The 41,437-nt window shown below is 69.2% G+C and carries 41 protein-coding genes; 35 read left to right on the top strand and 6 right to left on the bottom strand.

Translation table 11 applies throughout. The features are described from left to right. Window positions 1–67 precede the first annotated feature (67 nt). The 10 genes from ISU10_RS20570 to ISU10_RS24260 all read left to right on the top strand — a co-directional run bounded on the left by ISU10_RS20570 (window position 68) and on the right by ISU10_RS24260 (window position 9,929). Window positions 68–811, top strand: coding sequence for an HAD family hydrolase (locus ISU10_RS20570; RefSeq protein WP_267239212.1), 744 nt, complete (start codon window positions 68–70; stop codon window positions 809–811). A gap of 166 nt (window positions 812–977) precedes the next feature. Then, window positions 978–2,567 carry an ABC transporter substrate-binding protein gene (locus tag ISU10_RS20565; protein WP_194698315.1) on the top strand — a complete coding sequence of 530 codons (1,590 nt, stop codon included), beginning with the start codon at window positions 978–980 and terminating at the stop codon, window positions 2,565–2,567. A gap of 102 nt (window positions 2,568–2,669) precedes the next feature. Then, on the top strand, window positions 2,670–3,698 hold the full coding sequence (locus tag ISU10_RS20560; protein ID WP_194698314.1) for an ABC transporter permease: 1,029 nt from the start codon (window positions 2,670–2,672) through the stop codon (window positions 3,696–3,698). Window positions 3,699–3,700: 2 nt separating this feature from the next. Then, window positions 3,701–4,648, top strand: a complete 948-nt coding sequence (locus ISU10_RS20555; RefSeq protein WP_194698313.1) for an ABC transporter permease — start codon at window positions 3,701–3,703, stop codon at window positions 4,646–4,648. Then, window positions 4,645–5,724: an ABC transporter ATP-binding protein gene (locus tag ISU10_RS20550; protein ID WP_194698312.1), complete on the top strand. Its 1,080-nt coding sequence runs from the start codon at window positions 4,645–4,647 to the stop codon at window positions 5,722–5,724. Before ISU10_RS20555 ends, ISU10_RS20550 begins: the two co-directional genes overlap by 4 nt. Continuing rightward, window positions 5,708–7,036 carry an ABC transporter ATP-binding protein gene (locus ISU10_RS20545; RefSeq protein WP_228501515.1) on the top strand — a complete coding sequence of 443 codons (1,329 nt, stop codon included), beginning with the start codon at window positions 5,708–5,710 and terminating at the stop codon, window positions 7,034–7,036. The genes ISU10_RS20550 and ISU10_RS20545 overlap by 17 nt, the downstream gene beginning before the upstream one ends. Window positions 7,037–7,176: 140 nt before the next feature. Continuing rightward, the gene (locus ISU10_RS20540; RefSeq protein WP_194698311.1) at window positions 7,177–7,584 is read left to right on the top strand and encodes a hypothetical protein; all 408 of its coding nucleotides are present in this window, start codon (window positions 7,177–7,179) and stop codon (window positions 7,582–7,584) included. Then, window positions 7,581–7,973 (top strand): ricin-type beta-trefoil lectin domain protein, encoded by a 393-nt coding sequence (locus tag ISU10_RS20535; protein WP_194698310.1) that lies wholly within the window; start codon window positions 7,581–7,583, stop codon window positions 7,971–7,973. Before ISU10_RS20540 ends, ISU10_RS20535 begins: the two co-directional genes overlap by 4 nt. 28 nt (window positions 7,974–8,001) lie before the next feature. After that, the gene (locus ISU10_RS20530) at window positions 8,002–9,294 is read left to right on the top strand and encodes a sensor histidine kinase (protein ID WP_194698309.1); all 1,293 of its coding nucleotides are present in this window, start codon (window positions 8,002–8,004) and stop codon (window positions 9,292–9,294) included. After that, the gene (locus tag ISU10_RS24260) at window positions 9,291–9,929 is read left to right on the top strand and encodes a response regulator (protein ID WP_194698308.1); all 639 of its coding nucleotides are present in this window, start codon (window positions 9,291–9,293) and stop codon (window positions 9,927–9,929) included. Before ISU10_RS20530 ends, ISU10_RS24260 begins: the two co-directional genes overlap by 4 nt. On the opposite strand, the gene ISU10_RS20520 is transcribed toward ISU10_RS24260, so the two are convergent. Continuing rightward, window positions 9,853–10,812 carry a RecB family exonuclease gene (locus tag ISU10_RS20520; RefSeq protein ID WP_194698307.1) on the bottom strand — a complete coding sequence of 320 codons (960 nt, stop codon included), beginning with the start codon at window positions 10,810–10,812 and terminating at the stop codon, window positions 9,853–9,855. The genes ISU10_RS24260 and ISU10_RS20520 overlap by 77 nt on opposite strands. A gap of 86 nt (window positions 10,813–10,898) precedes the next feature. Between ISU10_RS20520 and ISU10_RS20515 the strand changes: the two genes are divergently transcribed. The 4 genes from ISU10_RS20515 (at window position 10,899) to ISU10_RS20500 (ending at window position 15,305) form a co-directional block, all read left to right on the top strand. Next, window positions 10,899–12,074 (top strand): site-2 protease family protein, encoded by a 1,176-nt coding sequence (locus ISU10_RS20515; RefSeq protein ID WP_370865757.1) that lies wholly within the window; start codon window positions 10,899–10,901, stop codon window positions 12,072–12,074. A gap of 27 nt (window positions 12,075–12,101) precedes the next feature. Next, window positions 12,102–13,061, top strand: a complete 960-nt coding sequence (locus ISU10_RS20510; protein WP_194698306.1) for a tRNA (adenine-N1)-methyltransferase — start codon at window positions 12,102–12,104, stop codon at window positions 13,059–13,061. A gap of 117 nt (window positions 13,062–13,178) precedes the next feature. Further along, window positions 13,179–14,933, top strand: coding sequence for a proteasome ATPase (arc, locus tag ISU10_RS20505; protein WP_194698305.1), 1,755 nt, complete (start codon window positions 13,179–13,181; stop codon window positions 14,931–14,933). A 21-nt stretch (window positions 14,934–14,954) separates the two neighbouring features. After that, window positions 14,955–15,305 carry a hypothetical protein gene (locus ISU10_RS20500; protein WP_194698304.1) on the top strand — a complete coding sequence of 117 codons (351 nt, stop codon included), beginning with the start codon at window positions 14,955–14,957 and terminating at the stop codon, window positions 15,303–15,305. Window positions 15,306–15,350: 45 nt separating this feature from the next. Here ISU10_RS20500 and ISU10_RS20495 read toward each other — a convergent pair whose 3' ends face one another. Continuing rightward, window positions 15,351–15,818, bottom strand: coding sequence for an aminoacyl-tRNA deacylase (locus tag ISU10_RS20495; protein ID WP_194698303.1), 468 nt, complete (start codon window positions 15,816–15,818; stop codon window positions 15,351–15,353). Continuing rightward, entirely contained in the window at window positions 15,815–16,432 is a 618-nt protein-coding gene (locus ISU10_RS20490) for a class I SAM-dependent methyltransferase (RefSeq protein WP_194698302.1), read from the bottom strand. Before ISU10_RS20490 ends, ISU10_RS20495 begins: the two co-directional genes overlap by 4 nt. Before the next feature lie 288 nt (window positions 16,433–16,720). Between ISU10_RS20490 and dop the strand changes: the two genes are divergently transcribed. The 4 genes from dop (at window position 16,721) to prcA (ending at window position 20,194) form a co-directional block, all read left to right on the top strand. Continuing rightward, complete coding sequence (dop, locus tag ISU10_RS20485; protein WP_194698301.1) at window positions 16,721–18,232, top strand: depupylase/deamidase Dop; 1,512 nt, start codon at window positions 16,721–16,723, stop codon at window positions 18,230–18,232. Between the two features lie 107 nt (window positions 18,233–18,339). Further along, on the top strand, window positions 18,340–18,537 hold the full coding sequence (locus ISU10_RS20480) for a ubiquitin-like protein Pup (RefSeq protein WP_194698300.1): 198 nt from the start codon (window positions 18,340–18,342) through the stop codon (window positions 18,535–18,537). Window positions 18,538–18,578: 41 nt separating this feature from the next. After that, window positions 18,579–19,379: a proteasome subunit beta gene (gene prcB / locus ISU10_RS20475; protein ID WP_194698322.1), complete on the top strand. Its 801-nt coding sequence runs from the start codon at window positions 18,579–18,581 to the stop codon at window positions 19,377–19,379. Then, complete coding sequence (gene prcA / locus ISU10_RS20470) at window positions 19,376–20,194, top strand: proteasome subunit alpha (protein ID WP_194698299.1); 819 nt, start codon at window positions 19,376–19,378, stop codon at window positions 20,192–20,194. The genes prcB and prcA overlap by 4 nt, the downstream gene beginning before the upstream one ends. Window positions 20,195–20,246: 52 nt before the next feature. On the opposite strand, the gene ISU10_RS20465 is transcribed toward prcA, so the two are convergent. Then, window positions 20,247–21,236 (bottom strand): PDDEXK family nuclease, encoded by a 990-nt coding sequence (locus ISU10_RS20465; protein ID WP_194698298.1) that lies wholly within the window; start codon window positions 21,234–21,236, stop codon window positions 20,247–20,249. A gap of 103 nt (window positions 21,237–21,339) precedes the next feature. Here ISU10_RS20465 and pafA point away from each other — a divergent pair, with 103 nt between their 5' ends. The 9 genes from pafA to ISU10_RS20420 all read left to right on the top strand — a co-directional run bounded on the left by pafA (window position 21,340) and on the right by ISU10_RS20420 (window position 31,178). Beyond that, the gene (pafA, locus tag ISU10_RS20460; RefSeq protein WP_194698297.1) at window positions 21,340–22,701 is read left to right on the top strand and encodes a Pup--protein ligase; all 1,362 of its coding nucleotides are present in this window, start codon (window positions 21,340–21,342) and stop codon (window positions 22,699–22,701) included. Between the two features lie 89 nt (window positions 22,702–22,790). After that, complete coding sequence (locus ISU10_RS24255; protein WP_194698296.1) at window positions 22,791–23,753, top strand: FKBP-type peptidyl-prolyl cis-trans isomerase; 963 nt, start codon at window positions 22,791–22,793, stop codon at window positions 23,751–23,753. 23 nt (window positions 23,754–23,776) lie between these two features. Continuing rightward, window positions 23,777–24,775 carry a helix-turn-helix transcriptional regulator gene (locus ISU10_RS20450; RefSeq protein ID WP_194698295.1) on the top strand — a complete coding sequence of 333 codons (999 nt, stop codon included), beginning with the start codon at window positions 23,777–23,779 and terminating at the stop codon, window positions 24,773–24,775. Then, a complete protein-coding gene (locus ISU10_RS20445) occupies window positions 24,775–25,830 on the top strand; it encodes a helix-turn-helix transcriptional regulator (RefSeq protein WP_194698294.1) in 1,056 nt (351 codons plus the stop codon). The genes ISU10_RS20450 and ISU10_RS20445 overlap by 1 nt, the downstream gene beginning before the upstream one ends. Before the next feature lie 37 nt (window positions 25,831–25,867). Continuing rightward, complete coding sequence (tatA, locus tag ISU10_RS20440; RefSeq protein WP_370865756.1) at window positions 25,868–26,203, top strand: twin-arginine translocase TatA/TatE family subunit; 336 nt, start codon at window positions 25,868–25,870, stop codon at window positions 26,201–26,203. 20 nt (window positions 26,204–26,223) lie between these two features. Further along, window positions 26,224–27,069, top strand: a complete 846-nt coding sequence (gene tatC, locus ISU10_RS20435; protein ID WP_228501513.1) for a twin-arginine translocase subunit TatC — start codon at window positions 26,224–26,226, stop codon at window positions 27,067–27,069. Then, a complete protein-coding gene (locus ISU10_RS20430; RefSeq protein ID WP_194698293.1) occupies window positions 27,069–27,452 on the top strand; it encodes a hypothetical protein in 384 nt (127 codons plus the stop codon). The genes tatC and ISU10_RS20430 overlap by 1 nt, the downstream gene beginning before the upstream one ends. Window positions 27,453–27,489: 37 nt before the next feature. Next, on the top strand, window positions 27,490–28,383 hold the full coding sequence (locus ISU10_RS20425) for a diacylglycerol kinase (protein ID WP_194698292.1): 894 nt from the start codon (window positions 27,490–27,492) through the stop codon (window positions 28,381–28,383). After that, complete coding sequence (locus tag ISU10_RS20420; RefSeq protein ID WP_194698291.1) at window positions 28,380–31,178, top strand: DEAD/DEAH box helicase; 2,799 nt, start codon at window positions 28,380–28,382, stop codon at window positions 31,176–31,178. Before ISU10_RS20425 ends, ISU10_RS20420 begins: the two co-directional genes overlap by 4 nt. Here ISU10_RS20420 and ISU10_RS20415 read toward each other — a convergent pair whose 3' ends face one another. Next, window positions 31,179–32,108, bottom strand: coding sequence for a 5'-3' exonuclease (locus ISU10_RS20415; protein WP_370865755.1), 930 nt, complete (start codon window positions 32,106–32,108; stop codon window positions 31,179–31,181). A gap of 37 nt (window positions 32,109–32,145) precedes the next feature. Between ISU10_RS20415 and ISU10_RS20410 the strand changes: the two genes are divergently transcribed. After that, complete coding sequence (locus ISU10_RS20410) at window positions 32,146–32,583, top strand: Lrp/AsnC family transcriptional regulator (protein WP_194698290.1); 438 nt, start codon at window positions 32,146–32,148, stop codon at window positions 32,581–32,583. A 55-nt stretch (window positions 32,584–32,638) separates the two neighbouring features. Here the strand turns inward: ISU10_RS20410 and ISU10_RS20405 are convergent, their stop codons facing one another. Then, window positions 32,639–34,105 carry a KamA family radical SAM protein gene (locus ISU10_RS20405; RefSeq protein WP_194698289.1) on the bottom strand — a complete coding sequence of 489 codons (1,467 nt, stop codon included), beginning with the start codon at window positions 34,103–34,105 and terminating at the stop codon, window positions 32,639–32,641. 82 nt (window positions 34,106–34,187) lie between these two features. On the opposite strand from ISU10_RS20405, the gene kdd reads away from it, so the two are divergent. The 7 genes from kdd to ISU10_RS20370 all read left to right on the top strand — a co-directional run bounded on the left by kdd (window position 34,188) and on the right by ISU10_RS20370 (window position 41,332). Next, window positions 34,188–35,231, top strand: a complete 1,044-nt coding sequence (gene kdd, locus ISU10_RS20400) for an L-erythro-3,5-diaminohexanoate dehydrogenase (RefSeq protein ID WP_194698288.1) — start codon at window positions 34,188–34,190, stop codon at window positions 35,229–35,231. Window positions 35,232–35,233: 2 nt separating this feature from the next. After that, entirely contained in the window at window positions 35,234–36,853 is a 1,620-nt protein-coding gene (gene kamD / locus ISU10_RS20395; protein WP_194698287.1) for a lysine 5,6-aminomutase subunit alpha, read from the top strand. Continuing rightward, window positions 36,853–37,623, top strand: coding sequence for a lysine 5,6-aminomutase subunit beta (gene kamE / locus ISU10_RS20390; RefSeq protein ID WP_194698286.1), 771 nt, complete (start codon window positions 36,853–36,855; stop codon window positions 37,621–37,623). The genes kamD and kamE overlap by 1 nt, the downstream gene beginning before the upstream one ends. Next, on the top strand, window positions 37,623–38,030 hold the full coding sequence (gene kal, locus ISU10_RS20385; RefSeq protein WP_194698285.1) for a 3-aminobutyryl-CoA ammonia lyase: 408 nt from the start codon (window positions 37,623–37,625) through the stop codon (window positions 38,028–38,030). The genes kamE and kal overlap by 1 nt, the downstream gene beginning before the upstream one ends. A 489-nt stretch (window positions 38,031–38,519) precedes the next feature. Next, window positions 38,520–40,055, top strand: coding sequence for an apolipoprotein N-acyltransferase (lnt, locus tag ISU10_RS20380; RefSeq protein ID WP_370865754.1), 1,536 nt, complete (start codon window positions 38,520–38,522; stop codon window positions 40,053–40,055). Between the two features lie 10 nt (window positions 40,056–40,065). After that, on the top strand, window positions 40,066–40,824 hold the full coding sequence (locus ISU10_RS20375; protein WP_228501511.1) for a polyprenol monophosphomannose synthase: 759 nt from the start codon (window positions 40,066–40,068) through the stop codon (window positions 40,822–40,824). Between the two features lie 13 nt (window positions 40,825–40,837). After that, window positions 40,838–41,332, top strand: a complete 495-nt coding sequence (locus ISU10_RS20370; RefSeq protein WP_194698284.1) for an FxsA family protein — start codon at window positions 40,838–40,840, stop codon at window positions 41,330–41,332. Window positions 41,333–41,437: the final 105 nt, after the last annotated feature.

Below are 41,437 nucleotides of genomic sequence, written 5' to 3'. Positions count from 1 at the left end.
TGGCGACCCGACTGACGGTGGTTTCGAGACGGTCGCTGCGCGACCTCCTCAACCGAGGGGGTCTGCGCTGGTTGAGGAAGGCGCGTTAGCGCCTGTCTCGAAACCTGGCGACCCGACTGACGGTGGTTTCGAGACGGTCGCTGCGCGACCTCCTCAACCGACGGGGTCTCCCTACGCCGCCGTCCTCTGGGACATGGACGGCACCCTGGTCGACACCGAGCCCTACTGGATGGTGACCGAGCGCGAGCTGGCCGAGAGCCACGGAGCGCCCTGGACCGAGGAGGACTCGCTCAACCTCGTCGGCAACAACCTGATCGACACCGGCCTCTACATGCGCAAGCGGATGGCGGTCGACCTGGAGCCCGAGGTCATCGTGGAGCAGCTCCTCGACGGCGTCATCGAGCAGATCCGGCTCGCCGTACCCTGGCGCGAGGGGGCACGCGAGCTGCTGGCCGACCTCAACGCGGCCGGGGTGCCGTGCGCGCTGGTGACGATGTCCTACTGGCGCTCGGTCGAGCCGATCCTGGAGTTCCTCCCCGAGGGCAGCTTCGCGGCGATCGTGGCGGGCGACGAAGTCGAGCGGGGCAAGCCGCACCCCGACCCCTACCTGAAGGCGGCCGCGCTCCTCGGGGTCGACCCTGCCGACTGCCTGGCCATCGAGGACTCCAACACCGGCGCGACCTCGGCTGAGACAGCAGGCTGCGCCGTGCTCTGCGTGCCCAACCACGTGCCGATCCCCGCGGGCGAGCAGCGCATGTTCGCCGAGACCCTCGTGGGGCTGCGCGCCGAAAACCTTCCGGTCCTGTCCTGACCCGGCCTTAAATCGTTGCCGGATCGCGACCATCGTGGCCCCCACCCTCCGTGGACCGCGGCATGTGGAGAAGGTAAGTTGCGCGCGGTACCGACCCCGGCGTGCGGCCGGGGCCCCGACCCAGAGGGGTGCAATGAAGCGCAAGAAGCTTTGGACACTGCTGGCGGTGAGCGCCCTGGTGGGCACGCTCGCCGCGTGTGGCAATGAGTCCGACAGCAGTGGAGGCAGCGGCGACAACGGAGACGGTGGCGCCACCGGAAATTCCTGGATCCTCGGCACGACTGACGCCGTGACCTCGGTCGACCCGGCCGGCGCCTACGACTTCGGCTCGTGGAACATCGAGTACAACATCTTCCAGCAGCTGATGACGGTCCCGGCCAACGGCTCCGACCCGGAGCCCGACCTGGCCGACTGCACCTACGACGACCCGCAGACCATCACCTGCAAGCTGACGGAGGGCGCGAAGTTCTCCAACGGCGACGACCTGACGTCCTCCGACGTGCTGTTCTCGTTCAAGCGCAACATCGAGATCGCCGACCCCAACGGCGCCTCGGTGCTCCTCGGCTCGATCAGCAACGGTGACGCCGACAACCCCGGTCTGGCCGACGGCGCCATCGAGACGCCCGACGACACCACGGTGGTCTTCCACCTCAACCAGCCCGACCAGACCTTCATGCAGGTCATCACCTCGGCCAGCAACTCGATCGTCGACGAGGAGACCTTCCCCGCCGACGACAAGCTGGCCGACGACGACACCGAGAACATGATCGGCTCCGGCCCCTACAAGCTCAGCCAGTACAAGGCCGGCGAGCAGGCCGTGTTCGAGGCCAACGAGACCTACCAGGGCACCAAGACCCCGCAGGCACCTCAGGTCTTCATCCAGTACTTCACCGACCCGGCTCCGCTCAAGACCGCCGTCGAGGGCGGCCAGGTCGACATCGCGTGGCGCACCCTGAGCCCGACCGACCTCAACGACATCGAGAGCAACGGCAAGGCCGAGGTCATCCGCGGCAAGGGCTCGGAGTTCCGCTACTGGGTCTGGCAGTTCTCCACGGAGGTCGGCAAGAACAAGGCAATCCGCCAGGCCGTGGCCCAGATGATGGACCGCCAGGCCATCTCCGACAACGCCTACGACGGCACCGTCACGCCGTCGTACTCCATCGTTCCTCCGGGCTTCACCGGCCAGAAGGACTCGTTCCAGGAGAAGTACGGCGACCCGAGCGTCGACAAGGCCAAGGAGATCCTCGACGCGGCCGGTGTGAAGACGCCCGTCAAGATCAAGCTCGGCTACCCGCCGGAGCACTACGGTCCCAACACCGTCGACGAGGCCAACGAGCTGGCCGACCAGCTCAACTCCAGTGGCCTGTTCGAGGCGACGACCGAGGACGCTGCCTGGGAGGAGTACCAGACGATCACCAAGGAAGGGGCCTACGACCTCTTCATCCTCGGCTGGTACCCCGACTTCCTGGACGCCGACAACTACCTGTCGCCGTTCATCCGCGATGGTGGGTTCTTCGCCAACAACTACTCCAACGAGGAAGTCAACAGCCTCCTCGACAAGGAGATCGGCGAGACCGACGAGGCCGCCCGTGCCGATGAGATCGGCCAGCTCCAGGACATCGTGGCCGAGGACGTGCCGCTGATCCCGTCGTGGAACGGCCAGAACGTCGCCGTGGCGAACTCCTCCATGGAAGGCGTCGAGGACACCTTGGACCCGACGTACATCTTCCGGTTCTGGTTGATCAGCAAGAAGTAGTAGCACCACTCATCGAGGGAGGGTGCCCACCTCACGGTGCGGCACCCTCCTTCGATGCTGTAGACATCTTTCGATGACGCCGAACGTCAGGAGGCTGCCCGCGTGAGCTCAGGTTCGGGTTCCCTGTCCCGCTACATCGCGATCAGGATCCTGCTGGTCGTCCCCATGATGTGGGTGCTGCTGACGCTGGTGTTCTTCCTGCTGAGAGTCGCACCGGGCGACCCTGTCAGCGCCGCGTTCGGAGGCAAGCTCAGCGAGGAAGCACTCGACGTCCGTCGGCACAACCTCGGGATCGACCGACCGCTGATCGTGCAGTACCTCGAGTACCTCGGCCAGGTCGCCAGGTTCGACTTCGGCAAGACGATCTCGGACAACCGGCCGGTGCTCGACCTGGTGCGGGACAACGGCGGGGCGACCCTCACGCTGACGATCGGGGCATTCGTGTTCGCGGTCATCGTCGGGATCCCGCTGGGCCGGCTCGCAGGCCGCTACCGCGACAGTTGGGGCGACATCTTCATCCGTCTCTTCGGCGTGCTCACCTACGCCGCCCCGATCTTCTGGGTGGGGATCATGCTGGTGCTGCTCGTGGTCAAGCTGTTCCCCGGCTGGCCGACATCGGGCATCGCCTCGCCGATCACGGTCTTCACGGTGCAACCGAAGACCCACGTCCTCCTGCTGGACGCCATCTTCTCCGGTGACGGCACCGCGATCTCCGACGTGCTCAAGCACCACGTGCTGCCGTGCTTCACCCTCGGGCTGCTGCTGTCGGGAGTGATCATCCGGTTGGTCCGGGTCAACGTCATCCAGGCGATGAAGGGCGACTACGTCGAGGCGGCCCGCGCCCGGGGGATCGCCGAGCGGCACGTCGTACGCCGGCACGCCTTCCGCAACGCCCTGGTCGCCGTGGTGACGGTGATCGGGCTCCAGGTGGCGGCCACGCTGGCCGGCGCGATCCTGACCGAGCGCACCTTCAACTGGCCGGGGCTGGGCACCCAGCTGGTGAAGTACATCCTGGCCCGCGACTACATCGCGGTTCAGGGCCTGGTGACGTTCTTCGCGCTGATCGTCGTGCTGACGAGCGTGTTCATCGACGTCATCAACGGGCTGATCGACCCTCGAGTGAGGTACTGACGATGAGGAACCTCCTCCGACAGATCTGGAACACCAAGGGCCTGGCTCGCTGGATCCTGCTGACCGGGACGATCATCACGGTCGTCTTCGTGGTGTTCGCGCTCTTCGCACCGTGGATCGCGCCGTTCGACTTCAACCAGACCCGAGACGCCTCGGGGGTGAAGTTCGAGAAGCTCGGCTCGCCGGGCGCAGGCCACCTGCTCGGCACCAACGACCAGTTCTTCGACATCTTCAGCCGCGTGATCTGGGGGGCGCGGACCGCCCTCGAGGTCGTGCTCTTGTCGGTGATCCTGTCGGTGGCGATCGGGGTGCCGCTGGGTCTGGTCTCGGGCTTCCTGGGCGGCTGGGTCGACCGCGTGCTGGTCTTCGTGATGGACGCGATCTACACGGTGCCCTACCTGCTGCTGGCGATCATCTTCGCGTTCATGCTCAACGACAAGCTCGGTAGCGGCATCGTCGCTGCGGCCCTCTCCCTCGTGGCGATCTACATCCCGCAGTACTTCCGGGTGGTTCGCAACACGACCGTCTCGGCGCGCGAGGCGACCTACGTCGAGGCCGCCCGGGCCATCGGCGCCAAGCCGACGACGATCATGCGCAAGTACCTGTTCGGCAACGTCGTGCAGTCGGTCCCGGTGATCGGCACCCTCAACGCAGCCGACGCGGTCGGCACGCTGGCCGCGCTCGGCTTCCTGGGCCTCGGCATCCAGCCCAACGAGGCCTCGGAGTGGGGATATGACCTCAGCCGCGCGCTCGACGACGCTCAGGCAGGCGTCTGGTGGCCCGCGCTGTGGCCGGGTCTGGCGATCATCTTGCTGATCACCGCACTGACCCTCGTGGGCGAGGGTCTCAACGAGACGCTCAACCCGGCGCTGCGCCGGCGCCGGCTGCGGAAGGTGCAGTTCACCGACCGCGTCCGGACGAGCGACACCGAGGAGGTGGCTCCGCGATGACCGAGATCGTCGAGGATCGCGTGACGCCCGTCGACGCCCCGGGTGCGACCGTGCTGGAGGCGCGCGACCTCCGGGTCTGGTACGCCACCGACCGCGGTCCCGTACGTGCCGTCGACGGTGTCACCTTCGAGCTCCACGAAGGCGAGATCCTCGGCCTGGTGGGGGAGTCCGGATGTGGCAAGTCGACCTTGGGCAGAGGCCTGATCGGGCTGCTCCCCGAAGGCAGCGCCCGCGACGGCGAGCTGCGCTTCCGCGGCAAGGACATGCTCAAGCTCAAGCCCCGCGAGCAGCACGCCATGCGCGGGCGCGACCTCGGGATGATCTTCCAGGAGCCGCTGACCCGGCTGAACCCGCTGATGCGGATCAGTGAGCACTTCTCCGAGACGCTCAAGACCCACGACAAGTCGATCAGCAAGGCCGAGATCGAGCGCCGTTCGCTCGAGGTGCTCCGCGTCATGGGCATCCCGCCGACCCGCTTCCACGCCTACCCCCACGAGTTCTCGGGTGGCATGCGACAGCGGCTGATGATCGCCCTGACCCTGGTCCTCCGCCCTCCGTTCGTGGTCGCCGACGAGCCCACCACGGCCCTCGACGTCCTGGTCGAGGCACAGATCATCCGGATCCTCCACGACCTGCGGGCCAACTACCGCACCGCCCTGCTGCTGATCACCCACAACCTCGGCATCATCGCGGAGGCGTGCGACCGGGTGGCGGTGATGTACGCCGGCGAGATCGTCGAGATCGGTGACGCCCGGGAGGTCTTCTCGCGACCCAAGCACCCCTACACCAGGGAGCTGTTGAGGGCGACCATCTCGTTGCGCACGACCGGTCTGAACTACATCGACGGCGCTCCGCCCGACCTCGTCGAGCCCCCGCCGGGCTGTCACTTCCACCCTCGGTGCCCCGACGCCATGAAGGTGTGCGCCACCCGCCACCCGGTGTTGCGCCAGCACGACGGCGGCAGCACCGCTCAGTGCTGGGCGGCCGACCTGGCCGACGGCCTCGCCGACGACCTGACCGAGACCGAGCGGACTCCGCTCCCACGCGAGGAGATCGCCGTTGCCGACGAAGCCTGAGACCCTGAGCAACGACGGTTCCGGCCAGGGCGGCGGTCACGGTGCCGGTCGCCACGAGAACGTCCTCGACGTCGACGACCTCGCCGTCCACTTCCAGCTGCAAGGCGGCGCACTGTCGCGGCTGCTCGGACTGCAGGCGCGCGTGGTCAAGGCCGTCGACGGCGTGAGCGTGCAACTGCGGCGCGGCGAGGTGCTCGGGCTGGTGGGGGAGTCCGGCAGTGGCAAGACCACTCTCGGCCGGGCGCTGCTGGGCCTGGTGCCGGCCTCCGGAGGGCGGATCACCTATCACTCGGCCAGCAAGGGCGACCGACGGGTGTCCGAGATGCGCGGGGCCGAGCTACGGCAGCTGCGCACCGACCTCCAGATGGTCTTCCAGGACCCGCACGCCGCGCTGAACCCCTCCATGACGATCGAGGAGGCCGTGGGTCACCCGCTGGTGATCCACAAGATCGCGTCCGGCCGTGCGCTGCGCATGCAGGTCGCGGAGGCGCTCGAGCGGGTGGGGCTGTCGCCGGTCGAGAGGTTCTTGTCGAAGTACCCCTCGGACCTGTCGGGGGGCCAGAAGCAGCGCGCGGTGATCGCGCGGGCGATCATCCTCAACCCCGAGGTGCTGGTCGCCGACGAGCCCGTGTCGATGCTCGACATGAGCGTGCGCGCCAAGATCCTGCAGCTGATGCTCGACCTCAAGCAGGAGATGGGGCTCACCTACGTCTACATCACCCACGACCTCGCCTCCGCGAAGTACTTCTGTGACCGGATCGCGATCATGTACCTCGGTCGCATCGTCGAGATCGGGCCGACCGAGGAGATCTTCGCCAACCCCCGCCACCCCTACACCAAGGCGCTGCTCAAGGCGATCCCCGAACCCGACCCCGACCGGATGGTTCCCCGCGACCTGCCTCGCGGCGAGATCCCCGACGCGGCCGAGCCGCCTCTGGGCTGCTCCTTCCACCCGCGCTGCTCCGAGGCCGTCGCCGGGTGCGGCTGGGAGTCGCGCGATCTGCGCGCCCTGCTCGAGGAGCACTGGACCCGCAAGCTCGAGGCCTACGACGACGAGAAGGCGCTGATCGGCGACCTCGACGGGCTCGACCGGCCGTCGACCACGGCGAAGGTCGGCAAGGGCGGCGCCGGCGAGGTACGCGCCCTGCTCGACCGCATCAGGGCCGAGAACCCCGACGAGCCGCTGTGGTCCGGCGTACGCGGCATCGAGCCCGCAGGCAACGGCGTCGAGGTCCAGTTCCAGCCCGCCGACTCCCCGCAGCTACGTCGGGCCGGCAGCGTCGACGTCGCCTGCGTCCTCTACCCCGAGTAGCCGAGTCGCTCGAAACGCACCCGCGAGTTGCTCGCGCCGGGGGCGGTGCTAGTACCTCTCGCCAATAGCGGCCGTCCGTCGTACGCCGTCAGGGTTGGTGGTGCCCCGTAGAAGGTCACATTCTTGACAGGAGACTCGACATGAACACCACTCGACGTGTGGCGGCCGCGCTGGCCGTCCCTGCCATCACCCTCACCAGCCTGGCCAGCCTGGCCGGCCCAGCCCAGGCGTCGGGCGGCAACGATGGCCGCGTCATCCGTACCGGCAACTGCGCCGGCAGCACCGACTGGAAGATCAAGGCCAAGTCCGACAACGGCCGGATCGAGGTCGAGGCCGAGATCGACAGCAACAGGGTGGGCCAGACCTGGAACTGGCGCTTCAAGCACAACGGCGTGGTCTTCGCCAAGGGCGCCGCGACCACCCAGGCACCGAGCGGCTCCTTCAGCATCGCGCGCAAGCCAGCCAACTTCGCCGGCACCGACCACTTCGTCTTCCGTGCGGTCAACCCGAAGTCCGGGGAGGTCTGCCGCGCGACCGTTTCGTGGTGAGCTCAGGGCGCCGGTTCAGCAGCCGTCTGGCACTCGGGACGTTGACGGCCCTGGTAGTCGTGATAGTGCCCTCGAGCGGCAGCGCCGACGACGAGGTCCGCCGCACGGGCTCGTGCTCGGGCACGGCCGACTGGCGGGTCCGCGCCGAGACCGACGACGACGGGCGCATCGAGCTGCGCAGCCGGGTGTTCAACACCAGGTCCAACCAGGCCTGGACCTGGACGATCAAGCACAACGGCAGCATCTCGGCTCACGGCCGTGCGATCACCAGCTCGGGCTACTTCGAAGTACGCCGTGCCCTGGTCGACCTGCCCGGGGTGGACCGGTGCGTGTTCCGGGCAGAGCGCGTCCGAACCGGCGAGGTCTGCCGCGGTCGGATCGACTGGTGACACCGCCGGACCGCCCTAGGCTCTGCGGGTGAGACTGCTTCGGAACCCAGTGGCGCAGTACCTCACGCTGGCCGCACTCGTCTTCGTCGTGCTCTCGGTGGCGACCTCGGTCCTCAGCGCCCGGGTGGCCGCGTCCACGGCCAGCGACGACGCACGGTCCGTCACCCGCGTCCTGGCCCGGTCGGTCGCCCAGCCGGCCATCCCTCGCGGCCTGGTCGACGGTGACGCGGGCGCCATCGACAAGCTGGACCGCCAGGTGCTCAGGCGGCTCCTGGTCGGCGACGTGCGTCGGGTCAAGATCTGGCGGTCCGACGGCACCATCCTCTACTCCGACAAGAGCCAGCTGATCGGCGCTCGCTATCCGCTCGACGAGGAGGAGGCCGACGTCTTGGCCAACGGCGGCACCGAGGCGGAGGTGTCGGACCTCTCCAAGCCGGAGAACCGCTTCGAGACGGAGCCGGGTGGGCTGGTGGAGGTCTACACGCGGATCCACTCGCCCGAGGGTGAGCAGATGCTGTTCGAGGTCTACTTCTCCGCCGACGACCTCGCCGCCCGGCGTAGCGCGGTGTTCGCGCCGATCCAGCGGATCACCGTCGGCGGGATGCTCGCCCTGCTCGTGATCGCCACCCCGATCATCTGGGTGCTGACACGCCGCCTGACCCGCACGGCCCGCGAGCGAGAGCGGTTGCTGCGCGCGTCGATGACGGCGTCGGAGGCTGAGCGCCGCCGCATCGCTCGCGACCTGCACGACGGTGTGGTGCAGGACCTGGCCGGTACGACGTTCTCGCTCGCGGCTGTCGGCCGTGACGCCCGGGTGCCAGAGGACCTGCGCGAGGACCTCGCCATCGCGGGCCGTTCGTTGCGCGGCAGCCTGAGATCGCTGCGGTCACTGCTGGTCTCGATCCACCCTCCCGACCTGCACGCCGACGGTCTGGCCGCTGCGCTCGGCGACCTGACCGCTCCGGCTGCCGGCGCCGGCATCGAGGCCGACGTGCGCGTGGGAGAGCTGCGGCAGGTCTCGGACGAGACCGTCGCCCTGGTCTGGAGGGTCGCCCAGGAGGCCGTGCGCAACGCGATCCGACATGCGCGCGCTTCCACGCTCGTCGTCGACGTCCGCATCGAGGGTCACGGCGACGAGGAGCGTGTGGTCCTGCGCGTGACGGACGACGGCACGGGGTTCGACACGAGTGGTGGCCGCGACCCTGAACGCTTCGGGCTACGCGGGCTTGCGAGCCTGGCCCAGGACGCGGGTGGCAGGCTCGAGGTGCAGTCGACACTCGGCGCCGGCACCGAGGTGAGGTTGGAGGTGGCGGTCAGGTGAGTGAGGGATCGGACGAGGTCACGATCACGGTGGTGGTCGTCGACGACCATGCCGTGGTGCGGACCGGACTGAGCCAGCTGCTGGCCGGAGTCCATGACCTCCGCGTCGTGGGGACCGCCGGCGACGGGGCCGAGGCGCTCGAGGTCGTGCGCGCTACACGACCCGATGTGGTGCTCATGGACCTGCAGATGCCTGGCGTCGATGGCGTCAGCGCCACCAGGGCGATCGTGGCCGAGGGGCTGGCCGACGTGCTGGTGCTGACGTCGTTCGCCGACGCCGAGCGCATCGTCGGTGCCCTGGACGCCGGGGCCGTGGGCTACCTGCTCAAGGATGCGGAGCCCGACGACATCCTGGGCGGGATCCGTGCGGTGGCACGAGGTGAGTCGCCGCTGCACCCGAGGGCGGCGCGCGAGCTGCTCGAGACCAGGCGACCATCGGCGGACCTGCCCGACCTGACGCCTCGCGAGCGCGAGGTGCTGCTGCTCGTGCGCGACGGGCTGGCCAACAAGCAGATCGCCCGGCGCCTCGGCATCACCGAGCGCACCGTCAAGGCACACCTCACCTCGATCTTCGCCACCATCGGCGTAGGCGACCGAACCAGCGCAGCACTCTGGGCCGAACGTCATCGGGTGTAGGCCGAGCACCCCGGGACGTGACCCGAGGCGGGACAGGCGGGGGAGTGCCGCCCCAAGCAGGACAGAGGTCCTTGAACGAGCACCAGTCACACGCGCGTGAGGGGTTGGGCTGCCACTCGCGCCGCTCGTCGGCCTCGCGGATCGCCGACCACAGCGCGTCGATCTTGCGCTCGGTGGCCAGCAGGTCGTCCTCGTCGGGCTCGTAGCGGAGGATCTCGCCGTTGCCGAGGTAGACCAGCTGCAACACCTTGGGGATCACCCCGCGGTTGCGCCAGATCACCAGCGCGTAGAACTTCAGCTGGAACAGCGGCCTGGCCTCGTTGTCCCGGCTGGGGCTCCACGCGACCTTGTAGTCGACGACCCGGACCGAGCCGTCCGGCGCGACGTCGAGACGGTCGACGTATCCGCGCAGCAGCAGCTTGGAGTCGAGCACGGTCTCGACGTAGAGCTCGCGCTCCGCGGGCTCGAGCCGACGCGGGTCCTCGAGCTCGAAGTAGCGATCGAGCGCCTCGCCGGCCGAGCCCCACCACTCGGCGAAGCCGGTAGCGGCGCCAGACTCGTCGGCCTCGAACAGTCCGGCCAGGCCTGGCTCCTCGGCGAGGACCGTCTCCCAGGCGGGTGCCAACATCGCCCGCGCCCGCTCGGGAGTGCGTTCGGCTGCCGGTAGTGAGAAGAGGTCCTCGAGCACCTTGTGGACCAGCGTGCCGCGGGCGGCGTCGACCGACTTGGCCTCGGGCAGCCGGTCGACCGTGCGGAACCTGAACAGCAGCGGGCAGGTCATGAAGTCGCCGGCCCGGCTCGGGGAGAGCGCTCCCAGGACGTCAACGCCGTCGACGCGCAGGCGGGCACGCTCGGCTGGTGCGGCCTCCTGGTCGACGGTCATGCTGGTGACCCTAGGCCCAGCCACGGACAGCGGTGCCGACCACCGCCGTACCTCGGGCCGGCGACCCGGTCGGATAGCCTCGAGGCGTGTCCGAGCACCCGTCTGAGGCGTCCCGGACACCACCGCGCCCGCCGCGCCCTCCATCGCGTCCGCCCGGGACGTTCAAAGTCGGCACGATCGCCGGCAGCGATGTGCTGGTCACCTCGTCGTGGTTCCTGATCGCAGCTCTGATCGCCTGGGTCGTCGCTCCACGAGTCGACGAGGTCTCGCCGGGGCTCGGTGGGCTGAAGTACGTCGCCGGGTTCGCCTTCGCCGTCATCCTCTACCTCTCGGTGCTGCTGCACGAGGCCTCGCACGCGTTCATGGCCCGCCACTACGGCTACCACGTCAGCTCCATCACGCTGCACTTCCTCGGGGGTGCCACGGCCATCGAGGGAGAGGCCCGCACCCCGCGTCAGGAGCTGATGATCGCCGTGGTCGGTCCGCTCACCTCGCTCGCGGTCGGGGCGGCGGCGTTCGGGCTGTGGTTCGTCACGCCCGACGGTCTGCTCCTGATGGCCGTCGAGGGCCTCGCGGGAGCAAACCTCATCGTCGGTGTCCTCAACCTGGTCCCCGGCCTGCCCCTGGACGGCGGTCGGGTCCTCAAGGCAGCGATCTGGGGAGCGACCGGCGACATGCTCAAGGGCACCACGGTGGCCGCGTGGGCAGGCCGGATGACCGCGGTGGCCGCGCTGGCCTGGCCGCTGCTGCAGGAGCGCGTCCTTGGTCGTCCGCCCGACGTCTTCGACATCCTGCTCGCCGCCATGGTCGCCATGTTCTTGTGGACCGCGGCGACGTCTGCTCTGCAGTCGGCCCGAGCCCGGACCTCCTTGCCGTCCCTGGTGGCGCGGCGGCTGGCCCGCCGCGCCCTCGCGGTGCCCGATGACCTCCCGCTGGCCGAGGCGGTCCGTCGGGCCCGCGAGGCAGAGGCGGGCAGCCTGATCACGGTCACGGGCACCGGCCGTCCGATCGGCCTGGTCAGCGAGGCCGCCTTGGTGGCGACCCCGGAGGAACGCCGCCCTTGGGTGGCCGTCTCGACGGTCGCCCGCACCCTCGAGCCGGGCATGAGCCTGCCTGCCGGCCTCGAGGGCGAGCAGCTGGTGCGCGCGATGTCCGACCACCCGGCCCACGAGTACCTCCTGCTGGAGGACGACGGCACGGTCTACGGCGTGCTGTCGGCGGCCGACGTCGAGCTCGCCTTCCGACAGGCCCGAGGTCGCTGAACGCAATCCCGGCGCTAGGGTCGCGCCATGTCTGATCCGGGGTCCCAACCCGACGTACCTCCCGAGGCTTGGGCGGGCGTCCATCGGGGTCCGCTCCGTGAGGGTGAGTGGGTGCGCCTCGTCGACAGCAAGGGTCGTCGCCACAACTTCTGCCTGGAGGCCGGCAAGCGGTTCTTCTCCAACCGGGGCCACCTCGAGCACGACGAGCTGATCGGCCGCGAGGAGGGCTTCACGGTCACCTCGTCCGGCGGCGGGGAGTACCTCGTGTTCCGCCCGTTGCTCTCGGAGTTCGTGGTCTCGATGCCGCGCGGGGCTGCTGTCGTCTACCCCAAGGACTCGGCCCAGATCATCGCCATGGCAGACGTCTTCCCGGGGGCACACGTCGTCGAGGCCGGCGTGGGCTCGGGGGCCCTGACCTGCTCGCTGCTGCGGGCCGTCGGACCGCACGGCCGCGTCTTGTCCTTCGAGCGGCGTGAGGAGTTCGCGGAGGTCGCGCGCCGCAACGTGACGCAGTTCTTCGGGACCAAGGACGACCATGGTCACCCGGCGTGGGAGCTGCGCCTGGGTGACCTGGCCGAGGAGCTGCCGGCGAGCGGCGAGCGCTGCGACCGGCTGATCCTGGACATGCTCGCGCCGTGGGAGTGCCTGGAGGCGGCCGCGAGCGCCCTGCTGCCGGGCGGCATCCTCTGCGCGTACGTCGCCACGACGACCCAGCTCTCACGCACGGTGGAGAGCATCCGCGTCCACGGCGGCTTCACCGAACCCCAGGCCTGGGAGTCGCTCGTGCGCGACTGGCACGTCGAGGGACTCGCCGTACGCCCCGGTCACGCGATGATCGGGCACACGGCGTTCTTGGTCACGGCGCGCCGGATGGCGCCGGGCCAACGGCCTCCGATGAAGCGTCGACGTCCCGCCCCGGGCGCCTACGGCCCCGACTACACCGGCCCCCGGCCACCCGGCGTTCCTGTCGAGCTGCCCGAGGAGTAGCCCGAACGGGCCATGCCCTGGTGTTACGGATGTATCAATTCCTGTCCAACACCCACCTGTAAGGCCTCGCGGGGGGTAAAGACGCAGGTAGGGTCGAATTCAGGAGGTGACGCACAGATGGCCACATCACACGACTCACCCAGCTCGGAGGGCCGAGGCCGCGAAGAGCTCGCCAACCAGGTCCGCTTCCTGGAGGCCGAGGTCCACGACCTGCGCCGTCGCCTGAGCGAGAGCCCGACCGGCAGCCGCAGCCTCGAGGTGCGCCTGGCCGACACGCAGCGTTCGCTGTCGGCGGTCACCGCGCAGAACGAACGACTGGCCCAGACGCTGCGCGAGGCGCGCGACCAGATCATGAAGCTCAAGGAGGAGGTCGACCGCCTCGCCCAGCCGCCGGCCGGCTTCGGCACCTTCTTGGCCCGCAACGACGACGACTCCATCGACGTCTTCACCGGCGGCCGCAAGCTACGGGTCAACGTCAGCCCCTCGGTGGACCTCGAGTCGCTCGTGCGCGGCCAGGAGGTCATGCTCAACGAGGCCCTCAACGTCGTTGCCGCGCTGGAGTTCGAGCAGGTAGGCGAGGTCGTGATGTTCAAGGAGCTGCTCGCCGACGGCGAGCGTGCCCTGATCATCGCCAACGCAGACGAGGAGCGCGTGGTGCGGCTGGCCGCCCCGCTGCTCGAGGACACCATTCGTGCCGGCGACTCGCTGCTGCTCGACACGCGAGCAGGCTACGTCTACGAGAAGGTGCCGAAGTCTGAGGTCGAAGAGCTCGTCCTCGAGGAGGTGCCCGACATCGACTACACGCAGATCGGCGGTCTGGTCGGCCAGATCGACGCGATCCGCGACGCCGTCGAGCTGCCCTACCTCCACCCCGAGCTGTTCAAGGAGCACAAGCTCAAGCCGCCCAAGGGCGTCCTGCTCTACGGCCCTCCCGGGTGCGGCAAGACGCTGATCGCCAAGGCGGTCGCCAACTCGCTGGCCAAGAAGGTCGCCGCCAAGACCGGCCAGGAGGGGAAGTCCTACTTCCTCAACATCAAGGGCCCCGAGCTGCTCAACAAGTACGTCGGGGAGACCGAGCGCCACATCCGGCTGGTCTTCCAGCGGGCCCGCGAGAAGGCCAGCATGGGTACACCGGTGATCGTGTTCTTCGACGAGATGGACTCGCTGTTCCGCACACGTGGATCGGGCGTCTCCTCCGATGTGGAGAACACGATCGTCCCCCAGCTGCTCAGCGAGATCGACGGTGTCGAGACACTGGAGAACGTCCTGGTCATCGGCGCCTCCAACCGCGAGGACATGATCGACCCCGCCATCCTGCGGCCCGGCCGCCTCGACGTGAAGATCAAGATCGAGAGGCCCGACGCCGAGTCGGCTCGCGACATCTTCAGCAAGTACCTCGTCGCCGATCTGCCGCTGCACGAGGACGACCTCAAGGAGTTCGGCGGCGACCGCGACGCGTGCGTGGCCGGCATGATCCAGGCCACCGTCGAACGGATGTACACCGAGTCCGAGGAGAACCGCTTCCTGGAGGTGACCTACGCCAACGGCGACAAGGAGGTCCTCTACTTCAAGGACTTCAACTCCGGGGCGATGATCCAGAACATCGTCGACCGCGCCAAGAAGATGGCGATCAAGGACCGGCTCGAGCACGACCAGTACGGCATCCGGGTCTCCCACATGCTCCAGGCGTGCGTCGATGAGTTCAAGGAGAACGAAGACCTCCCCAACACCACCAACCCCGACGACTGGGCTCGCATCTCCGGCAAGAAGGGCGAGCGGATCGTGTTCATCCGCACCCTGATCACCGGCAAGCAGGGCACCGAGCCGGGCCGTTCGATCGACACGGTCGCCAACACCGGCCAATACCTCTGACCGTCACGGGAGACTTGCTGCGTGGCCGAGGACGAACTCGAACGACGCGACTACGAGGCCCTGCTGGCCACGCGCCAGGAACTGGGGCCGGACTACGACAAGGCTCTGGTCGACTCCTTCGCCGAGCGGGTGGAGAAGGAGATCCAGCGCCGCTCGTTCCACGGCGACGACCGTTGGCAGGCGCAGCGCGAGGACGCGCGTGGCGACCGACAACGCCAGCTCGCGCTCGGCATCGTCTCGCTGGGCGGTGGCATCCCCATCACCGCCATCTCCGCGAGCATCAGCGGCCTGCCCGGTCTGATCAGCGCTTGGGCAGGCATCGGTGTGGTGAACCTCGCGCATGCGTGGGTGGTCAACCGACGCCGCGACTGACGCCGGGTCTCAGGCCGCATCTCAGGCCGGATCTCAGGCCGGATCTCAGGCCGGGTCGGTGACGTCGGCGACCTCCGCGGCCAGTACTCCGAGCAGGTCGGCCGCCTCGACGGTGAAGGCGACGCCGTGGTCCCCGCCCCCGATCGAGACCTTCCCGTCGATGGATGCGTCAGCGACGACAGGCAGTGAGCGCAGGCTGCCCAACGGCGTGATCGTGCCGCGCACGTAACCCGTGACCTCCTGCGCCTCCTCGGCGGGCGGCATCGAGAGCCGGTTGACGCCCAGCAGCGCACGTAGCTTGGGCCAGGCGATCTCCCGGTCTCCCGGCACGAGCACGAACCTGTAGTCGCCCTCGGAGACGCGCACCACCATCGTCTTCACGATCTGCCGGGGCTCCAGACCCCGAGCAGCCGCGGCCTCCGCCAGCGACGAGACGGGTCCGTGTCTGGTGAGCTCGTAGACCAGGCCCAGCCCATCCGCGGCGTCTGCCGCGCGTTGCGTGCCGGTGCTCACACCCGGACGGCCTCGCCGAAGAAGCCCGCCGTGAACGGCTTCGGGCCACCCGGAAGGTCTCCCCGCTCAACCATCTTGACCAGCAGGCCGGCGTCCTCGGCCAGCTGCACCGGGTCACGGGTCAGGTGGCAGCCCCCGGCCAGGCGTCTCTGCAGAGGCTCGAGTCGCCGCTGCCAGGCCTCGACCTTGGGGTCGCTGGAGACGCCGTGCTCGAGGAAGTGCAAGCTGGCGCCGCTCTTGAGCACGCGCGCGATCTCGCGCATGGCGGCCGCCGGGTCAGGGATCGTGCACAGGGAGAAGGTGACCAGCGCGGCGTCGTACCTGTCCCCGGCGATGTTGAGCTGCTGGGCATCGCGGCCGACGCGACCGATCGGCACGTGGGTCTCGAGGCGGCGCTTCTCGGACATCTTCCACGCCAGCTCGGAGGGCTCGACGGCGTCGACCTGCGTCACCTCGGCGGGGTAGAACGGCACGTTGAGGCCGCTGCCGAACCCGACCTCCAGCACCCGGCCGTGCAGCGCCTCGCACGCCTGGGCACGCAGCTCGCCCATCTCTCGACCGCGCAGCGTGTAGTCGGTGATGTGGGGAAGTACCTCGTCGGTCCACCAGCCCATGCGTCTACCACAGCACATCTGGTCAACCGGTCCGGTCCACTTGCACAAGATTTTCCATTCGCCAGCGCGTCGGCCCGAGTTCCTGCGTGGGTCCAGCCGAGCGCCGGTCACCCGCCTAGACCACCCGGGCGACGCCTCGACCCGACATGATCGCTCGCCCGGCGGAGTCGGCGATCGCGACGTCTGGTGCGTAGGCGGCCACGAACGCGTCGATATCACGTGCGTTGTCGGCGTCGAGCTGTGCCGTCGCTGGTCAGCGCGGTGGGCGCGGCGTCGTAGGCTCTACGGGTGAGCGTACGGCGGGTGATGGGCACCGAGGTCGAATACGGCGTGACCGTCCAGGGCCAGCCCATGGCCAACCACATGGTGGCCTCCTCCCAGGTGGTCAACGCCTATGCCAGCGCAACGGCCAGGGCCCGTCGGGCCAGGTGGGACTTCGAGGAGGAGTCGCCGCTGCGTGATGCGCGTGGCTTCGACATGTCCCGGCAGGTCGCCGACCCCACCCAGCTCACCGACGAGGACATGGGTCTGGCCAATGTCATCCTCACCAACGGCGCGCGCCTCTACGTCGACCACGCCCACCCGGAGTACTCCACGCCCGAGGTGACCAGTCCGCGCGACATCGTGCTGTGGGACAAGGCGGGGGAGCAGGTGATGCTCGACGCATCGCGGATGGCCGCCCTGGTGCCCGGCAGCCAGCCCATCCACCTCTACAAGAACAACACCGACAACAAGGGCGCGAGCTACGGCGCCCACGAGAACTACCTGATGCGTCGCTCGACCCCGTTCGGCGACATCGTCCGCCACCTGACGCCGTTCTTCGTCTCCCGCCAGGTGGTGTGCGGGGCCGGCCGGGTCGGCATCGGCCAAGACGGGCGCGAGCAGGGCTACCAGATCACCCAGCGCGCCGACTTCTTCGAGGTCGAGGTGGGTCTCGAGACCACGTTGAAGCGGCCGATCATCAACACCCGAGACGAGCCCCACGCCGACCCCGAGAAGTACCGCCGGCTCCACGTGATCATCGGCGATGCCAACCTGGCCGAGGTCTCCACCTACCTCAAGGTCGGCACGACCGCGCTGGTGCTGGCGATGATCGAGGATCGGTTCATCACCCGCGACCTCGGGGTCGACTCGCCCGTGGCCTCCTTGCGCGCCGTGTCGCACGACCCGACGCTCAGGCACCAGGTGACGATGGACGACGGCCGTCGTCTGACCGCGGTCCAGCTGCAGCTGGAGTTCCTCGACCTCGCCCGAAAGTACGTCGAGGACCGCTACGGCGACGACGCAGACCCCCAGACCAAGGACGTGCTGGCTCGCTGGGAGTCGGTGCTGGGCCGGCTCGAGCGCGACCCGATGCTGTGCGCCAGGGAGCTCGACTGGGTGGCCAAGCTGTCGCTGCTGGAGCAGTACCGCCAACGTGACGGGCTCGACTGGACCAACGCCAAGCTGCAGCTCATCGACTACCAGTACTCCGACATCCGCCCCGAGAAGGGCCTCTACCACCGCCTGGTCGGCATGGGCCGCATCGAGCGGTTGCTCGACGATGCCGAGGTCGAGCGGGCGATGCACGAGCCTCCCCACGACACCCGCGCCTACTTCCGCGGCAGGTGCCTGGAGAAGTACGCCGACGCCGTCGCGGCCGCCTCGTGGGACTCGGTCATCTTCGACCTTCCGGGCCGCGAGTCCCTCCAGCGAGTGCCGACCATCGACCCGCTGCGCGGCTCGAAGGCGCACGTGGGCGAGCTCATCGACCGCTGCGAGACCGCCGCCGAGCTGTTCGCCGAGCTCACCCACTCCTGACGCCGAGTCGACGCGGTTCGCCCTGCAGGCGCCCAACTGCGACGACTCGACGAGTACGGAGGGCGAACTGCGCCGACTCGGCGTGTGGGCGGGGATAGGGTCGCCACATGGCCCAGGAGCAGAAGCAGCCAAAGAAGAGCAGTGAGGAGGTCACCCAGGACGAGGTGGCCCCCGAGACCGACGTCGCCGAACGCAAGGAGGCGCTCGACGACGACGTCGACGCCATCCTCGACGAGATCGACGAGGTGCTGGAGTCCAACGCCGAGGACTTCGTGAAGTCGTTCATCCAGAAGGGCGGCCAGTGACCTCCGACCTCTTCGGGGGAGCGCGCATCCCGGCCTCCTTCATGGTGCCCGGCACGTCCTCCTTCACCGACTTCCTGGCCGGACAGGCCCCCGAGCTGCTGCCGTCGCGACGTTCGCTGCCTCCGGGCCAGGCGGCCGACCTCGCACCCCACGGCACCACCATCGTGGCGGCGACCTTCCCGGGCGGCGTGGTCATGGCCGGCGACCGCCGGGCCACCATGGGCAACGTGATCGCCCAGCGCGACATCGAGAAGGTCTTCCCGGCCGACGAGTTCTCGGCCGTCGGGATCGCCGGCTCGGCCGGCATCGCCGTGGAGATGGTGCGGCTGTTCCAGACCGAGCTCGAGCACTACGAGAAGATCGAGGGCATCACCTTGTCGATGGCGGGCAAGGCCAACCGCCTGGCCGCGCTGATCCGCTCCAACCTCGCGATGGCGATGCAGGGCCTCGCCGTCGTCCCGCTGTTCGCCGGCTTCGACCACGCGACCCACGTCGGACGGATCTTCTCCTACGACGTGACGGGCGGAAGGTACGAAGAGACGGCGTTCCACTCGGTCGGCTCGGGATCCCTCTTCGCGCGCGGTGCGCTGAAGAAGCTCTACCGCCCCGACCTCTCCGACGGGGAGGCCGTGCTGGCCGTCGTACAAGCGCTGTACGACGCCGCTGACGACGACTCGGCCACCGGTGGGCCCGACCTCACGCGTCGGATCTTCCCGGTCGTCCACGTGATCACGGGCGACGGAGGCCGCCGCCTGTCCGACGACGAGGTGGCCGAGGTCGCCGACCGGATGATCGCGGGCCGGATGCAGCGTCCCGACGGACCCCAGGCAGGTCTCTCATGAGCATGCCCTTCTACGTCTCGCCCGAGCAGCTGATGAAGGACCGGGCCGACTACGCCCGCAAGGGCATCGCCCGCGGTCGGTCGGTGGTGGTGGTCCAGTACGCCGATGGCGTGCTGTTCGTCTCCGAGAACCCGTCGCAGGCCCTCCACAAGGTCTCGGAGATCTACGACCGGATCGCCTTTGCCGCGGTCGGTCGCTACAACGAGTTCGAGAACCTCCGGATCGCCGGGGTCCGGCTCGCTGACATGCGTGGCTACTCCTACGACCGCCGCGACGTCACCGGCAGGGGTCTGGCCAACGCCTATGCCCAGACACTCGGCACGATCTTCTCCAGCGGCGGCGAGAAGCCCTATGAGGTCGAGCTGTTCGTCGCCGAGATCGGCGAGTCGGCAGCCGACGACCAGATCTACCGGCTGACCTACGACGGCCAGGTCGCCGACGTCCAGCGCTACGGCGTGATGGGCGGTGCCGCCGATGTGGTGGCCGGCTACCTCGAGGAGCGCTACTCCGACGGGGCCCAGCTCGCCGACGCGGTCCGGCTGGCGGTGAGCGCGCTCGGCCACACCGAGGACGGCGACCGGGTGATCCCCGACGACGACCTCGAGGTCGCCATCCTCGACCGCACCCGCACCCAGCCCCGCAAGTTCGTGCGGATCGTGCCCGCCCGGTTGCGTCAGCTGCTCGGCGAGCGCGGTCCGGCCGAACCCAACCCCGAGCGCGACATGGAGCGGTCCGTGCCCCCGGCCGGTCCCGAGAGTCCCCCGTCGCAGCCGCCGATGGCCGGCGACGAGCCGCCTGTCGCGCCTCCTGGCTGACCGGCCAGGCCCTGCAGGAGTACCCGGACATCCGGGTAACTCCATCCACCCTTCAGGCCGGCAGGTCGATGGCGAGCGAGGTGGGGTGGGGCAGAGCGCCGTCGGCGTCGTCGAGGGACCGTGACGGGTCGGGGTGCATGGCCAGGTAGTCGCGAAAGCCCAGCTCGCTCAGCGAGACGTAGTCGAAGCCCTGCTCCCACAGGGCGCGGCGCACCGAGACGCTCACCCCGTCGGCCACGAGCAGGCCGTGCACGTAGCTGGCCGTACGTCGCCGCAAGGAATAGACGTCTCGCATCAGGCGGTCCAGGGCGGGCTGGCCCACGGCGGTCGCCGCCAGGTCGATGACGACGAGGTCGCCGGCCTCGGTGCCCCCGAGCGGTCGCACGACTCGCCCGACCAGGTCGACGATCGCGCGCTCGTCGAGCCGCACGTGGGGCCCCACCCAGCGCCCGCCGGACGCGGGGTCGAACGACACGGCGTAGCCGAACGGCTCCAGCCGGGCTGGAGCCGACAGCAGCCACTTCTCCACCGCGCCCACGGAGCCCAGTGGAGCGACCTCGTAGGGCCGCCGTACGCCCGACACGTCTGCCCCGTAGGTGCCCAGCCACAGCTGGATGCGCGCCAGCTCGTGCTCGCGCTCCGACGAGCCGAAGCCCCACGCACGCTGCATCTCGACCAGCAGGTCACCACGGCCGCGAACGGGGAACGACGTCAGTGTGTCGGCTGGCAGCCCGACCAGGGCCTGGACCTTGCCAGGGTTGCCGACGTCGTCCCAGTAGTCGAACGAGTCGTCATGGACCAGCCGGTCGTCGGGATGCCGGGCGCGCACGTGCTCGGCCAGTGCGAGGAAGACCGGATGGTCGGGCGGACCGAGGTACAGCGGCGGTGCCAGCACGAAGGTCCCGGCCGTCACCCAGCCATCGACGACGCGGTGCAGGTCGCCGAGCCGCTCGGCCACCTGCGTCGCGGGCAGGAACCATTGCGAGGAGAGCTCGTGGACCACCCACGGCGGCTCCACGCTCAGCGGGCTGGCGACGCTCATCACAGCATCTTGCGCGCCGATCCCGGCGCTCACCCCTCGATCGCCCAACACCGTCGGACCGGCATGGACCAGTAATGGGGGACCAGACCCGTAGTCTGGTGGGGTGGACCGACGGATCTTCGGCATCGAGAACGAGTACGGCGTCACGTGCACGTTCAAGGGCCAGCGTCGACTCAGCCCCGACGAGGTCGCCCGCTACCTGTTCCGCAAGGTCGTCAGCTGGGGTCGCAGCAGCAACGTGTTCCTCCGCAACGGCGCGCGTCTCTATCTCGACGTCGGCAGCCACCCCGAGTACGCCACCCCCGAGTGCGACGACATCGCCGAGCTGGTCACCCACGACAAGGCGGGGGAGCGGGTCCTCGAGGGGCTGCTCCTCGACGCCGAGCAGCGGCTCCACGACGAGGGCATCGCCGGCGAGATCTACCTGTTCAAGAACAACACCGACTCGGCGGGCAACTCCTATGGCTGCCACGAGAACTACCTGGTGAGTCGCTCCGGAGAGTTCAGCCGGCTCGCCGACGTGCTGATCCCGTTCCTGGTCACGCGACAGATCATCGTCGGGGCGGGCAAGGTCACCCAGACGCCGCGGGGTGCGTCGTACGCCGTCTCGCAGCGTGCCGAGCACATCTGGGAGGGCGTGTCGAGCGCCACCACGCGCAGCCGACCCATCATCAACACCCGCGACGAGCCCCACGCCGACGCCGAGAAGTACCGCCGCCTGCACGTCATCGTCGGCGACTCCAACATGAGTGAGACGACCACCATGCTCAAGGTGGCCTCGTGCGACCTGGTGCTGCGGATGATCGAGGAGGGCGTGGTGATGCGCGACCTGACCCTCGAGAACCCGATCCGAGCGATCCGCGAGATCTCCCACGACACCACCGGTCGGCGCACGGTCCGGCTCGCCAACGGCCGTGAGGCCAGCGCACTCGACATCCAGCACGAGTACCTCGGCAAGGCTCGCCAGTTCGTCGACCGGCGCGAGATCTCGACCCCGCTGATCGAGCAGGCCCTCGACCTGTGGGAGCGCGGTCTCAAGGCGGTCGAGTCAGACGACCTCGGTCTGGTGGACCGTGAGATCGACTGGGTGATCAAGTGGAAGCTCATCGAGCGCTACCGCGCCAAGCACGGTCTGCCGCTCGGCCACCCGCGGATCGCCCAGCTCGACTTGGCCTACCACGACATCCATCGCGGCCGCGGCCTCTACTACCTGCTCGAGAAGCGGGGCGCCGTCGCACGGGTCACCTCCGACCTGCGGATCTTCCAGGCCAAGTCGGTGCCGCCGCAGACCACCCGCGCACGGCTGCGTGGTGAGTTCATCCGCAAGGCCCAGGAGCGGCGGCGCGACTTCACCGTGGACTGGGTGCACCTCAAGCTCAACGACCAGGCTCAGCGCACCGTGTTGTGCAAGGACCCGTTCCGCGCCTACGACGAGCGAGTGCAGCGCCTCATCGACGGCATGTGAGGTCAGCACACCTCGTGGTTGAGCGATTCTCATGGGTTGCTGGATAGGGTGACCGGGCACTTGTGCCCCGACCTGCCGAGGAACTCCTTGTGTTTGCACGCTCATCGACGAGCGGGCGCCGTCTGGCGCTCGCCCTGGTCACCCCGCTCCTGCTGACCGCCCTGGCCGCCTGCGGCGGCGACGACGGCGGCAACGCCCAGAGCGGCGCCGGCATCGACTCGCTCAAGGTCGAGGGCGACGTGGGCAGCGAGCCCAAGGTGACGTGGGACGGGCAGGTCTCGGTGTCGAAGATCGAGAGCGACACCCTGATCGAGGGCGACGGCGCAGAGCTGGGTGACGGCGACCAGGTCCTGGCCCACATCTGGATCGGCAACGGCTTCACGCAGAAGGAAGCGTTCAACACCTACAAGGACAAGAAGCCCGAGCTGCTCACCGACGACAAGAGCCAGCTGAGCAAGATGTTCCTGGCAGCGATCGACGGCCACACCATCGGCTCGCGGGTGCTCGTGGCCGCTCCAGCAGACGACGCGTTCGGCGAGGGTGGCAACCCGCAGCTCGGCATCGCCAACAAGGACACCGTGGTGATGGTCGTGGACCTGTCCAGCGGGGTGCTCGACGCCCCGGCGGGCACGGCCAAGGACTCACCTGCCTGGGCTCCCAAGATCGTCGACAAGGACGACGTGCCGGAGAAGCTCGACTTCACGGGCACGCCCGAGCCCGCGTCCTACCTCCGCGTCGGCACGCTGGTCGCCGGGCAGGGCGCCAAGGTCGAGAAGGGCCAGACGATCGTGGTCGACTACCTGGGCCAGGTCTACGGCAACGACAAGGGCCCCTTCGACGCCAGCTTCTCGACCGAACCCGCGTCCTTCCAGATCGGCACCGGCAACGTGATCAAGGGCTGGGACCAGGCGCTGGTGGGCAAGGCAGTGGGGAGTCGTCTGGTGCTCTCGATCCCGCCCGACCTCGGCTACGGCAAGAAGGGCAACAAGGACGCCGGCATCAAGGGGACCGACACGCTCTGCTTCGTGGTCGACATCCTGGCCGCGGGCTGAGCGTTCCAGCAGGCTTGGGGGCGATGGACGACGACACGGGCGCACCGGCTCCGGCAGGGGGAGCCAGCAGGAAGAGCGAGAGGTTGCTCAACCTGCTGATCATGCTGCTCGTCCAGCGCCACTACGTCTCCAAGGAGCGCATCCGCGCCATCCTCTACCCCGACTCGCGGCCCGATGCCTTCGAGAAGATGTTCGAGCGTGACAAGGAGGAGCTGCGCTCGCTGGGCGTGCCGATCGAGGTCGGCAGCATCGACCCGCTGTTCGACGACGAGCCTGGCTACCGCATCTCGCCTGACCAGTTCGCGCTTCCCGACGTCCGGCTGACCGCCGACGAGGCCGCCGTCGTCGGCTTGGCCACGCGGGTCTGGGAGCACGCGCGACTGGCCGACGCGACCACCGACGCCGTCCGCAAGCTGACCGCGGCCGGCGTGGAGGTCGACGTCTCCGCCCTGGACCTCGTCGAGCCGCGGCTCTCAGCCGACGAGCCGGCCTTCGACGTCTTCTGGGATGCCACCCAGGCCCGGCAGGAGGTCGAGTTCGACTACCAGCGGCCTGGCTTCGAGAAGCCCTCGAGGCGCCACCTGCAGCCGTGGGGCGTCGTGCGGCATGCGGGCCGCTGGTACGTCCTCGGCCTCGACACCGACCGCAACGAGGAGCGCGTCTTCCGCCTCTCCCGCGTCGTCGGCGAGGCCACGCGCGTGGGTGCGCCAGGTGCCTACGAGATCCCCGACGGTGTCGACCTGCGCGAGACCACCCGGAGACTCGCGCCGACACAGGTCGTCGTCGAGGCGACCCTGCTCCTGCGCAAGGGTGCGGGCGCGACCTTGCGTCGCGCAGCCTCCAGCGTGGCCAACGACGTGCCGGGGCCCGACAGCGACAGCCCCTGGGATCGGGTCGTCGTGCGGGCCGACCGGCTGGCCGACGACCTCCTCGCCCTCGGACCCGACGTCGTCGTGGAGGCTCCCGAGGGGCTGCGCGAGGAGCTCCTCGCTCGACTCCGCGCCACGGTGGGAGCGGCCTGATGGCCCGGGCAGGGCGACCCGCGCCGTCGGGTGCCAAGGACCAGGTGGCCAGACTGCTCACCTTGGTGCCCTACCTGCACTCCCACCCCGAGGTCCGTCTCGACCAGACCGCCGAAGCCGTTGGCAGCACTCCCGAGCAGGTGGTCAAGGACCTGGGCGTGCTGTTCATGTGCGGCCTTCCAGGCGGCTATCCCGACGACCTGATCGACGTGGACCTCGACGCCCTCGAGGACCCCGAGGAGGGTGGGCTGCGACTCGAGGGCGTCATCCGGGTCTCCAACGCCGACTACCTGGCCCGGCCGTTGCGACTGACGCCTACCGAGGCGAGCGCCATCATCGTGGCGCTGCGCGCCATGCGTGGCACCGCGCCCGACGACACGCGCGAGGTCGTCGACCGCGCCCTGGCCAAGCTGGAAGCAGCCGCGGCCTCGACCCCCGGTGGAACCGCCCTGGTCGAGCCGGGAGCAGACGACGACAGCGCGGCGGTGCGCCTGCGCGCGTCCCTCGAGGACGCCGTGGCCAGGCAGCGACAGGTCCGCCTGACGTACTACGTGCCTGCGCGGGACGAGGAGTCGGAGCGGGTGGTGGACCCGCGCGGGGTGATCACCGCCAACGGGGTCGCCTACCTCGACGCCTGGTGCCACAGCGCCGAGGCCCCGCGCCTGTTCCGGCTCGACCGGATCCACGAGGCCGCTGTGCTCGACTCCGCTGTCGAGACCGCGCCAGAACCCCCCAGAGACCTGTCCGACGGGCTGTTCCAGCGGTCGCAGGAGACCACCTTGGTGACCCTGGAGCTGCAGCCGCCGGCCAGGTGGGTGATCGAGTACTACCAGGTCGAGGCCGTACGCCCAGTCCGAGGACGGGGCCGGGCCAGCAGCCGGGCCAGAGGCTCCGGGCCGGTCCAGGTCGACATGCTGGTGGCCGACCACAGATGGCTCCTGCGGCTGCTGATGAGGCTCGCCCCGCATGCCAAGGTGGTCTCGCCGCCCGAGCTGGACCAGGAGTTCCGGGACACGGCACAGCGAACTCTCAGGCAGTACGCGTCAGACGCGTGACCAATCCGGCGTAGACTCGCCGCCGAACAACACCAACGTGAGGATCCCCATGAGCCTGCCCGCGCTGCAGCCCCAGATCGCCGGACTCGGCACGCCCGAGATCATCATCATCCTGGCCATCGTGATCCTGCTCTTCGGAGCCTCCAAGCTGCCCGAGCTGGCCCGAGGAAGCGGCCGGGCGCTGCGGATCTTCAAGGCCGAGACCAAGGGCCTGATGGACGACGACGACGACTTCCAGGTCGACCCCACCAAGGCCAAGGACACCCAGCGGTCGCCCGAGCAGCGCGAGCTGCAGGCCAACCCGCCCTCGCTCGACGCCGAGAGCGAGCGCCGCGCCGCCGAGCGCCGCGCTGCTGGCGACGACCCCGCCTGACGAACGCCGAGTAGACCGAGTTGTCCACCGTCGGGTGGGTCTTCGACCTCCTGCGCGGGAAGCCGAAGCAGGCCGTCGGTCCCGGCGGCCGGATGGCACTCACCGACCACCTGCGGGAGTTCCGCGCGCGCCTGATCCGCTCCGTGCTGGTGCTGGTCATCGCGTTCATCGTCGCGCTGTTCTTCTACGACCAGCTCATCGAGTTCATCTCCACGCCGTATCGCGATGCGGTGGCGACCTTGCAGGAGAAGGTCAACTCCAAGCTCGTCGTCCAAGACGTGGGTGGCGGTCTGCTCCTGCAGCTCAAGACATGTGGCGTGGCTGCTCTCGTGGCGTCGGCCCCCTACTGGCTCTACCAGATCTGGGCCTTCATCGTGCCCGGCCTGCACGCCAACGAGCGCAAGTGGTCCCGCATCGTCGCGGCCATCGCCGGGCCGTTGTTCTTCGGGGGCGTCGCGCTCGGTTACTACGTGCTCCCCAAGGGCATCTCGGTGCTCATCAACTTCGTGCCGACCGACGTCGACAGCCTGGTCGACTTCTCGACGTACTTCTCCTTCGTGACCCGGATGCTGCTGATCTTCGGCGTCGCGATGGAGATCCCGTTCTTCGTGATCCTGCTCAACCTCGCCGGCGTCGTGTCCGGCAAGGCACTGGGGCGCTACCGCCCGTGGATCGTGATCGGCGTGTTCGTCTTCGCCGCGGTGGCAACGCCGTCGACCGACCCGTTCTCGATGCTGATGCTCGCCATCCCGCTCCAGATCCTGTTCATCATCGCCGAGATCGTGGCGCGCCTGGTCGACAGGGCGAGAGGTCGGGGGGCCAACAGCACCAACCAGTGGAGCGACGACGAGGTCTCACCCATCTGATGACCACTCCCGTCGACGCCTTCGACCTGCCCGAGTGGCTGGGCGAGGGGGAGGTGACGTGGACTCCCGAGTGCGGCATCCACGACCGCCATCTCGTACCCGGGTTCCTCACGGGCGCCGGTGACGCGAAAGTCCCCTGCGCCCTGCTCGCAGTCGACGAGGCCTACCCGACACCCGTGGCCGATGAGCAGTTGCGCCACGAGTCCCACCAGGCCTGGAGGCACGGGCAGGTCCACCTCGTCTCCTACGACGGCTCGCTGACCCTCGCCGTCCCCGGTCGCACCTTCACCGCCGAGCTGGTGCTGGAGGTGCTCTCACGCCTGGCCAAGGCGGTGGGCGCCCGCCCCGAGTCCTACGCCGTGCTGCTGCGACTGGGTTCCTAGTCCGGTCGGGTAGTTGCGGGTGGATAGTCTCGGGCCCGTGAACGAGAGGGCCGGGGAGATCGCACTGATCACGAACCCGACCTCGGGGAGGGGCATGGGCGGGCGCGTGCGCGACACCGCGCTGGCCCGGTTGCGGGCGGCGGGTCTGACCGTTCGCAATCTCGCCGGACGCGATGCCGGCGAGGCGCTCGACCTCGCTCGCCAGTGCGTGGACGACGGCGTGGAAGCCCTCGTGGTCTGTGGCGGCGACGGCATGGTCCACCTCGGCGTCCAAGCCATTGCCGGGACCAGGACCGCGCTCGGCATCATCCCCGCCGGCACCGGCAACGACGTGGCCCGCTACTTCGACCTGCCTCGCACCGACCCGGCGGCCGCAGCGGACCGCGTGGTCGACGGTCTCGCCTCGGGGCAGGTCCGCACGGTCGACCTGGCTCGCAGCGGCTCGAAGTACTTCGTCACGGTGATGGCCGCAGGCTTCGACGCGATCGTCAACGAGCGGGCCAACCGGATGACCTGGCCCCGGGGGCAGATGCGCTACAACATCGCCACCCTGGCCGAGCTGCGCACCTTCAAGCCACTGGCCTACACCCTCGACCTCGACGGCGAGCAACGCCGGCTCGAGGCGATGCTGGTGGCCGTCGGAAACGGCCCGTCGTTCGGCGGTGGGCTGCGTATCACCGAGGGCGCCCTGCTCGATGACGGACTCCTCGACGTGGTGATCATCAAGCCGATGAGCAAGGCCGGGCTGATCCGCACCTACCCCAGGCTGTTCAAGGGCACCCACGTGACCCACCCGCAGTACGAGCACCATCGCGTCCGCAGTGTCACGGTCGCGGCACCGGGCATCGTGGCCTACGCCGACGGCGAGCGGTTCGGGGCGCTGCCGGTGACCGTCGAGTGCGTGCCCGGAGCTTTGAGGGTGCTCTCATGAGTGACCCGTCTCCGTCGGAGCGCTACGCGTCGTACGCCTCCGACAAGCGCCACCCCGTCCTGCGCGACTTCGCCGGTGTCTACCCGTTCCCGCTCGACGACTTCCAGGTGGAGGCGTGCCGTCGGATCGAGGAGGGGCACGGTGTGCTCGTCGCGGCGCCCACGGGCTCGGGCAAGACCATCGTGGGCGAGTTCGCCATCCACCTCGCCCTCCACACCGGCCGCAAGTGCTTCTACACCACGCCGATCAAGGCGCTGTCCAACCAGAAGTTCAACGACCTCGTCGACCGCTACGGCCCGGACAAAGTGGGCCTCCTGACGGGCGACAACTCGATCAACGGCGAGGCGCCGGTGGTCGTGATGACCACCGAGGTGCTGCGAAACATGCTGTACGCCGGGTCCCGCACCCTGCTGGGCCTCGGCTTCGTGGTGATGGACGAGGTGCACTACCTCGCCGACCGCTCGCGGGGTGCGGTCTGGGAGGAGGTCATCATCCACCTGCCCGAGTCCGTGGCGCTGGTCTCGCTCTCGGCGACGGTCTCCAACGCCGAGGAGTTCGGCGAGTGGCTGCAGACCGTGCGCGGGGACACGACCACCATCGTCGAGGAGCGCCGCCCGGTGCCGCTCTACCAGCACGTGATGGTCGGCAAGCGGCTCCTGGACCTGTTCGCCTCCTCCGACATCGACGCCGCCGCAGGCTTCGTCAAGGAGGGTGCACCGGTCAACGACGAGCTGGTGCGGCTGGCTCGCGACGACTGGGCCAGCTCCCGCGTCCGGGACCGACGCACCCCCAAGGACCGTCGCGGCAGGGTCAAGCCGGGCGAGCGACGCAACGTCGGCAACGGTCGTCGAGTCTGGATCCCCAGCCGCGTCGACGTGGTCGACCGGCTCGACCGCGACGGGCTCCTGCCCGCGATCGTGTTCGTGTTCAGCCGCGTCGGCTGCGATGCCGCGGTCAGGCAGTGCGTGCAGGCCAACCTGCGCCTGACCTCACCCGAGGAGCGCGACGAGATCCACGACTTCGTCGAGCAGACGCTGCGACACCTGCCGGCCGACGACCTCCAGGTGCTCGGCTACCACGACTTCCTGGACGCGTTGACGCGTGGTGTCGCCGCCCATCACGCCGGGATGCTGCCCGCGTTCAAGGAGGTCGTGGAAGAACTGTTCACCCGCGGCCTGGTCAAGGTGGTGTTCGCGACCGAGACGCTGGCGCTGGGCATCAACATGCCGGCGCGCACCGTGGTGATCGAGAAGCTGGACAAGTGGAACGGCGAGACCCACGCCGACATCACGCCGGGCGAGTACACCCAGCTGACCGGGCGGGCCGGCCGCCGCGGCCTCGACGTCGAGGGGCACGGCGTCGTGCTGTGGCAGCCCGGCATGAATCCGCGTGCGCTCGCCGGCCTCGCCTCCACCCGCACCTACCCGCTCCGGTCCAGCTTCGCGCCGTCCTACAACATGGCGGTCAACCTGGTTCACCAGTTCGGTCGGGAGCGGGCCCGGGAGCTGCTGGAGCTGTCATTCGCACAGTTCCAGGCGGACAAGGCAGTCGTCGGCCTGGCCCGGCAGCTGCGCAAGGCCGAGGAGGCGCTCGACGGCTACGCCGAGGCCGCCACCTGCGACCGTGGTGACTTCATGGAGTACGCCCGCCTGCGCCGCCAGATCGGCGACCTCGAGAAGGGCGCAGCCCGAGCCAAGCGAGCCGATCGGCGCGAGGAGGCCCTGACGTCGTTGGAGAGGCTGCGGCCCGGCGACGTCATCGAGGTGCCGTCGGGCAAGTTCGCCGGCTTCGCCGTGGTGATCGATCCCGGTCTCTCGCGTGAGGGTCCGCGTCCCATGGTCGTGACGGCCGAGCGGCAGGCCCGTCGCCTCTCACTGAGCGACTTCCCCACGCCGGTGGTGGCGGTGACCCGACTGAAGGTGCCGCGCAACTTCAGCAGCCGCAACCCGCAGATGCGCCGCGACCTCGCGTCCGCGCTGCGCTCGCGTACGCACGACCTCGCCCCGCCACCGCCCTCGTCGTCGACCGGACGTCGGGTGGCACCGCCTCGTCACAGCGACGAGGTCGACCGCCTCCGGTCGCGTCTTCGCGACCACCCCTGCCACGGCTGCCCGGATCGCGAGGACCACGCCCGATGGGCCGAGCGCTGGTTCAAGCTCGACAACGAGAGCCGCACGCTGCGTCGTCGTGTCGAGGAGCGCACCAACACCGTGGCCCGCCAGTTCGACCGGGTGTGCGAGGTGCTCACCGAGCTCGGCTACCTCTCCGGCGACGGAGGTGAGCTAGCCGTGACCCAACGCGGGCAACGGCTGATGCGGCTCTACTCCGAGCTCGACCTGGTGACTGCCGAGGCGCTCCGCGCCGGCGTCTTCGACGACCTCCCGACCGCCGGGCTGGCCGCGGCCCTGTCGGCGCTGGTCTTCGAGGCACGCCGACCCGACGACGACGCGCCGCGAGTGCCCGGTGGACCGACGGGTCAGGCGCTCGACGAGCTGGTCCGGCTCTCAGCGCGCGTCCAGGCGCTGGAGAAGGAGCACCGCCTCGACTTCACCCGCCAGCCGGACCTGGGGTTCGCTTGGGCGACCTACCGCTGGGCCGAGGGGGAGGACCTCGACGACATCCTGACCGCCACCGATCTCGCAGCCGGCGACTTCGTGCGATGGACCAAGCAGGTCATCGACATGGCCGGCCAGGTGGCCGACGCCGCCGGTGACTCACCGCTGCGCCAGGCCGCGCGCGAGGTCGTCCAGGCCCTGCGCCGCGGCGTGGTCGCTTACTCGGCGATCACCGACTGATCAGCCGGCCAGAACGCCGGTCAGACGGTTGACCGGACCCTCGAGGTTGAGCTTCGACGCCAACGCGGTGAGCAGGTCGGCCTGTGCCGGCGCGATGGGCAGCGCCGCGTCGTAGGTCCCGAGGTCGATGTCGGTGGCGACTTCAACCACCCTGGGGGCGACCTCGAGGTAGTCGGCTGCGGCGAGGATCTTCTTGCGGGGGCTCGGCGCCATGTCGGAGTCGGGATCGTTGGCGGCCGTCACGATGCCGCGCAGGTCGCCGTACTTCAGCAGCAGGGCCGACGCGGTCTTCTCGCCGACGCCGGGCACTCCGGGGAGCCCGTCGGAGGCGTCGCCGCGCATGGTGGCGAAGTCGGCGTACTGGCTGGGCAGGACGGCGTACTTCTCGACCACGACGTGGTCGGTGACGCGCTCGTGGTTGCCCACACCTCGTGCGACGTAGAGGACGCGCACACCGCGCTCGTCGTCGACCACCTGGAACAGGTCGCGGTCGCCGGTGACGACATCGACCGGCATGGTGGCCTGCGCCGCGAGCGACCCGATCACGTCGTCGGCCTCGTAGCCGTCCATGCCGAGCTTGCAGATCCCGAAGGCCGCCAGCACGGCCTCGATGATCGGGACCTGGATCTCCAGTGGGTCGGGCACCTCCTCGACGTAGGGGTGGGCCTCGTCCTTGACGACGTACTCGACGCGGTGTCCCTTGTAGGACGGCACCAGGTTGACGCGCCACTGGGGCCGCCAGTCGTTGTCCCAGGCGCAGACCAGGTGCGTCGGACGGTACTGGCCGACCAGTCGGCTGATGAAGTCGAGCAGCCCCCGGACGGCGTTGACGGGCGTGCCGTCGTCGGCGAGCACCTCCGGCACGCCGAAGAACGCTCGGAAATACAGGCTCGCGGTGTCAAGGACCATCAGCCGCTCGTCTTGTTTCACGCGCGCATCCTGCCACGCTGGGCACTACTCTTTCGCCGTGGAGAAGACCGATCGGAAGATCCTCTCGCTGCTGGCGGCTGACGGCCGCATGTCGTTCACCGATCTCGGCAAAGCCACCGGTCTGTCCACCTCGGCGGTGCACCAGCGGGTCAAGCGCCTCGAGCAGCGCGGCATGATCCGGGGCTACGTGGCCACTGTCGACCACGAGCAGATGGGTCTGCCGCTGACCGCCTTCGTCTCGATCACGCCGATCGACCCCTCCGAGCCCGATGACTACCCCGACCGCTTGCGCGACGTGCAGGAGATCGAGTCGTGCTGGTCGGTCGCCGGCGACGAGTCCTACATCCTCAAGGTGCGCGTGGCCACCCCGAGCGCGCTGGAGGACCTCTTGGCCCGCATCCGGTCCGCAGCCAACGTCTCCTCCCGCACCACGATCGTCCTCAGCACTCCGTACGAGAACCGGCCGGTGTCCTAGGGCTGGTCTTGTTGGTTTCCCCGGACATCCGGGGAAACCGTCGGACCCGCGACCCCTAGTACGCCTGGAGAGCAGCAGTACGGCGAGAGGCCTCGGCGACCTCGGCGGCCTTGAGGTCGGACTCGTCGAGGTTGCCGTGCTGGGTCCACCAGTCCTGGCCGGCGGGGGGCAGGGTGTGGATCGGGTCGTAGTACTCGTAGGTGCGCGAGAGAGCCTCGGGGTCAGCTGCCTCGATGGAGGTGCGGTAGTTCTTGGTCCAGTAGGAGATGCCGCGTTCGGCGTCGTAGTCGGCGAGCTGGTGGACCCAGCGCTTGCCCACGAACGGGACGTCGCACACGATGCGCGGCGTGGCGAACCCGGGCAGGTAGCCCATGATCGCGTGCTGGAGCCTCTGGGCGTCGGCGACCGAGATCCGCCAGTGCTCCGAGAACGGGATCATGTCGCACATGTAGAAGTAGTAGGGCATGATCTGCGCGCCATCGAGCAGCGCGAAGCAGAGGTCGAGCAAGGCGTGCGGGTCGGCGTTGACGCCGTTGAGGATGACGCCCTGGTTGCGCACGTCGCGGATGCCGGTGTCCAGCATGGTCCGCGCCGCGCGGGCCACGAGCGGCGTCACCGACTGCGCGTGGTTGACGTGGGTGTGCATCGCGATCGAGACCCCGCGCGAGCGCGCGATCTCGGAGACTCGAGACATCCCTGAGACCACTTCGTCCTGCAGCCAGTGCTGGGGGAGTCCCATCAGCGCCTTGGTGGCGAGGCGTACGTCGCGGATGTTCTCGATCTCGAGCAGCGAGGTCAGCCACGCCTCGAGTCGTGGCCACGGCATGTTGGCCACGTCGCCACCGGACACGACGACGTCGCGCACCTGCGGGGTGTTGCGGAGGTAGTCCATCATCGAGTCGAGCCGGTCATTGGGCTTGGCGACGAACTTCAGCTTGTCGATGACCGGAGTCGAGTTGCCGACGAGGTCCATGCGCGTGCAGTGGCCGCAGTACTGCGGGCAGGTCGGCAGCAGCTCGGCGAGCACCTTGGTCGGGTAGCGGTGGGTCAGACCCTCGGCGACCCACATGTCGTGCTCGTGGAGCGAGTCGCGGGTGGCGTGCGGGTGCGAGGGCCAGTCGGTGCGGCGGTCGCTGAAGACCGGGATCATGTACTGGCGGACCGGGTCGGCGTAGAACGCCTCGGTCAGCGACCCCGAGCCCGCGGGCTCGACGGAGGGCGCCATCGTGTTCATCATCTGCGGCGGCACGAGCATGGACATCGTCGCTCGCTCGTTCTGGTCCCGCTCGAGGTCGGCGTAGAACCGCTCCTCGAGAAGGTCGCCCATCAGCTCGCGCAGCTGCTTGATGTTCTTGATGCAGTGGGCTCGCTGCCACTGCACGGACTCCCAGTCGGCGACCGTGACGTCCTTCCACCCCGGGAAGCGGGTCCAGTCGGGCTCGACGAGCTCCACGCGCTGGTAGGGGTAGGGCTGGCCCGAGAACTGGGCCTCCGCACGCTCGATGGACGTCTCGATGCTCACTGTGCAACTCTAGGCGGACGATCTGCGGTCTGTCCACGCAACGGACCGCAAATCATCCTGTCTAGGTCGACAATTGAGGAGAATGACCGTGCGAGCCAGTGACCCGACCGGGTTGCACAGGGTCCTGGACGATCGAGTCGTCCTCCCACAGGCAGCCGAGCGGCTCGACACCCGCAAGCAGCTGTGGCCCGACGAGGTCCGGATTCGGGTCGAGCGGCTCAACCTCGATGCCGCCTCGTTTCGCCAGCTCGAGCGCAAGCATCGGACAGACGACGGTCACGATGGCGAAGCCGTCCGCCGCGAGGTCCTCGACATCGTCTCCACGCGAGGCAAGATGCAGAACCCCGAGACGGGCTCGGGCGGCATGCTCGTCGGCACGGTCGAGGAGGTCGGCCCCGACTCGCCGCTGGGTCTGAAGGTCGGCGACCACGTCGCGACGCTGGTCTCGCTGACGCTCACCCCTCTCGTCATCGAGGACGGTCTGGAGCGCTGGGACGGCAGGTCCGAGCAGGTCCCCGCCGACGGGTACGCCGTGCTGTTCGGCCGCTCCATCGCAGCCGTGATCCCCGACGACCTCGACCCCGCTCTGAGCCTGGCGGTCATGGATGTGTGTGGCGCCCCTGCACTCACCAGGCGTGTCGTGGCCGAGTACGTTCAGCCCGTCGTCGCCGTCATCGGCGGCGCCGGCAAGTCGGGATCGCTGAGCCTCGCGGCCGCCCGCGACGCGGGCGCGCAGCGCACTGTCGGGATCGTGCCCACCGAGGAGGAGCGCAAGCTGCTCGAGGACTCCGGCGTCGCCGACCAGGTCGTCGTGGCCGACGCGCGCGACCCGATCGCGCTGCGCGACGCCGTGGCTGCTACCGGGGATCTGGCCGATGTGACCGTCGTCTGCGTCGACGTACCCGGCTGCGAGGGTGGCGCCATCCTGGCCACCGCCGACAGCGGAACCGTCATCTTCTTCTCGATGGCCACCTCGTTCTCCGCCGCGGCGCTCGGCGCCGAAGGACTCGCGGCGGATGTGCGCATGCTGGTCGGCAACGGCTACGCGCCCGGCCACGCGGCCTACGCCCTCGAGCTCCTACGTGCCGATGCGGGCGTCCGTGGCCTGTTCGAGCGGAGACTGTGACCATGGTCTCGACAGGCTCGACCACCAAGAAGACAAGCTCGACCAGCGTGAAGCCTCGACTCGGCCTCGACAGGGCCGACGTACGCCGGGCTCGCACCCTCGCCCGACAGGTCGGGCGGCCGATCGTGCGGCTCGCCAAGCAGCACACCACCGTGTCCGTCGAACGCGCCACGTTGCGGATGGCCGGGCTCCAGGGTGCCGATCCCGACGGCACACCCTGGGTGAACCGCCTCGCCGACGTCGTACGCGCCGACACCGGCCTCGAGCACGGCGTCGCGCTTCCGGTCTGGCACGCGCTGCGCCGAGGGCACGCCGACGACCTGCTCACCTTGGCCCAGAAGGCCGCAGCCGGCTCGGTCACCTTCGAGCTGCCAGACGGTAAGGACGCCACGGCGGCGGCGCGCGACGCCAAGCGCGCCGTGGGCGCAGGAATCAAGCGCATCGACGCCAACCGTCGTGAGCGCGAGCGCCTCATCAAGCGGATCGGCGACGCTCCTCGCAAGCCCTGGATCTATCTCATCGTGGCGACGGGCGACATCTACGAAGACATCCCGCAGGCACAGGCGGCCGCTCGCGAGGGCGCCGACATCATCGCGGTGATCCGGTCGACGGGCCAGAGCCTGCTCGACTTCGTGCCCGAGGGTGCGACGCGCGAAGGGTTCGCCGGCACCTACGCCACACAGGAGAACTTCCGCCTGATGCGCGAGGCCCTCGACGAGACGTCGAGGGAGCTGGGCCGCTACGTGCGGCTGACCAACTACGCCAGCGGGCTGTGCATGCCGGAGATCGCCACCCTGGCCGGTCTCCAGCGGCTAGACATGATGCTGAACGACTCGATGTACGGCATCCTCTTCCGCGACATCAACCCGGTGCGCACCTTCGTCGACCAGCGCTTCAGCCGCCAGGTCCATGCGCGCGCCGGGATCATCATCAACACCGGCGAGGACAACTACCTCACGACCGCAGACGCGGTCGAGGCCGCCCACACGGTCACGGTCAGCCAGCTCCTCAACGAGTACTTCGCCAAGGAGGCCGGGCTCGAGGACTGGCAGCTGGGCCTGGGCCATGCCTTCGAGATCGACCCCAGCATCCCCGACTCGTTCCGCCTCGAGCTGGCCCACGCGATGCTGGCCCGCGAGCTGTTCCCCGAGGCGCCGCTGAAGTGGATGCCGCCGACGCGACACATGACCGGCGACGTCTTCAACGGGTTCCTGCTCGACGGCTTCTTCAACCTGGTCGGAGCACTCACCGGCCAAGGCATCCTCCTGGTCGGCATGATGACCGAGGCCGTCGTCACGCCTTGGCTCTCCGACCGCGACCTGGCTCTGCAGAACGTGCACTACGTGATGAACGCCGCCGGCAACCTGCACGAGGACTTCCGCCCCGCGCCCGACGGCTTCATCGCCCGCCGAGCCCGTGAGGTGCTGGGCGAGGCGATCGACCTGCTGCAGGCGATCAACGACGACACCGACACGGCTGGCGACCCGCCGCTGCTGGCTGCCATCGCCGACGGCACCTTCGGTCTGATGAAGCGTCCCCCCGACAAGGGTCGTGGCCTCGAGGGAGTGGCCCGCAAGGCACGCGACTACTACAACCCGGCGACCGAGATCCTGGAGGGCTGATGGCCTCGACGAGCTCGACCAACGATCGAGGGCCGATCAGGCCCTACGGCGACACGACGGGTGACGGGATGGTGCAGCTGTCCTTCACCCTGCCCATCGAGCACTCGAAGGTCGCCGAGGGGGCGGCCGTCCAGCTCGCCAACAAGATGGGCATGGACCCGGCGCTGGTCGTGCACGCCAAGGCGATGGGGGAGGGCTTCACGTTCTTCGTGGTCTACGGCCGGGTCAACCACCTCGTCGATCCGTCGACCGTCGAGGTCGTGGAGCGTGACTACCCGCTGCTGACTCCCAAGGAGGCCAACAGCGCCATCAAGCGCGCGCTGCGGCGCCGACTGGTGGTGGTGGGCGGCTGCATCGGCACCGACGCGCACACGGTCGGCATCGACGCGATCCTCAACATCAAGGGATTCGCGGGGGAGAAGGGCCTGGAGTACTACCGGGAGCTCAAGGTGGTCAACCTCGGCGCCCAGGTCTCCGTGCCCCAGCTCGTGGAGCGCGCCCGCGAGGAGAAGGCCGACGCCGTCTTGGTCTCCCAGGTCGTCACCCAACGCGACGCTCACCTGCTCAACACCCGCGAGATGTCTGCGGCGTTCCGCGAGTCCTACCCCGAGGACAAGCGGCCGCTGCTCGTGGTGGGCGGCCCTCGCTTCGACGAGACGATGGCCGCCGACCTCGGCGTCGACCGGGTCTTCACCCGCGGTACGACGCCGGGTGAGGTCGCCTCGTACCTGGTCCACCGCCTGGTCACCGATAGGAAGAAGGCAGCCTGATGGTCTCGACGAGCTCGCCCAGCGGGGGCGCAGAGGTCGGTCAGCGCGTGGTGCACCGCCGCTACGTCCCCTACTCCCACGCCCACTACGCGGGCAACCTCGTCGACGGCGCCTACAGTCTCGGGCTCTTCGGTGACGTCGCGACCGAGATGTGCATCCTCACCGACGGCGACGAGGGGCTGTTCGCGTCCTACTCCGACGTGCAGTTCAAGCAGCCCGTGCGCGCCGGGGATGTCCTCGAGATCGCCTGCGAGGTCACCCGGGTCGGCCGCCGCTCGCGCACCCTCGACTTCACCGTGCACGTCGTGGCGCGAGGTGCCGCGACCGAGACCGAACCCGGAGCCGCGCGCGTGCTCGAGGAGCCGCTCCTGGCCACCACGGCGACCGGGGTCGTGGTCGTCCCCTGACGGCGACTCGTTCGAGCCAGGTGGTCTGAACCAGTGCGTCGGCGTGTCGCAACCTGACACGCCGAATCGCGAGAAGTTCGTGAACTTCTGGTGACAAATCGACCACATCTGACCTGCGGGTTCTCGCGTTTGCGCAGGTCAGCAAGCAGTTGACACGTGGCCTCCGATTGAGGAGTCTCTGTCCTCGTTCGCCCATGCAGATCGCGTTGGCGGACCGACGTCCGAGTGGCCGAGTCGGTTGGTGGGGGCGCCACCCACCAGTCCGACATGGTTCGCGGAGGTCGGTCCCGCCCCGCGATGGGTGAATCCGGGAGAGGCCTGGCTCGCCAGATAACTTCCCGACCGCGGCAGCCAGCAGCGGTGGGGTCGGTCCGAAGGGCCGGAGTCCTCTCCCGGCCCTCTGCAGGGTCCATTGCCTCTCTGGGCTCGGCTGTCCGAGCGCCCCGCAGCGCTCGGACCTCGCGGTTCCTGGGCCCGTAGGCTCTGTCCGTGCTCACCCGGACGATGCTCGCCGCTGTCGCCGGCGTCGTCTTGAGCCTGGCCTATCCGCCGGTCGGCTTCTTCTGGGTGCTGCCGCTGGCCGTGGCGGCCTACGTCGTCCTGGTCGCGCCGCTGCCGGCAGGCAGGGCCTGGGTGCCGGGCCTCGCCTTCGGCATCGGCTTCTGCTATGTGCTGATGTGGTGGATGCGAGCCGTCGACCCCTACGCGTGGCTGGCCCTCTCGGGCCTCGAGGCGCTGTTCTACGGGCTCCTGGGCGCGGCCGTGCCGGTGCTGCGTCGGCTGCCGCTGTGGCCGCTGTGGGTGGCCGCCGCATGGACCGCCATGGAGGTGCTCCGCAGTGGCTGGCCGTTCAGCGGCATGCCCTGGGGGCGGCTTGCCTTCGCGGTCGTGGACACCCCGGTGGCACCAGCACTGGCCTACGTCGGCGCGACCGGCGTCAGCCTCCTGCTCGCGATGACCGGAGCAACGATCGCGGCACTGGTCATGGGTGGGGCGCGCCGGCCGGTGGCCGCCGGTGCTCTCGTCGTCGCCGCGACCGCGCTGCTCGCGCCGGCGCTGCACCCGTGGCAGCCCTCACCCGAGGGCTCCGTGCGGGTGGCGGTCGTACAAGGTGACGTGCCCGGCGACGGGACCGACGTCCTCGCGGTCTACCGCCAGGTCACCGACAACCAGCTCAGGGCCACGGTCGGGCTGGCCGACGAGGTGGCAGACGGACACCGGGCCCAACCCGACTTCGTGCTGTGGCCGGAGAACTCCACGGCGGTCGACCCTTTCAACGACGCGCAGACCCATGACGCCATCACGACGGCGGCCTCGGCGATCGGCGTACCGATCCTGGTCGGCGCCATGGTCGATGCCGGCCCTGACCACGTCATGAACCAGGGCATCGTCTGGGACCCCTTGCTCGGAGCAGGCGAGCGCTACACCAAGCGCCACCCGGTGCCGTTCGGCGAGTACATCCCGTGGCGCAACGTCTTCGGCGACAGCTTCGGCAAGCTCGACATGATCCCGCGCGACATGCTCAGCGGCACCCGTCGGGAGCCGCTGCGGATCGGGGGAACGCTGGTCGCCGACGCGATCTGCTTCGACGTCGCCTACGACGACGGCCTCTACGACCAGGTGACCCATGGGGCGCAGCTGGTCGTCGTGCAGACCAGCAACGCGATGTTCATCCACACCGCGCAGATCGAGCAGCAGTTCGAGATCTCGCGAGTCCGCGCGATCGAGCTCGGGCGGTCACTGGCCGTGGCCTCGGTCAACGGCCGCACGGGCGTCATCGCTGCCGACGGCGAGGTCGTGGCGGCCGCTTCTCCGCGCACCACTGCAGTGCTGGACGCCGAGGTCCGGCTCGACTCCTCGGTCACGCCAGGCACCTACGCCGGTCACTGGGTCGGGCGGCTGGCCGGACCGTTGACGGTTCTGCTGCTCCTCGTGTCGTTGCTCGGCTATGGTCGGCGGCGCGGACCAGAGGCTCGCGAACCCGCACCGCTGCCGCAACGTACTCCCGAACTCACCCGCCACTGACCGACAGGACATGCGCATGACTGTGCCGGGTCTTGGCCGTGTCGTGATGGTCGTGCCGACCTACAACGAAGCCGAGAACCTCCAGTGGATCGTCGGCCGGTTGCGAGCAGCGCAGCCTGCGGTCGACATCCTCGTCGTCGACGACGGGTCACCGGACGGCACCGGCCGGCTCGCCGATGAGCTGGCGGCCGCCGACCCCCAGGTCAAGGTCCTCCACCGCACGCAGAAGGCCGGGCTCGGCGCGGCCTACCGCGCCGGGTTCAGGATCGCCCTCGACGCCGGCTATGACGTGATCGGTGAGATGGACGCCGATGGCTCGCACCAGCCGGAGCAGCTGAGCCTCCTCCTCGACGCTGCCCGTGATGCCGACCTCGTCATCGGCTCGCGGTGGATCGCCGGGGGCTCGATCGTCAACTGGCCCAAGTCGCGCGAAGCGCTCTCGCGCGGCGGCAACCTCTACGTGCGTCTCCTGCTCGGCATCCCGGTCCACGACGCGACCGCGGGCTTCCGGTTGTTCCGGCGAGCCACACTGGAGGCGATCGACATCGACTCGGTGCAGAGCACGGGCTACGTCTTCCAGACCGACATGGCCTACCGCACTCTCCAGGCCGGCTTGAAGGTCGTCGAGGTCCCGATCGAGTTCATCGAACGAGAGCGCGGCGACTCCAAGATGAGCCGCGAGGTCGCGACCGAGTCGCTGAAGTCGATCACCCGGTGGGGGCTGCGCGAGCGGGCCCGGCAGGTACGGCGGGTCTTCCGCCGCAGGTAGGAAGGACTCCCTGATGGCCCAGGCACCCCGCCCCGTGCGACGACGACGCAGCTGGCTCGGCTGGCTGCTGATCGTGGCCTTCGTGGTCGTGCCGCTGGTCGAGATCTACGTGCTGATCCAAGTCGGCCAGGTGATCGGTCCGTGGTGGACGATCCTGCTGCTGATCGCCGACAGCATCCTCGGCGGCTGGCTGATCCGGCGCGAGGGCCGGAAGGCCTGGCGAGCACTGACGATCGCCCTCAGCAGCGGCCAGATGCCCGCGAAGGAGCTGGCCGACGGCGCGCTGATCCTGATCGGCGGGACGTTGATGCTCACGCCCGGCTTCGTCTCCGATGCCGTGGGCATCCTGCTGATCCTGCCGGTGACCAGGCCCGTCGCCCGGCGCCTGCTGACCCAGGTGGTCAGCAGACGGCTCGTCGGCGGGTTCGTGGGCGTGCGACAAGCAGACATGCAAGGACCTCGCCCCCGTGGACCAGTGATCCGGGGCGAGGTCCTCGACGACGAGTGAGGGCAGCTGATATGTAGGCGATTCCTGTCAAGTGGCAGGGTGAGGCGCCCGTCTCGATCGCTCGGGGCGGGCGCCTCGTGCTTCGTCGTTCGTGGCGGTGGGTGA

This window comes from Nocardioides agariphilus, from assembly GCF_015352445.1.
GTDB classification, from domain to species: domain Bacteria; phylum Actinomycetota; class Actinomycetes; order Propionibacteriales; family Nocardioidaceae; genus Nocardioides; species Nocardioides agariphilus.
Note: the sequence above shows the minus strand (reverse complement) of the source record. Positions and strands in the feature narration are given on the sequence as shown.

What these genes read in the sequence shown, in the direction of transcription:
- kdd (WP_194698288.1), top strand. Translation starts at nt 34,188, where the DNA reads ATGACCGTGCGAGCCAGTGACCCGACCGGGTTGCACAGGGTCCTGGAC.
- ISU10_RS20510 (WP_194698306.1), top strand. Translation starts at nt 12,102, where the DNA reads ATGTCTGATCCGGGGTCCCAACCCGACGTACCTCCCGAGGCTTGGGCG.
- ISU10_RS20370 (WP_194698284.1), top strand. Translation starts at nt 40,838, where the DNA reads ATGGCCCAGGCACCCCGCCCCGTGCGACGACGACGCAGCTGGCTCGGC.
- ISU10_RS20540 (WP_194698311.1), top strand. Translation starts at nt 7,177, where the DNA reads ATGAACACCACTCGACGTGTGGCGGCCGCGCTGGCCGTCCCTGCCATC.
- arc (WP_194698305.1), top strand. Translation starts at nt 13,179, where the DNA reads ATGGCCACATCACACGACTCACCCAGCTCGGAGGGCCGAGGCCGCGAA.
- ISU10_RS20465 (WP_194698298.1), bottom strand. Translation starts at nt 21,236, where the DNA reads ATGAGCGTCGCCAGCCCGCTGAGCGTGGAGCCGCCGTGGGTGGTCCAC.
- prcA (WP_194698299.1), top strand. Translation starts at nt 19,376, where the DNA reads ATGAGCATGCCCTTCTACGTCTCGCCCGAGCAGCTGATGAAGGACCGG.
- kamE (WP_194698286.1), top strand. Translation starts at nt 36,853, where the DNA reads ATGGCCTCGACGAGCTCGACCAACGATCGAGGGCCGATCAGGCCCTAC.
- ISU10_RS20550 (WP_194698312.1), top strand. Translation starts at nt 4,645, where the DNA reads ATGACCGAGATCGTCGAGGATCGCGTGACGCCCGTCGACGCCCCGGGT.
- kal (WP_194698285.1), top strand. Translation starts at nt 37,623, where the DNA reads ATGGTCTCGACGAGCTCGCCCAGCGGGGGCGCAGAGGTCGGTCAGCGC.
- ISU10_RS20480 (WP_194698300.1), top strand. Translation starts at nt 18,340, where the DNA reads ATGGCCCAGGAGCAGAAGCAGCCAAAGAAGAGCAGTGAGGAGGTCACC.
- ISU10_RS20490 (WP_194698302.1), bottom strand. Translation starts at nt 16,432, where the DNA reads ATGGGCTGGTGGACCGACGAGGTACTTCCCCACATCACCGACTACACG.
- ISU10_RS20375 (WP_228501511.1), top strand. Translation starts at nt 40,066, where the DNA reads ATGCGCATGACTGTGCCGGGTCTTGGCCGTGTCGTGATGGTCGTGCCG.
- ISU10_RS20520 (WP_194698307.1), bottom strand. Translation starts at nt 10,812, where the DNA reads ATGACCGTCGACCAGGAGGCCGCACCAGCCGAGCGTGCCCGCCTGCGC.
- kamD (WP_194698287.1), top strand. Translation starts at nt 35,234, where the DNA reads ATGGTCTCGACAGGCTCGACCACCAAGAAGACAAGCTCGACCAGCGTG.
- ISU10_RS20420 (WP_194698291.1), top strand. Translation starts at nt 28,380, where the DNA reads ATGAGTGACCCGTCTCCGTCGGAGCGCTACGCGTCGTACGCCTCCGAC.
- ISU10_RS20450 (WP_194698295.1), top strand. Translation starts at nt 23,777, where the DNA reads ATGGACGACGACACGGGCGCACCGGCTCCGGCAGGGGGAGCCAGCAGG.
- ISU10_RS20430 (WP_194698293.1), top strand. Translation starts at nt 27,069, where the DNA reads ATGACCACTCCCGTCGACGCCTTCGACCTGCCCGAGTGGCTGGGCGAG.
- prcB (WP_194698322.1), top strand. Translation starts at nt 18,579, where the DNA reads ATGGTGCCCGGCACGTCCTCCTTCACCGACTTCCTGGCCGGACAGGCC.
- ISU10_RS20445 (WP_194698294.1), top strand. Translation starts at nt 24,775, where the DNA reads ATGGCCCGGGCAGGGCGACCCGCGCCGTCGGGTGCCAAGGACCAGGTG.
- ISU10_RS20555 (WP_194698313.1), top strand. Translation starts at nt 3,701, where the DNA reads ATGAGGAACCTCCTCCGACAGATCTGGAACACCAAGGGCCTGGCTCGC.